Source organism: Streptomyces sp. NPDC006365 (assembly GCF_042870755.1).
Classification (GTDB): Bacteria; Actinomycetota; Actinomycetes; order Streptomycetales; family Streptomycetaceae; genus Streptomyces; species Streptomyces xiangluensis.
In genome coordinates this window covers 401,207-450,378 of record NZ_JBIAHS010000006.1, presented here as the reverse complement: position 1 = coordinate 450,378, position 49,172 = coordinate 401,207, and the positions used below count along the sequence as shown (strand labels likewise).

General features: G+C 69.7%; 44 protein-coding genes and 1 pseudogene (1 of these 45 cut by a window edge). 21 read left to right on the top strand and 24 right to left on the bottom strand.

All coding sequences use genetic code 11. The annotated features are described in order from the left end of the window. Window positions 1–466: response regulator transcription factor (locus ACFYO0_RS20325; RefSeq protein WP_388677579.1), on the bottom strand; the 466-nt coding region annotated here is incomplete at its 3' end. A 218-nt stretch (window positions 467–684) separates the two neighbouring features. On the opposite strand from ACFYO0_RS20325, the gene ACFYO0_RS20320 reads away from it, so the two are divergent. The 3 genes and pseudogenes from ACFYO0_RS20320 to ACFYO0_RS20310 form a co-directional block, all read left to right on the top strand. Continuing rightward, a complete protein-coding gene (locus tag ACFYO0_RS20320) occupies window positions 685–2,799 on the top strand; it encodes a TRAP transporter permease (protein ID WP_388677576.1) in 2,115 nt (704 codons plus the stop codon). Further along, window positions 2,796–3,806, top strand: a complete 1,011-nt coding sequence (locus tag ACFYO0_RS20315) for a TAXI family TRAP transporter solute-binding subunit (RefSeq protein WP_388677574.1) — start codon at window positions 2,796–2,798, stop codon at window positions 3,804–3,806. The genes ACFYO0_RS20320 and ACFYO0_RS20315 overlap by 4 nt, the downstream gene beginning before the upstream one ends. A gap of 325 nt (window positions 3,807–4,131) precedes the next feature. Continuing rightward, a pseudogene (locus tag ACFYO0_RS20310) lies at window positions 4,132–4,305 on the top strand (DUF475 domain-containing protein); the annotation flags it as partial. Window positions 4,306–5,038: 733 nt separating this feature from the next. Here ACFYO0_RS20310 and ACFYO0_RS20305 read toward each other — a convergent pair. Beyond that, the gene (locus tag ACFYO0_RS20305) at window positions 5,039–6,547 is read right to left on the bottom strand and encodes an IucA/IucC family protein (RefSeq protein WP_388677631.1); all 1,509 of its coding nucleotides are present in this window, start codon (window positions 6,545–6,547) and stop codon (window positions 5,039–5,041) included. A gap of 81 nt (window positions 6,548–6,628) precedes the next feature. Here ACFYO0_RS20305 and ACFYO0_RS20300 point away from each other — a divergent pair, with 81 nt between their 5' ends. Continuing rightward, window positions 6,629–8,140 (top strand): IucA/IucC family protein, encoded by a 1,512-nt coding sequence (locus tag ACFYO0_RS20300; RefSeq protein ID WP_388677571.1) that lies wholly within the window; start codon window positions 6,629–6,631, stop codon window positions 8,138–8,140. A 34-nt stretch (window positions 8,141–8,174) separates the two neighbouring features. Here ACFYO0_RS20300 and ACFYO0_RS20295 read toward each other — a convergent pair whose 3' ends face one another. Continuing rightward, window positions 8,175–8,810 (bottom strand): winged helix-turn-helix transcriptional regulator, encoded by a 636-nt coding sequence (locus ACFYO0_RS20295; protein ID WP_388677568.1) that lies wholly within the window; start codon window positions 8,808–8,810, stop codon window positions 8,175–8,177. Between the two features lie 86 nt (window positions 8,811–8,896). Between ACFYO0_RS20295 and ACFYO0_RS20290 the strand changes: the two genes are divergently transcribed. Next, window positions 8,897–10,105, top strand: a complete 1,209-nt coding sequence (locus tag ACFYO0_RS20290) for a pyridoxal phosphate-dependent aminotransferase (RefSeq protein ID WP_388677565.1) — start codon at window positions 8,897–8,899, stop codon at window positions 10,103–10,105. Between the two features lie 134 nt (window positions 10,106–10,239). On the opposite strand, the gene ACFYO0_RS20285 is transcribed toward ACFYO0_RS20290, so the two are convergent. The 16 genes from ACFYO0_RS20285 to ACFYO0_RS20210 all read right to left on the bottom strand — a co-directional run bounded on the left by ACFYO0_RS20285 (window position 10,240) and on the right by ACFYO0_RS20210 (window position 25,318). Beyond that, window positions 10,240–12,456 (bottom strand): alpha-N-acetylglucosaminidase, encoded by a 2,217-nt coding sequence (locus tag ACFYO0_RS20285; protein WP_388677562.1) that lies wholly within the window; start codon window positions 12,454–12,456, stop codon window positions 10,240–10,242. Window positions 12,457–12,636: 180 nt separating this feature from the next. Beyond that, window positions 12,637–13,077, bottom strand: coding sequence for an acyl-CoA thioesterase (locus ACFYO0_RS20280; RefSeq protein ID WP_388677559.1), 441 nt, complete (start codon window positions 13,075–13,077; stop codon window positions 12,637–12,639). A gap of 69 nt (window positions 13,078–13,146) precedes the next feature. Then, window positions 13,147–13,806 carry a hypothetical protein gene (locus ACFYO0_RS20275; protein ID WP_388677556.1) on the bottom strand — a complete coding sequence of 220 codons (660 nt, stop codon included), beginning with the start codon at window positions 13,804–13,806 and terminating at the stop codon, window positions 13,147–13,149. Window positions 13,807–13,923: 117 nt separating this feature from the next. Continuing rightward, window positions 13,924–14,451: a hypothetical protein gene (locus ACFYO0_RS20270; RefSeq protein ID WP_388677629.1), complete on the bottom strand. Its 528-nt coding sequence runs from the start codon at window positions 14,449–14,451 to the stop codon at window positions 13,924–13,926. Window positions 14,452–14,589: 138 nt separating this feature from the next. After that, on the bottom strand, window positions 14,590–15,066 hold the full coding sequence (locus ACFYO0_RS20265) for a hypothetical protein (protein ID WP_388677553.1): 477 nt from the start codon (window positions 15,064–15,066) through the stop codon (window positions 14,590–14,592). 138 nt (window positions 15,067–15,204) lie between these two features. Next, the gene (locus ACFYO0_RS20260; RefSeq protein ID WP_388677551.1) at window positions 15,205–15,792 is read right to left on the bottom strand and encodes a DUF6262 family protein; all 588 of its coding nucleotides are present in this window, start codon (window positions 15,790–15,792) and stop codon (window positions 15,205–15,207) included. After that, a complete protein-coding gene (locus ACFYO0_RS20255) occupies window positions 15,789–17,600 on the bottom strand; it encodes a tyrosine-type recombinase/integrase (protein ID WP_388677548.1) in 1,812 nt (603 codons plus the stop codon). Before ACFYO0_RS20255 ends, ACFYO0_RS20260 begins: the two co-directional genes overlap by 4 nt. Before the next feature lie 809 nt (window positions 17,601–18,409). Further along, a complete protein-coding gene (locus ACFYO0_RS20250; protein WP_388677545.1) occupies window positions 18,410–19,588 on the bottom strand; it encodes a tyrosine-type recombinase/integrase in 1,179 nt (392 codons plus the stop codon). 360 nt (window positions 19,589–19,948) lie between these two features. Next, entirely contained in the window at window positions 19,949–21,322 is a 1,374-nt protein-coding gene (locus ACFYO0_RS20245) for an 8-oxoguanine deaminase (RefSeq protein WP_388677542.1), read from the bottom strand. Between the two features lie 54 nt (window positions 21,323–21,376). After that, window positions 21,377–22,270, bottom strand: coding sequence for a factor-independent urate hydroxylase (gene pucL / locus ACFYO0_RS20240; RefSeq protein ID WP_388677539.1), 894 nt, complete (start codon window positions 22,268–22,270; stop codon window positions 21,377–21,379). Between the two features lie 6 nt (window positions 22,271–22,276). Continuing rightward, window positions 22,277–22,618 carry a hydroxyisourate hydrolase gene (gene uraH, locus ACFYO0_RS20235; RefSeq protein ID WP_388677536.1) on the bottom strand — a complete coding sequence of 114 codons (342 nt, stop codon included), beginning with the start codon at window positions 22,616–22,618 and terminating at the stop codon, window positions 22,277–22,279. Further along, on the bottom strand, window positions 22,618–23,136 hold the full coding sequence (uraD, locus tag ACFYO0_RS20230) for a 2-oxo-4-hydroxy-4-carboxy-5-ureidoimidazoline decarboxylase (protein WP_388677533.1): 519 nt from the start codon (window positions 23,134–23,136) through the stop codon (window positions 22,618–22,620). Before uraD ends, uraH begins: the two co-directional genes overlap by 1 nt. Before the next feature lie 72 nt (window positions 23,137–23,208). Next, entirely contained in the window at window positions 23,209–23,577 is a 369-nt protein-coding gene (locus ACFYO0_RS20225; RefSeq protein ID WP_386344954.1) for a helix-turn-helix domain-containing protein, read from the bottom strand. Further along, complete coding sequence (locus ACFYO0_RS20220) at window positions 23,574–23,825, bottom strand: hypothetical protein (RefSeq protein ID WP_388677530.1); 252 nt, start codon at window positions 23,823–23,825, stop codon at window positions 23,574–23,576. Before ACFYO0_RS20220 ends, ACFYO0_RS20225 begins: the two co-directional genes overlap by 4 nt. 339 nt (window positions 23,826–24,164) lie before the next feature. Further along, window positions 24,165–24,542 carry a VOC family protein gene (locus tag ACFYO0_RS20215; RefSeq protein ID WP_388677527.1) on the bottom strand — a complete coding sequence of 126 codons (378 nt, stop codon included), beginning with the start codon at window positions 24,540–24,542 and terminating at the stop codon, window positions 24,165–24,167. Beyond that, window positions 24,539–25,318: an ArsR family transcriptional regulator gene (locus ACFYO0_RS20210; protein ID WP_388677524.1), complete on the bottom strand. Its 780-nt coding sequence runs from the start codon at window positions 25,316–25,318 to the stop codon at window positions 24,539–24,541. The genes ACFYO0_RS20215 and ACFYO0_RS20210 overlap by 4 nt, the downstream gene beginning before the upstream one ends. An 86-nt stretch (window positions 25,319–25,404) precedes the next feature. Between ACFYO0_RS20210 and ACFYO0_RS20205 the strand changes: the two genes are divergently transcribed. Continuing rightward, window positions 25,405–26,676 (top strand): APC family permease, encoded by a 1,272-nt coding sequence (locus tag ACFYO0_RS20205; RefSeq protein WP_388677521.1) that lies wholly within the window; start codon window positions 25,405–25,407, stop codon window positions 26,674–26,676. Window positions 26,677–26,737: 61 nt separating this feature from the next. On the opposite strand, the gene ACFYO0_RS20200 is transcribed toward ACFYO0_RS20205, so the two are convergent. Further along, a complete protein-coding gene (locus ACFYO0_RS20200) occupies window positions 26,738–27,364 on the bottom strand; it encodes a DUF2218 domain-containing protein (protein ID WP_388677518.1) in 627 nt (208 codons plus the stop codon). Window positions 27,365–27,483: 119 nt separating this feature from the next. On the opposite strand from ACFYO0_RS20200, the gene ACFYO0_RS20195 reads away from it, so the two are divergent. Further along, window positions 27,484–28,167, top strand: a complete 684-nt coding sequence (locus ACFYO0_RS20195) for a TetR/AcrR family transcriptional regulator (protein WP_388677515.1) — start codon at window positions 27,484–27,486, stop codon at window positions 28,165–28,167. Between the two features lie 69 nt (window positions 28,168–28,236). Here the strand turns inward: ACFYO0_RS20195 and ACFYO0_RS20190 are convergent, their stop codons facing one another. From ACFYO0_RS20190 to ACFYO0_RS20180, 3 genes are read right to left on the bottom strand one after another with little or no spacing between them, the layout of a single operon-like run. Continuing rightward, entirely contained in the window at window positions 28,237–29,901 is a 1,665-nt protein-coding gene (locus tag ACFYO0_RS20190; protein ID WP_388677512.1) for a hypothetical protein, read from the bottom strand. Then, window positions 29,898–32,171: a hypothetical protein gene (locus tag ACFYO0_RS20185; RefSeq protein WP_388677509.1), complete on the bottom strand. Its 2,274-nt coding sequence runs from the start codon at window positions 32,169–32,171 to the stop codon at window positions 29,898–29,900. Before ACFYO0_RS20185 ends, ACFYO0_RS20190 begins: the two co-directional genes overlap by 4 nt. Continuing rightward, on the bottom strand, window positions 32,168–32,965 hold the full coding sequence (locus tag ACFYO0_RS20180; RefSeq protein ID WP_388677507.1) for a hypothetical protein: 798 nt from the start codon (window positions 32,963–32,965) through the stop codon (window positions 32,168–32,170). Before ACFYO0_RS20180 ends, ACFYO0_RS20185 begins: the two co-directional genes overlap by 4 nt. A gap of 230 nt (window positions 32,966–33,195) precedes the next feature. Here ACFYO0_RS20180 and ACFYO0_RS20175 point away from each other — a divergent pair, with 230 nt between their 5' ends. The 14 genes from ACFYO0_RS20175 to ACFYO0_RS20110 all read left to right on the top strand — a co-directional run bounded on the left by ACFYO0_RS20175 (window position 33,196) and on the right by ACFYO0_RS20110 (window position 47,745). Next, a complete protein-coding gene (locus tag ACFYO0_RS20175) occupies window positions 33,196–34,272 on the top strand; it encodes a sigma-70 family RNA polymerase sigma factor (RefSeq protein WP_388677504.1) in 1,077 nt (358 codons plus the stop codon). Between the two features lie 227 nt (window positions 34,273–34,499). Next, window positions 34,500–35,501 carry an ABC transporter ATP-binding protein gene (locus ACFYO0_RS20170; RefSeq protein WP_388677501.1) on the top strand — a complete coding sequence of 334 codons (1,002 nt, stop codon included), beginning with the start codon at window positions 34,500–34,502 and terminating at the stop codon, window positions 35,499–35,501. After that, window positions 35,498–36,268 carry an MlaE family ABC transporter permease gene (locus ACFYO0_RS20165; protein WP_388677498.1) on the top strand — a complete coding sequence of 257 codons (771 nt, stop codon included), beginning with the start codon at window positions 35,498–35,500 and terminating at the stop codon, window positions 36,266–36,268. The genes ACFYO0_RS20170 and ACFYO0_RS20165 overlap by 4 nt, the downstream gene beginning before the upstream one ends. Before the next feature lie 3 nt (window positions 36,269–36,271). Further along, the gene (locus ACFYO0_RS20160) at window positions 36,272–37,105 is read left to right on the top strand and encodes an MlaE family ABC transporter permease (RefSeq protein WP_386350171.1); all 834 of its coding nucleotides are present in this window, start codon (window positions 36,272–36,274) and stop codon (window positions 37,103–37,105) included. A 23-nt stretch (window positions 37,106–37,128) separates the two neighbouring features. After that, a complete protein-coding gene (locus ACFYO0_RS20155; RefSeq protein ID WP_388677494.1) occupies window positions 37,129–38,367 on the top strand; it encodes an MCE family protein in 1,239 nt (412 codons plus the stop codon). Beyond that, the gene (locus ACFYO0_RS20150; RefSeq protein WP_388677491.1) at window positions 38,364–39,416 is read left to right on the top strand and encodes an MCE family protein; all 1,053 of its coding nucleotides are present in this window, start codon (window positions 38,364–38,366) and stop codon (window positions 39,414–39,416) included. The genes ACFYO0_RS20155 and ACFYO0_RS20150 overlap by 4 nt, the downstream gene beginning before the upstream one ends. A gap of 128 nt (window positions 39,417–39,544) precedes the next feature. Then, window positions 39,545–40,525, top strand: coding sequence for an MCE family protein (locus tag ACFYO0_RS20145; RefSeq protein ID WP_388677627.1), 981 nt, complete (start codon window positions 39,545–39,547; stop codon window positions 40,523–40,525). Then, window positions 40,522–41,676: an MCE family protein gene (locus ACFYO0_RS20140; RefSeq protein ID WP_388677488.1), complete on the top strand. Its 1,155-nt coding sequence runs from the start codon at window positions 40,522–40,524 to the stop codon at window positions 41,674–41,676. The genes ACFYO0_RS20145 and ACFYO0_RS20140 overlap by 4 nt, the downstream gene beginning before the upstream one ends. Further along, complete coding sequence (locus ACFYO0_RS20135) at window positions 41,673–42,968, top strand: MCE family protein (protein WP_388677485.1); 1,296 nt, start codon at window positions 41,673–41,675, stop codon at window positions 42,966–42,968. Before ACFYO0_RS20140 ends, ACFYO0_RS20135 begins: the two co-directional genes overlap by 4 nt. Then, window positions 42,965–44,248, top strand: a complete 1,284-nt coding sequence (locus ACFYO0_RS20130; protein ID WP_388677483.1) for an MCE family protein — start codon at window positions 42,965–42,967, stop codon at window positions 44,246–44,248. Before ACFYO0_RS20135 ends, ACFYO0_RS20130 begins: the two co-directional genes overlap by 4 nt. Continuing rightward, window positions 44,245–44,796 (top strand): hypothetical protein, encoded by a 552-nt coding sequence (locus ACFYO0_RS20125; RefSeq protein ID WP_388677480.1) that lies wholly within the window; start codon window positions 44,245–44,247, stop codon window positions 44,794–44,796. Before ACFYO0_RS20130 ends, ACFYO0_RS20125 begins: the two co-directional genes overlap by 4 nt. Before the next feature lie 91 nt (window positions 44,797–44,887). After that, a complete protein-coding gene (locus tag ACFYO0_RS20120; RefSeq protein ID WP_388677477.1) occupies window positions 44,888–45,772 on the top strand; it encodes a hypothetical protein in 885 nt (294 codons plus the stop codon). 152 nt (window positions 45,773–45,924) lie between these two features. Beyond that, window positions 45,925–46,803, top strand: coding sequence for a TIM barrel protein (locus ACFYO0_RS20115; protein WP_388677474.1), 879 nt, complete (start codon window positions 45,925–45,927; stop codon window positions 46,801–46,803). A gap of 24 nt (window positions 46,804–46,827) precedes the next feature. Next, on the top strand, window positions 46,828–47,745 hold the full coding sequence (locus ACFYO0_RS20110) for a 2-hydroxy-3-oxopropionate reductase (protein ID WP_388677471.1): 918 nt from the start codon (window positions 46,828–46,830) through the stop codon (window positions 47,743–47,745). A gap of 284 nt (window positions 47,746–48,029) precedes the next feature. On the opposite strand, the gene gcl is transcribed toward ACFYO0_RS20110, so the two are convergent. Further along, a protein-coding gene (gcl, locus tag ACFYO0_RS20105; protein ID WP_388677468.1) for a glyoxylate carboligase crosses the window boundary here: on the bottom strand, window positions 48,030–49,172 show its 3' portion. 642 nt of this gene lie beyond the right edge of the window; only the last 1,143 of its 1,785 coding nucleotides appear in the window; its start codon lies off the right edge, out of view — the gene reads right to left on this strand; the stop codon is at window positions 48,030–48,032.

Here is a 49,172-nt window from a genome sequence, read left to right as displayed (position 1 = left end):
TCTCGAACTCCTTGCGGGCCAGGGTGATACTCCGCCCGTCCACGGTGACCGTGCGCCGCCCGAGGTCGACCTCCAGGCCGTCGACGGCGACGAGCCGGTCCTCATGGGCGCGCTGGCTCACGCTGCGCCGGAGCACCGCCTCGATACGGGCCAGCAGCTCCGCGGTCCCGAACGGTTTCACCACGTAGTCGTCGGCGCCGCTGCGCAGCCCGCGCACCCGGTCGGGTTCGTCTCCTCTCGCGGTCACCGCGATCACCGGTACCCCACCGCGGGCGCGCAGCTCGCGGCACACCTCGATGCCGTCCCGGTCGGGCAGGCCCAGATCGAGCAGGACGAGGTCGACCGGAGGTGCGGCCAGGGCGTCGGCGGCGTTGGCGGCACGCCGCACCTCGTACCCGTGGCGTCGCAGGGCACCGGTGAGGGCGTCGGCGACCCGGTTGTCGTCCTCGACGAGAAGTATCCGCACACGGCCTCCCGGTTACTGAAATCCGGCGGGCCCTGAGGCCCGGCGGCAGGGGTGCCGAGGGAGCGCGCAGGTCACAGCCGTTGCGACGAGCGTAGAAGTGACCGCCGTCACCGAACCCTAAACCTACGTTAAGTCCTCGGGCGCGCTCTGTTGCCCGCATGTAAACAGCTGCCACGGTCTGGGACACCACGAACCGCCTAGTCCCAGGAGAAGCCGCGATGAGCATGGCAACGGTGCCGTCCGAGCCGAGGCAGCGATCAGCCGAGGAGCTCGTGGCCGAGTTCGAACAGGAGCGGCCGGCCCGCAAACTCTCCCCCGGCGTCTCCGCGGCCGTGTCCGTGGTGTGCGCCGCGCTGTCGGTCTTCGTGCTGTACGCGATCTTCTTTCCGGTGGCCAAGGGCACCCAGTACTACCTGACCCTCTTCCTCGCGGGGACGCTGCCGCTGATCTTCCTGACCCACCGCGGGACAGTGCGGGTACCGGCGCTGCTGCTGCCCTGGCGACGCGGTGACCGCGCCGCCACCCCGGCCGGGGCGTCGGGCAGGGCGGCCGTACGTCACGACAACCCGGCGTGGTTCGACTGGCTGCTCGCCGCGGCGGCGCTCGCCGTGTGCCTGTACCCGCTGCTGGAGTTCGACGCCTTCATCGAGCGGCGCCAGCTGCCGACCTCGCTGGACACGGCGGTCGGCCTCGCCATGATCGTGCTGGTCCTGGAGGCATGCCGGCGCACCACCGGCTGGGTCCTGCCCGCCTTCTGCGCGAGCTTCCTGGTCTACGCCTACTACGGCGGGCTCCTGCCGTACGACTGGTCGCTGGCGCACGGCGGCTTCGACATCGACGCGATCGCGGCCCACTTCTTCATGGGCACCGACGGGGTCTACGGCGTGCCGCTGAACGTGGCCGGCACCTACATCGTCCTGTTCACCATCTTCGGCGCCGTCCTCGACATCTCCGGTGCGGGCAAGTTCTTCATCGACCTGTCGTTCGCGGCCTTCCGGGGCTCCCGCAGCGCGCCCGGACGCACGGTGACCGCCGCGGGATTCCTGCTCGGCACCGTCTCCGGTTCCGGCACCGCGACCGCGGTCAGCCTGGGCTCGGTCGCCTGGCCCGTCCTGCGCCGGGCCGGCTACGGCAAGGAGCAGGGCGGCGGAGTGCTCGCGGCCGCCGGTATCGGCGCGATCCTCTCCCCGCCGACACTGGGCGCCGCCGCGTTCATCATCGCCGAGTACCTGAGGGAGAGTTACCTCACCGTCCTGCTGTACGCGCTGGTGCCCACGCTCCTGTACTACCTGGGCATCCTCCTCGCCGTGGAGATCGACGCCCGCAAGCACCACACCCAGCCCGTGGTGGACGACGAGCACACGTCGGCACTTCGGCTGCTCGGCCGGTTCGGCTACCACTTCCTCTCCCTCTTCATGATCGTCGGCTTCATGGCGATGGGACTGCCCCCGTTCAGGGCGGTGGTCTACGCGACGGCCCTGCAGTTCCTGCTGTCGTTCCTCGACCCGAAGCACCGGATGACGCCGCGACGGCTCTACGCCGCCCTCGCCGAGGGCAGCAAGTCCGTCCTCCCGGTCGTCGCGACCTGCGCCGCGGCAGGCATGATCGTCGCCGTCGTCACCCAGACCGGCCTCGGCCTGAACCTGGCCTCGGTCATCGTCGACGCCGCCGGGGTCCTCGGCGACAACCCGACCGTGACGCTGGTCCTGACCGTGCTCTTCGCGGCGGTGGCGGTGTCGATCCTCGGGCTCGCGGTCCCGGTCACCGCCTCGTTCATCATCGCCGCGGTGATCATCGCGCCGGCCCTGCTGTCGCTGGGGGTCGCCACCCACGAGGCGTACATGTTCATCTTCTACTACGCCGTGCTCTCCGAGGTGAGCCCGCCCACGGCCATGGCAGCGGCCGCCTCGGCCGCCATCACCGGGGGCAACCCGATGCGCACGATGGTGGCGACCTGGAAGTACTCGCTGCCCGCGTTCCTGGTGCCGTTCGCCTTCGTCCTCACCGACAACGGCGCCCATCTGCTCGGCACGGGCAGCCTGTGGGGCGTCCTGTGGACCACCGCCGTCTCCGCCCTCGCCGTGGCCGCGCTGGCCGCCGCCACCGGAGGCCGGCTCCTCGGCCCGGCAGGACCGGTGGAGCGGGCCCTGTGCGCAGTCGCCGCCCTGTGCCTGCTGTACCTCGAACCCGTAGCGATCACCGCGGGTTTCGCGGCCCTCGCACTTGCCCTCGGCGCGCATCTGGTGCGCCGCAGGCAGCCCACCCTCTCGGTTCCCACCACCGGTGGGAACCGGGAGGCGGACACCATCACGGAAGGACAGCTCCCCTCATGACCCTCGTGAAGCACCGAACGCGCACCTTGCGCCTCGCCACTGCCGCACTCGCCATAGGTCTCCTCGCCACCGCCTGCGGTGGCGGGAAGCAGACGGAGAACACGGCCGCCGACAGCGGTGGGAAGGGAGGCCGGCTCACCATCGCGACCGGGCCCACCACCGGCGTCTACTACCAGATCGGCGGCGGCCTCGCGGAGCTGATCTCCGACGACCTCGACGGCTACCGGGCCACCGCCACCACCACCGGCGCGTCCGTGCAGAACATCCAGGGCCTCGGAGCCGGCACCTACGACCTCGCCTTCTCCCTGCTGGACACCGCCGGCGACGCCGTCGAGGGCAAGGAGTCGTTCTCCTCCCCGCAGGACATCGAGGCACTGACCCGGCTGTACCCGAACTACACCCAGGTGCTGGTCCGATCCGACGCGGGCATCGACTCCCTGGAGGACATGAAGGGCAAGAGAGTCTCCACCGGGGCCCCCGGTTCCGGCACGGAAGTGATCGCCAACCGGCTGCTGAAGGCCGCGGGACTGGACCCCGCCAAGGACATCTCCGCCGACCGCCTGGGTCTCCCCGAGACCGTGGACGCCATGAAGGACGGCACGATCGACGCCCTGTTCTGGTCGGGAGGGCTGCCCAGCGGCGGCATCACGGACCTCACCACCAGCCTCAAGAAAGAGGTCCGCTTCCTGGACGTGACACCGCAACTGCCGGCCCTGAACGAGGAGTACGGCGACGTCTACCAGACGGCCTCCATCCCCAAGGCCGTATACAACCAGTCCAAGGACGTGCCCACGATCGTGGTACCCAACGTGCTGCTGGTGAAGAAGGGCTTCGACCCGGATCTCGCCGCCGAGATCGTCAACCTCGTCTACAAGAAGAAGAGCGACCTGGAGAAGGTGAACGCGGCCGCCGCCGGGATCGAACTCGACATGGCTGAGATCGTCACCCCAGTCCCGCTGAACCCCGGCGCGGAGAAAGCTCTGAAGGCCCTCGCCCAGAAGTTCTGAGTCAGGCACAGGGAAGGTGGCCGGTCCGATGCTCCCGAGCAGGGCCGGCCACGTCACCCATCGCGGGCAGGGTCAGCCTCTCCCGCGAGGGCGCACCAACACGCGGGAACGACAAGCCGTCCGGCCGATCCCAGGAAACGCTGCCGGCCCCTCCTCCACATGCCTGCTGCCCCACGCCCGCGCCGACCGTGTCCGTGGTGTCGCAGCCCGGCCCGCACCGGGGAGCGCACCCGTCAAGCGATGATCATGGTGAACACCCACAGAGAACCCGTGTACCGCGGCTGTACCGCGGCTCACCCTCCGCCGGCGTCGTGACACGCCCACGATCCTGCTGGTGACGATCCAGCACGAGATCAGCGAGATCATCACCGGCCTGGTCGGCGTGTTCCTGATCGCGGCCTCCTTCCTCTCCTCCGTCCGCCGCAACAAGACACTCCGGGCGGCAGAGGGAACAGCCGCGGCCTCGGGTGCGAAGACTGAGGTCTCGTCCGGGGCCTGACCAGCCGACGAACCCTCGTGCGCGCGTTCCACCACAGCGGGTCACTCGGGGAGCGGCCTCCCGCCCTGGGCTTCCGCCCCGCTCGACCAAGCCGTCGCCACACGCTCCGCCCACTGCATGTGGCGAATCGACGAACGGCGCGCATCGCACCCGCGGTTGGCGATTCATCGAAGGCTCCTCAACGAAGCCGTCTGAGGGCAGACCGTTCCGTTGGTTCTCCCGTCAGTACGACTTGGCCGATGCGGCGGTGCGTTGTGCGGCCTGCGCCGGTGGTCCGTCAGCAGCTCGCCGAGCACGCGCAAGACGGGGATGGTGCAGGTGAGGGTCGCGCACAGCCGCAGTGCCACGTCCTGCGCGCGCTCTCAGTACGGCGTGGGACCGCGCCCAGGACCGCCGATCGCGGCAGCGATCTGACAGCGTGCCCTGCCCCAGATCGTGCGCGAGAGCGCGTCGTGATGCCGGGCCGATCACCGCCGGGACCTGCGCCATCACGAAGGCCACCCGGCACCCAGCGTGTCCAGGGCGGCGATGATTCCGCTTGTCACCGCAGGTCAGCGTCTCTGGGTGGTCAACTCCACGACATACGTCCCCACGTCGTCGGCCTCGACGACTCCGGGCACGGAGCCGCCGGACCTCAGCGGGGTCACGTATCGGTCGGCAGTCACTTCCCGCAGCACACCGGCCACTGTAAATCAGCGGGTCACCGTACCCACTGGCATTTCCCGCGCCACCTCTACCTCAAGGGGCTGGCCAGTGGCAGATACCGGGCATCCGCCCCGTCCGCCCCCGTCCACCGCAACAGCAGGTTCGTCTTGCCGGGCAGCGTGGGAGCCCTGAGCAGCTCCCCCACCTCCGGCACCCCCGCCTCGTAGCGCCTCAACTCCCGCCGTACGGCAGACCAGAGCTCCACCCCCGGATACCGCTCCTCCAGCGCCCCTGCGATCTCAAGGAGGTTGTTGACTACGAGGCAGTACACCAGCCGCTCCCACCCGGCAGCGCGCGTGACGTCGGACAGCAGCTTCACGCCCTCGGCGTCCCGGAAGAGTGCCTGCACCGGCAGACCGGCGCCATCCACGGCGACCACCGTGTTCTGCAGATGCGCTTCCAGTACGACACCGTGACGGGCGAACAACTCCAGCGCGGGCGGAACGACTTGACGCACGTACGCCGTCCACCAGTCGGCCGGGGCGGAGCAGGAGTCCAGTGGACTGCCGTCGAAGGCTTCCGTAAGGGCCGCCGCCAGCAGGGGGGTCGCGCCGGGGAGGACGTGGTCCCGCAGGCCGTCGCGTACGAGGACGGCGAGTTCCTCGAAGGCGAAGCTCGCGGTGCGGTATCCGCGGTCGCTCAGCCAGGCCGCGGGGCCGTCCACGGCCGCGAACGCCGAGGTGACCGCCGCGTCCGTGCGGTGGAGCTGGAGGAGGTCATGACGCCAGAGGCGGCGGATGTCATTGGTGATGCGGACGTCGAGACTGAACTTCAGGAAGAGGTCGGCGGCAGGGTCGTACACCGTCCGAATGGCCGCCGTGGGCCAGACGGGGAACGGCGCGCGTCCGAGTCGTACGAGGCAGCCGTCGGCGAAGGCTTCGCGGATCTCCGGTCGGCTGCCGACGAGGTCGAGCTGCCAGGGGTGGGCGGGCAGGAGCCGGTAGCCGGGAGGGGCCTGGCCCAGCGCGTCGATCGCCCGCAGGTCGCCTTCCTCGACGACCGCGTCCTCGCGCACCCCGAGCAGGACGAGCGGGAAGCGGGCGTAGGCCTCGGGGGCGTACGGGAGCCAGTCGGCGACCGGGCCGCCGCCGCGGGTCTTGGGCGCGGGATGGTAGGGGTGCCCGGTGATCAGGGACTGCTCGGAGCGCTGATACGGGTCCTCGGGCGGAGTGGCCCCCTCGCGGGCGACGAGGAGCGCCGCCACCGCGTCCCGGCTGTCGATCATCTCGGTGGGCAGCTCGGAGTTGGCCAGGCCGGTGTGCCGGCGCAGCTCATCGGCGGTGAGTTTGACCAGCTCGGCGTGGGTGAGGCGGTGCCAGGCCCCGGCGGCGTACACCTCGGGCTCGGCGGGCCGGCGTCCACCGCGCACCCGCAGCAGCCGTCCCCCGGCAGGCAGCCGGTACACGGGCCGCTCACCGGACCCCGGTGCGGGCTCGGCCACCTCCCGCAGCAGACAATTGAGCAGCGGCGCTGCCGCGTACGCGTCGGCGGCCTCTGCGACGTCGTCCCTGGGGGGCATGGGCTCCACGCGATCCATTCGTTCCATACGGGTAATGACGATCAGTATGTCTGCCGTAGTACCGGTCCCGACGCCCTCCCATCACCGAGGAGCAACCCCGTGCACCATCCCCCCACCCCGGCCGAGGCCGAGTCCGCCCTCGCCGCCGAGCTGCGTACCGCCGGCCCCGACCTGCTGCCGGGGTACGCCGCCGAACTCCCGGGCGCCCGGGCCGCCGTGCTGACCCGGCTGTGGCGTGGTCTCGCCCATGAGCCGCTGCCGTGGATCACACGCCGGGAGCAGGAGCGCGAGGGCCTGACGCTCCATCTGGCCGACGGCCGCCGACTGCACGGACCGCACTCGGATGCGTACGGAACTGCCGCCTGCGTCACGGAGGTTGAGCTGGACGGTGCCGCGTACGACCACCCGGCCGCGCTCATGGCCGCGCTCTCCTTCCCGCACGGTGACGCCTTCGCCGCCGAACTCGACCACAGCGTCGCCTCGTTGGCCCTGTCCCGCGCCGACCAGCCGCCCCTTGACGTCCCTTCCGCGGCCTGGGAGTGGGAGCAGCGGATCGTCGACGGGCATCCCTTCCACCCCAACTGCCGTTCCCGGCAGGGCTTTTCGGTGGACGAGCAGTTGGCGTACGCACCCGAGCACCGGCCGGTGGTCGAGCTGGGCCTGGTCGCCGCGCCGGAGGAGGCCTGTCTGGTGGCGGGCGAGTGGCCGTACCGGGAGGCCGGGCGGGTACTGATCCCGGTGCATCCGTGGCAGGCCCGGCATGTGCTGAAGGACGAGACTCTGGTGGGCCGGGCGGGTGTCACCGCGCACCCCCTCATGTCGCTGCGCACCCTTGCCGACGCCGAGCCCGGCGGGCCGCACATCAAGACCGCGCTGAGCGCCCGGCTGACGTCGGCGGTGCGGGACATCTCGGTGTACTCGATCGCCACGGCCGCGACGGTGTCGGCATTCCTGGACTCCGTCGCCGCCCGCCTCGACGGCCTCCTTCACATCACGCGCACCCTGGGGGCGGTCACCGCCCACACACCTGACCTCGCGGCCGCGGTGCGCGAGGCGCCGGAGATGTACGCGGCGGATGGCGAGCGGGTGGTGCCGGTCGCCGCGCTCACCATGACCGGTCTGCCCCAATCCCCCTCCTGGATGGCCGAGTTCACGCGGCTGGCGCTGACGGTGTGTCTGCGGTTGCTGGAGCTGGGCGTGGCGCTGGAGGCCCACGGCCAGAACCTCCTCGTGGTGCTCTCCCCCTCGGGCGCCCCGACCCGCCTGGTCTACCGCGACCTTGCCGACATCCGCATCAGCCCGGCCCGCCTCGCCCGCCACGGCATCCCGGCCCCGGACCTGTCCGGCCGACTGATCACGGACGACGAGACGACCCTGCGCCGCAAGCTGTTCGGCTCGCTCGTCACGGGCACGCTGGGGGCGACGGCGGGTTCGAGCGCGGCGCTCGGCGAGGCCCTCTCCACGGCCGTACGAGACCTGCCGCGCACTCCTGACCTGGCGGCCGTTCTGGACGGACCGCTGCCCACGAAGGCGCTGACGCTGATGCGGCTGTCTCCGGAGCGGCCGGGGGACATCTGGGCGGGGGTGCCGAATCCGTTGGGGGCAGCGTGAACTTCCGTGGGCTGGGAGGGGTGGTGTCGTGTCGTCAGATGTCCCGCAGCTCCTTGGCCAGTGGCCCGTCGCCCACCACTTCGACACGCCCGGCCCGTATCGCTTCCTGTAGCGTCAGACCGCCACCGGCGAGTGCCGTGCACGTCCCCGAGTCGAGGGCGAGCCGGGCATCGGGGTCCTCGGGCGCCGGCCCCTCCGCGTACACCGGTCCGCCGCCCTCGGCGCCGATACGAACGTAGAACTCCCCTTCCTCCAGCCGTATTTGTACGACCCCGTCACCAAGTCCCGCCAGGCAGCGCAGCAACGGCAGTGCGAACCAGTGCGCGCGCACCGCGTCGGTGGGCCGCCGCTCCTCCAGCAGGGGCGCGCCCCACTCGCCCAGTGCCTGCAGGACGGGGAGCAACTGGCGTCCGCGGTCGGTGAGTTCGTACACGAAGGCCGCTCCTGGCGGGGGCAGCCGGCGTCGGCTCGACAGCCCGTCCCGTTCCATGTCCCTGAGCCGGGAGGCGAGGACGTCCGTGCTCACGCCGGGCAGATCCGCGTGCAGGTCGGTGTAGCGGCGCGGACCGGCGAGGAGCTCGCGGACGATCAGGAGGGTCCAGCGGTCACCGACGGCGTCGAGGGCCCGGGCTGCGGAACAGTACTGGTCGTAGCTTCGGCGAGGTGACATGCGACGCAGTCTAGACATGTTGTTGGACTTTCCAAGCCGCTACTTGGTAAAACCAAGCAACACACCAACCTGGAGGTGCGCACCGCATGGAGTTCCGGCAGTCGAGCAAGCTCAGCGAGGTCTGTTACGAGATCCGGGGTCCGGTCATAGAGCATGCGAACGCCCTGGAGGAGGCGGGCCACAGCGTGCTCCGGCTGAACACCGGCAACCCGGCGCTCTTCGGCTTCGAGGCGCCGGAGGAGATCCTCCAGGACATGATCCGCATGCTGCCCCAGGCGCACGGCTACACCGACTCCCGCGGCATCCTCTCGGCCCGCCGGGCCGTCGCCCAGCGCTACCAGGACCTGGGCCTCGAGGTCGGCGTGGACGATGTCTTCCTCGGCAACGGCGTCTCGGAACTCGTCTCGATGGCGGTGCAGGCGCTGGTCGAGGACGGCGACGAAATCCTCATCCCCGCCCCGGACTTCCCGCTCTGGACGGCGGTGACGACGCTCGCGGGCGGCAAGGCGGTGCACTACCTCTGCGACGAACAGGCGGACTGGTACCCGGACCTGGCCGACATGGCGGCGAAGATCACGGATCGTACCAAGGCCGTTGTCATCATCAACCCCAACAACCCGACGGGCGCGGTCTATCCGAAGGAGATCATCGAGGGCATTCTCGACCTCGCGCGCCGCAACGGCCTGATGGTCTTCGCCGACGAGATCTACGACCAGATCCTGTACGACGACGCCGTGCACCACTCGGTCGCCTCCCTCGCACCCGACCTGGTGGTCCTCACCTTCTGCGGACTGTCCAAGACGTACCGCGTAGCGGGTTTCCGCTCCGGCTGGATGGTCGTCACGGGCCCACGCCAGCACGCCCGCGACTACCTCGAGGGCATGACGATGCTGGCTTCCATGCGGCTGTGCGCCAACGCGCCCGCCCAGTACGCCATCCAGGCCGCGCTCGGCGGCCGCCAGTCCATCCGCGAACTCACCGCGCCCGGGGGCAGGTTGCGCGAACAGCGTGACCGCGCCTGGGAGAAGCTCAACGAGATCCCTGGCGTCTCCTGCGTGAAACCGAAGGGCGCGCTGTACGCCTTCCCGCGCATCGACCCCCAGGTGCACAAGATCCACGACGACGAGAAGTTCGTCCTCGACCTGCTCCTGCGCGAAAAGATCCAGGTGGTCCAGGGCACCGGCTTCAACTGGCCGCGCCCCGACCACTTCCGCATTCTCACCCTCCCGTACGTCGACGACCTGGACGCGGCCATCGGACGGATCGGGCGGTTCCTCAGCGGGTATCGGCAGTAGTCGGCAGCAACGCGGCCGTAGGGGCCTGCGGCGCAGCAGGCCCCATCATCCTCGGGCGGAGCCCCGGGATGATGGGGGGGGAGGGTAGGGCGGGGGGGGGTGAACCCCATGGGCTCGAGGCCGCCCGGACCCGCTCAGGAAGTCGCGGTGAGCTGGTCGCGCACCCGGACGGCGGCTTCGTACGTGTCCCCGACCGGCCGCGTCGCCAGCCGCCCAGGCTCCCGCGTCCATCGCTCCTCGAGCGCGAACCAGTCGATGGCCCTCGGCTCTCGCCCCTCCTCCAGCGCGGCCCGCAGCTCGTCGAAGTACGTCGACCACCGCAGCCGGTAGAGCCCGCCGAGCAGCCCCGCCCACTCCCGGTTCGCATAGTCGCGCAGCCCCGCGTCCGCGCCCTCCCGGGTACCCCACACGGTCAGCAGCGACAGATTGTCGTACGCCAACCGGGCCCGCTCCACTTCGTCGGCGCCCCAGGCCCGCGCGTCGGCCACCCAACGCCCCACCAGATGACGGGAGTCGGTGGCCATCAAGGTCTCCAGTACGTCGATCAGGGCGAGCCAGTCTCCGGCCAGCCGGTCCAGCTCGGTGGAGTCCCCGGCGTCGTACGCCTTCTTGATGCGGGGCAGGAGGACGCGGCTGCGGTTGGAGGCGGCCTGGCGGGCCACGTCGAGGAGGTCGTAGCGGTAGGCGGAGGAGTTGCGAAGACTCGCGGGCACCTTCAGCAGTTCGTCGAGCGCGGGCTCGAACTCCTCGGCGTTGTACCGGAGTTGCTTGGGCGACCACTTGGCGGCCGACTTGACCGTGAGCGAGGGGCGGGCGCCGAAGAACCCGTCGGCGCCCTCGCTCCACGAGTCGGCGCGGGTCGTGCCGTATGCGGTGCGGCGCAGGATGTCCCATGCGGCCTCGGCGTGCGGATCACGGGCTCCGTAGCGTGAGTGCGCCCAGTCCCTGAACCATGCCTCAAGGTCCAAGTCGGCGTCTTCCCAGGCGAGCTCGGAGAAGAGGTCGAAGGCCGCGGGGTTGTTGTCGGCCGCCTCCGGCATCAGGGCGACACCGCGCAGGGTGCTGCCCTCCTTGGTGCGCCACTTGTCGTACAGCTCGGCCCAGTCGGGGGTGTTGGCGCCCATCGTCGTGTGGCCGCCGAAGTTCCAGATGGAGCCGAAGGCGTACGGGGTGTCACCCCAGTCGGCCTCGCGGTCGACGACGGTCGGGAAGCGGTCGGACAGTCCGTCGACGACGAGCATGTGCCGCTTGTCGACGGCGTCGACGATCGCCCTCGGCGGGTTGCGCTGCCAGCCGAGGATCACCCAGATCGCCTCCGGATGCGCGGTCAGCAGCGCCCTCTCGACACCTTTCGCCGCATCGGCGACCGGTACGTCTCCGGGGTCGCCGCCCTCGTGCAGCAGGTCCATCTTGTAGAGCGTCGAGGGACCGAACATCTCGTCCTGGACGCGGTAGAAGGTGGCCGCCACCCGCGCGAAGTGGTCGGTACGCGGGTCCAGCCAGTCGGGCCGCGCGAGGCCCATCCACTCACCCTGCGGTATGGGCCGCGCGCCCGGATTCCGCTCGGCGAAGCCCGGCGGGACCGTACCGGAGAAGCCCGGGAACACCGGCGTCATGCCCAACTCCCGTACCCGGTCGACGATCCGCCGCCCCAGGGCGGCCCGCGTGGCGAGCAGCTGCCGTGAGACCGGATACGGAAACGCGCCCATGTTCTGCATCAGGAACCACGGCTGGTGGGCTGGGCCCGTGATCCACGCCCGCAGCTCCTCGTCCGTGTGCCCGAACTCCTGGAACACCCGGTGGTAGAGCGCGTCCGCGCCGATGTACACCAGCACCTCGTTGTAGCCGTGCAGCGCCAGTACGTCGAGCTCGCGCTCCCAGTACGACCAGTCGTTGTACGCGCCCGTGTAGCCGTCGTTCGTGTCGTTCAGGACGAAGCGGTGCGGGACATTGGCCTGCCGGGTGACGGTGCCTTCGAGGCCGGGCAACTGCTCGGGGAGGTCGAGCTGCTCACCGGCCCAGCTGATGTTGGCGTGCGCGATGTGCTTCAAGTACCAGCGTAGTCCGGCGAGTTGGGTGCCGGGCGTGGTGCCGACGATGGTGATCCGTCCCGCACTGCCCGAGACCCTGAAGGCGTCAGCCCTTCCAGTGGGGCTCGTCGTCTCGAATCTCAGCTGTTGCCAGTGCCGCGGCAGTAGCCGCCGCGCCGCCCTGCTCGCTGCGTCGGCCTGACTCACTGAAGCCCCCTTGGCGTCCGAGGCGGAGGAACTTTTCGCGGGTGTGTTCGAGCAGGCTACGACACCGGCCGATCCGGCAACCGCAATCAGAAACGCACGACGAGCAAGCGGCATTTGGGTCTCCGGTTCAGCTCAGGGATGCCGTGGAGAGGGATACCCGTTGAATGAGGACTTCAGCTTGGAAATACGGCCACATGGCGGAGAACGCGTCACGAATGGGCAGTCGGTTTCGCCACCGACTGCCCGTCACGTGGCCCCCTACGTGCCGGATCAGACCCGATCCGACCTGCCGGATCAGAGCCCGAAGAGCCGCGGATCACTCGCCAGGGCGCGGAAGTACTCGCGTGGCTCCGCGACCAGCTTTCGCTCCTTGAGGTCCATCAGGCCGCCGGTGGCCGTGATTTCGGCGGCGACCGTGCCGTCGGTCTTGCGGATCTCCTGCTCGACGCGGAAGATCTTGCTCTCCTCCATGAGGAAGTCGCACGTCACCTCGACCTCTTCGCCCGCCCGCAGCTCCCGCTTGAAACGGATGGTCGTCTCCAGCGCCACCGGCCCCACTCCCTTGGCTATCAGGCCGGACTGGCTGATCCCGGCGGCCTGCAGTAACGACCAGCGGGCGTGCTCCGCGTAGTTCAGATAGACGCTCTGGTTGAGGTGGCCCAGGACATCGGTCTCGTACCCACGGACGGTCACCCGGACGGAAAACGGCCCGGACGCTCCTGACGCTTCTGACACGGCTTCCCCTTCATCTTTCCCGACTCATCTTTCTCGACGCTGGTGATCACTCAGCTTGGCATTCTCCTCTCACACGCGTCGCGGGGAAGCCAGCAGATAGCGTGCTCGCGTACGAGGCTCCGTGTACTCCCCGACCTGCCAGCCCGCCTTCTCCAGAGTGGCCGCACAGCCCTGCCGCGACTCGGCGTCCGGCACATGCACCGCGACCGCCTCGGGCTGCGGTGTCGCCCGCACCCGGTAGCCGTCGGCGTCCGCCCCCGCGGGCCGGTGCCCCGCAGCCTCCAGCGCGAGCGCGGCGGCCTGCACCAGATGCGTACGCTCCCATCCGCACGGCCGGTCCACGGCGCCGTCCGGATTGGTCATCCGCCGCAACTCCAGAAGCCCCTGCCAGGCGCTGTGCACCTCGCGTACGCGCCCCGGCCCCGAGTCGACGCCCTCCTCACCGCCGACCCGGGCGGCGAACACCCCGGTGCCGGCGGACGCACGGGCGCTGCCCGCCTCCGCGACCTCCCTTCCGTCCGGACCACCGGAGGCCTCCGCAGCCGCCTCCTCACGTATCCGATGCCCGGCCGGTGTCAGGAAGTGATCGTGCGGCGGCCGGGGATGACGAAAGGCGAGTCCGCGCTTCACCAGCGCCGCGAGCTGGCTCTCCGTACCCCTGAGCCGTCCCGTCACGGGATCGGCGGCATCGATGACACGCCGCTGCGCGGCGGTAGGCGGTCGTGTCACGGCGTGCTCCTCCCCGAATCCGGCTCGGCTTGATCAGGAGCGATCACTGAGCCCACTCGAAGACTACGACCCGGGTCTGACACTCACCTTTCGTCCGTCACCCCCCGCATTCGTCCGTCACAGTTCGCGAGCCCACCGTTCCAGCTCCTCGAAGTCCCGCTCCCGCAGCCCCTTGCGCGGATCGATCGGCAGCAGGAGAGCGGCCGCGTCGTAGTGCGCGGCGACATGCCGTACATCGAGTTCGGTGATCATGTCGTCGACCCACACGAAGGGCCGGCCGGCAGCCCACGCCACGACGTGCCGCGTCTTCCAGTACAGCCCCTCGGGATCCCTCACGAACAGCTCGGGCCACTCGATCACCGGCAGATCGCCCGGCAGCCCGATCACCGGCGCGATCATCTCGTTGGCCTCGTGCATCCAGGTCGTGGCCCACGCCAACTCATACGGCAAGGCCCTCAGCCGCGCCCCATGCCCCGGATTGAGCCGCACCCGCAGCCCTCGCCGCAGCCGCCGCGACCCCGGCACCCGCCGCGCGGACCAGTTCGCGGGATGCAGCCGCCGCGTCACATACCCGCGTGGCCGGAACAGCCGCGCGCCGTAGGGATTGAGCGGGCCGTCGACTTTACCGACCGCAGGAGCTCGGATACCGGCTCTGAACTGCGACGACTCATAGATTACATGTCCGTGACGCCGCGTTGCGGCGGTTGCTGTAGCTCGTCCGGGTAGTTCGTGGGACGGCCTGGTGCTGGCTGGGTCATCAGCGCATTTCTTCTATGGCGGGGCTTAAAGTCCCCGCCATAGGCGCGTGAGGCGGCCAATGTAGGGGCGGGGCTGATAGGGGTCGTAGTCGGGGGTGGCGTTCAGCTGGCGCAGCAGGTTGAACTGGTGAGGCGCGCGCTGGCGGTCGCGGATTGGGGCCCATTCGTCGGCGACGGGCCACTGGTTGAGTTGGGCTTGGATACCGAGGCGCCATTGCTGCCAGGTCTTGCTGCCGACCCATCCCAACTGGCGTAGTTCCAGCTCGTCCTCACAAAGTCGCAAGTACAGGCGTACGGCCCGGAGTTCCTCGTCGCTGCATGCTGTGCCGTCCTCGGCGACGAGGGCCGGGACAGGGAAGCGGTCGAGGATTTGCCAGTAGCGTGCGATGTAGGCGTCCTCGATGGTCTTGACGCGGGCTTTGGCGGCGCCGGCTGAGCTGGTGATCAGTGCGATGAGGCCGACGACTCCAGTGCCGAAGGCGACCCAGAATTCCGCGTTCACGTTGTGGTGTCCTCAGGCGGTAAGGGAGCGGCAGCGCCGGCCGAGTGTCGGCGCTGTCGTAGTCGGGCGGTCCACATTGTGAGGCACCCCCGACAAGAGATCTTCTGTCGGGGGTGCGGCGGGTGATCGGGGCGACGCTCAGGTCCGTGGCGTCGGATCGGTGAGGCGGGCTTCGAGGTCGGCGACGCGGCGGTCCTGGAAGCGGAGGTTGGATCGGGCTGCCTTGAGGCGCTCGTCGAGGGTGCGGTTGTCGGTGGTGAGCTGGCGGACGCGCTGTTTGAGGGTGGTGTTCTCGGTGGTGATCCGTTGGATGGCCTCTTCGGTCCACTCGGCTTCCAAGTCCCGGATCTGGCCCAGGAGTTCACCGATGCGGGTCCGCTGGGTGAGGATCTCGGCCTGGGCGGTCTTGAGACCTTCCTCGGCGTTCAGAGCACGTTCGCGCCAGGTCGCCTCGCGCTCGTCGTCCTGGTCGGCGAGCGACCTGGCCCGGCGGTCTCCGGCCTCGGCCATCGCGGTAGCGACCATGGCCCGGGCCTCGGCGTTGTCATAGAGGAACGTGCGCGAGACATCCGCGCGACGGGCGACGACGGCGATGCTGACCTGGGCCTTCTCGCGCCGGAGTCGGGTGATGGCCTCGCGGACACGCTGGAGGGCGGTCTCGGTCTTGTGGCGGCGGGCCGCCAGGGCGGCGGCCGTGCGGGGTTCTGGAACGGCAGCGGTCTTCATGCGATGTCCTGCTCGGGGTCGTTGTCGGTTGTGCACGGATCGCTGTACTCGCTCTGCTCGTCGTCGCTGCCCGCGGCGGCGAGGTCGGCGGCGCGGAAGGCCGTGGACCACACGCGGTGGAAGTAGTCCTGGGGTTTGCGCAGGTCCAGGGCGAGGGCGTCGTCGAGGAGCCCGAGGCCGGCCAGGGCTTTCTCCAGACCGTCGATGGCGCGGGCGGTCGGCTCGAAGTAGCGGTGGAGATAGTCGGCGGTGGCGTCGTCCGGGGCGCCTTCGGCCAGTTGCCGCCACTGTTCTCGTTTGCGCCGCCAGTAGAGGAGGTCCGCGCCGGAGAGGACGAACTTGTCGCAGTTGTGGCAGTCGAGGTTCCAGGGACAGGCACCGCCGTCGACGACCGGCTGGAAGGTGCAGAAGCCACCCTCGGCCGGGGTGCTGCGGCGGGCGAGGTCGACGGCGATGGCGAGGGCCTGCTCCTTCGTGAGCGCCTCGGCTGAGTCGCCTGCGAGGAGCTCCCCAGGAGCGGCCGTGCCGGGGCCGGCGACCCAGACATGTTGGAGCACGTTCTCCAGATCGGTGTTGGAGAGGTGGACGTAGTGCTCGGCCATCCGGTCCGAGACGTGTCCGAGGTAGCGGCGGATGTGGGTGAGGGTGGCGCCTTGGCGCAGGAGGCTGGTGGCCAGCGTGTGGCGGGCCTGGTGGGGGACGCAATGGCCGATGTCCATAGCGTCGACCCAGGGACGGAAACGGCTGTAGAACCACGGTCTGCTCAGCGCGATCGTTCCGTCGGTGCTGCGGTAGTTGGTGGGGAACAGCGCGAGTCCGTCGCGTTCCTTGCCCGTGGGGGTGTAGCCGTGTTCGTCGGCGAACCGGCTGAGAGTTTTGCGCTGCCGGTCGGCGATGAGGTCGTAGAGGGACTCGGGGATGCGGATGGCCGCGTCGTAGTTGCCGACCTTGGTCTGGTCGTGCCAGAGCATCGCGAGCCCGCTGAGCCGACCGATGCAGTTCCAGCGGAGCTCGATGACCTCCCCCAACCGCCGTCCGGTGACCACGAGAATCTCCCAGATGTCCCGGGCGCCCTCGTCATCCGGATCGTGGACGCGTGTGAACTCGGCGAGATTGTGTTCGTCGGCCAGTGCGCGTGCCACTTCGTCGGCGAAGGGGCGTCGCCGCTTCTGGTAGGCGGTGCTGCCTGCGTTGGGCAACGCGATGACGAATTCCCTGGCCAGGCCGATGGCGTCGGTCAGGCCATCGTCCATCGCCTTGCGGAGGATCCTGCGGGTGTGGTTGAAGACCACCGATCGCGTGCCGGTCGTGACGATGCTCGGCTTCCCGTCGACCCGGACCATGGCCAAAGAGGGGAGCGAGTGGCGCTCGCGATGTCGCTGATCTGCGATGAAGCGGTCGGCGTGTTCCTTCGTCAGGACTGCGGGGTCGTGGCCCCCGCCGGGGGCGTCGGCCTCGATGAAAGCGCTCAACTCGATCATCGCTCGACGAATCTGGTCGAGGGTGTGGGCGCTGTTGGGGCAGCGCGGGGAGCGCAGGAGTTCGGCGAAGTAGTCCCACGTGATGTCCCGCAGCCATCGTTGAGAGATCGTGGTGAGGCTGATGTGCCCGAGCCGGTTGTCGTAGCTGATGCCGAAGTGCCTCGTTTCGAGGAATCCGGCCTCTTTGGCTTCCTCAGGTGTGAAGTAGACCAGGCGCAACTCGTGGAGGATCTCTTTCGCAATCCCGCTGGCGGTTTTGGTCAGGCAAGCAAGGTCCAGATCGACGATCGAGGTCGCATCCTGCTCACGGCAGGCGTTCACCAACATGCGGAGCGCGGTGACATCCCAGCGGGCCGGACGCGACCGCTGTGTATGAGTGAACAACCCCCACTGGATTTCCGCTCGCGGTAGCGGCCTCAGCCCGCGCAAGTTCAGCTGGGCGGGCACGGAGACCGCGATCTCCCTGTCGCACCACGCACGGAACTGGACGTGGTCGATGCAGCTGACAGCGACTCGCCCCTCGCGCCACGATCCGCTCGGAATGGACGCGCCGCCGGGAGAACCCGCCCTCCGGTAGGCGTGAGCGTGTCGCTGGCACAGTCCCAGCGGCGACTCTGCCAGCAGGGGACAGACCAGCACCGTGCAGGTCCCGAACCCCGGAGCAGGGCTTTGCTCGGCGGCCCACCCATCGAAGTCGGGGGCGGCGTCTTGTCCGGCTCGCGTCCGACTCCATTTCTGGAGGTGATACTTGCAGAGACGGTACTGGCCTGCCCGAGCGGGTCGTCCGGGGCAGATCAGACAGGCCAGATTCCCGTCATGCTCGGTTGTCTGGCTCAATGGTTCAGCAGCGCTGAGGAACGCTGAACGGCTGACGCCTTCTTTCGCGGCCGTGAGCCACTCCTGGCGATGAGCGTGGCAGAAGTCGCCGAGGCCGGTGGCGCGCTGGCAGTCGGTGACCCGGCAGAACCACCGGTAGGTCTGGTGCCCTGGCGGTATCTGGACGATGTCGTCGCGGAACAGAGGGTCGAAGGAGGGCGCGCTTGTCAGCGCGGTGAGGATCTCCAGGCGATCCCTGCTGCTTCGCGTCTGGTTCTGGCGCGTGGTCAGCAAGGGCAGCAGAAACGCGTCCCGGCGCTTCACCGGCCCTCACCCCAGACCGTTCGCAGAGCGGCGTCGAAGACCGGATCGTGGATGTCGACGTGACCGTAGACCTCGTCGACCATCGCGGCCGAGGCCCAGCCGCCCGCGTCCCGGGCGATCAGGGTGTTGCCGCCCGCGGCGTCGAGAACCGCCGAGGCGAAGGTGTGCCGGAAGGCGTGGGGTTTCACCAGGCCCAGGCCAGCGCGTTTCCCGGCCCGGCCGAGCATCCGGCGGGCGCCGACCGGGGCCCACGGCCGGCCCGCGTCGGCGCCGTGCAGCTGGACGAGGAGCATGCCGTGCCGAGCGCCGCGCGGGTACTCGGTGGTGATGTACTCGAAGTATGAGTGCACCATCGCTGGGCTGACTCGCTTGATCAGCCCGCCACTGACCGTCCCGCGCGCGATCTGCCACGGGTGCTTGGTCTTGGCCTCGGCCCCGTTCGGGTTGCCGGGCCGGTGGCAGACGTGCAGATGCGGGGTGCGGCACTCGCCGCAGGCAGCGTTCTCCCGCAGGTGCAGGTCGACCAGGTGCAGCCCGCACAGCTCGCCGATCCGCAGGCCCCCGTCGGCGAGCCAGTCCACGACCAGCCGGTCCCGGGCGGCGTTCACCGTCTCCAGCAGCTTCTCCCGTGCCCCGTCCGGCAGCATCTTCGGGTGCCGACGGTGCGGCCCCTTCGGCGCCAGCGGGTTCGTGGGCAGTGGCGACTTCACGTGACCGAGGAACGAGCGACGGCGGTCCACCCGCGATGGCAGCCGGGACCTGTCGAGCTTCTTGCCAAGTTCGCCGTTGATGCCGAGGGAGGCTTGGTGCAGGTAGAAGCCTTTCAAGCAGGCAGCCGCGGTCGACAGCGCAGAACGGCCGTAAGGGCGCTTACCGACCCGCCACGGTTCTCCGAGCGGCATGCGGACCTCGGCACCGACGATCCCCATGTACCGTTCCAAGTCGCGCAGTTGGACCATGTCGAAGGCCAGGCATTCGCGCTCCAGCCATCGCAGATGGTCCACCAGGTAGTACGCGTAGGTCTTCTGTGTGCCCGAATCCTCGTGCTCACGCAGGAACCGGTCTGCCTCCGTGTGCAGCGTGCCCTCGGGCCAGACGATCGTCCATGACCGCCGCCCGTCCTTCCTCTCGATCCGCTGGACCCTCAAGTCCCCCACCACGACGTGCCGTACCACTTGTCCTCCGTACCGACTCCGGAACATGACAGACGTCCCTGTCCCGGTCGGTAAACGAGCCCATGACGTCCTGGTCACAGGCCCAGACGGACATCACGGGCGGCACTACCCGCGGTCGGTAAAGTCGACGTCGAGCAACAACAGCGGTTGGTCAGTCATGAATCGTGATTACCCACGATGACGCAACTGCACCTCGCGGCGCCCCACGGCGTAACAGGGCAAGCGGGCGTGCGAACCCGGCCGGGCGTTCCAGGGCGCGCCCCCGTTGGCGCGCCTCGGACACGGTCACCATGGGCCCGCTCAGGTCCACGGCCACCGGCCGAGGGCGGCCGTCCCCCTCGGCCGGAGATCATCAACTGTTCAGGCCTGCGCGACGATCTGCGCGAGGCGCCGCGCCTCCGACCGCGTGGAGCGGGCGATGGTGTCCTCGTCCACGTGCAGCAGGCGGCCGTTCTCGGCGATCTGCCTGCCGCCGACGAAGGACGCGGTGACCGGTGCCGCCGCGCCGAAGACGAGGGCGGTGACCGGGTCGGCGATGGAGGCGTGGGCCAGGGTGTCCAGGTTCCAGAGCACCAGGTCGGCGAGCTTGCCCGGCTCCAGTGAGCCGATCTCCCTTGCCCTGCCCAGGACTTGGGCACCGCCGTAGGTGCCGAGACGCAGCGCCTGACGGGCGTTCAGGGCGGCTTCCCGGTGTGCGCCGAGGCGGTTGATGAGGAGTGCGTTGCGCAGTTCGGTGTGCAGTTCGCCGGACTCGTTCGACGCCGTGCCGTCGACGCCGAGGCCGACCGGGACACCGGCCGCGAGCATGTCGGGGACGCGTGCGATCCCGGCCGCCAGCCGGGCGTTGGACGAAGGACAGTGGGCCACGCCCGTCTTCGTACGGGCGAAGGCGGCGATGTCGGAGTCGCTCATATGGACGCAGTGCGCCATCCACACGTCCTCGCCGAGCCAGCCCGTGGACTCGAAATAATCGGTCGGGCCCAGGCCGAACAGTTCCTTGCAGAACTGCTCCTCCTCGACGGTCTCCGAACCGTGCGTGTGCAACCGGACGCCCTTGCGGCGGGCCAACTCGGCGCCCTGCTTCATCAGTTCGGTCGACACCGAGAACGGCGAGCAGGGGGCCACGGCCACCTGCGTCATGGCGTCGAAGGAGTTGTCGTGGTGTTCGTCGACGGTCGCCTCGGTCGCGGCGAGTGCGCCTTCGAGGGTCTCGACCGCGAAGTCCGGCGGCAGACCGCCGTCCTTCTCACTGCGGTCCATGGAGCCGCGGGCGAGGGTGAAGCGGACGCCCGTCTCGCCGGCGGCGCGGATGATCGCGCCCGACAGGTCGCCGGAGCCCTTCGGGAACACATAGTGGTGGTCCATCGCGGTGGTGACACCGCCGCGGGCCAGCATGGCGAGCGAGCCCTGGGCCGCCGCGTACGTCATCTGCTCGTCGATGCGCGCCCACGTCGGGTAGAGCGCGACGAGCCAGTTGAAGAGGTTGTGATCCGTGGCGAGGCCGCGGGTGAGCCACTGGTAGAAGTGGTGGTGGGTGTTGACCAGGCCGGGGGTCACGAGGTGACCGCTCGCGTCGATACGGCGTACGACGTCCCGCAGGTCCTCGCGAGCCTTTCCCGCGCCCAGTGACTCGATTCGGTTGTCGGCCACGACGACGTGCCCGGAGGCGTACTCGGTGTCGTCGGCGTCCACGGTCGCGATCGCGCAGTTCTCGATGACGATGCGCTGGGCCATCGTGCGTCTCCTAGTTTCCGTACGTCCGTTGCTTTCCGTACGTCCGTGTCCGCGTCAGAGGTTGCTGAGGTCGACCGGGATGCGCGCCTCGCAGCCGTCCCGCAGGACGGTGGCCTCGATCAGGCCGTACGGGCGGTCGGCGGCGAAGTACACCTCGTTGTCGTTCTTCAGCCCGAAGGGCTCGAGGTCCACGAGGAAGTGATGCTTGTTCGGGAGCGAGAACCGGACCTCGTCGATCTCGTCGCGGTGGTCGACGATGCGCGCGCCCATGGCGTAGAGCGTCTGCTGGAGCGAGAGGGAGTAGGTCTCGGCGAAGGCCTGGAGCATGTGCTTCTTCACCTGCTCGTAGGACGTCTCCCAGTCGGGCATCTCCTGTTCGTCGTCACTCCAGTTGAAGCGCCAGCGGCCGGAGACCTCGGTGGCGAGGATCCGGTCGTACGCCTCTGGGAGTGTCGTGTGTTTGTCCTTGACGTAGCCCCAGAACTCGGAGTTCGTCGAGTTCATCACGACCAGGTCCTTGAGGCCGGACACGACCTCCCACTTCTCGCCGTCGTACGTGATCTGCGCAAGTCGGGTCTCCTGGCCCTTGCGGACGAAGGAGTGGGCGCCCTCGCCGGAGTTCTCTATGCGCTCCCAGGCGTATTCCTCGACGCGGATGCGTGCCCGGTGGATCGGCTCCTGGCTGGTCACGAAGTGGCGGGCGAGGTGGATGCCGAACTGCTCGGCGGACTCGATGCCGTGTTCCTTTGCGAAGGCGTACACCGTGTTCTTGGTGGTGTCGGTCGGCAGGACGTTCGCGTTGGAGCCGGAGTAGTGGACCTCGTCCATGTCGCCGCTCAACGAAACCGAGACGTTGAGGTCCTTGATGTGGTGGGTGGCACCGTCCCGCGTGACGCGTACGACACGGTTCTCGGCCTTGCCGTACTGGTTCTGTCCAAGGATGGGCATCGTGCACTAGCTCCCTCGGTATACGGAGTAGCCGAACGGATTGAGCAGCAGCGGTACGTGGTAGTGCTCGCCGGGCATCACGGCGAAGGTGACCGTGACCTCCGGGAAGAACGCAGCCTCGTCCCGGTGCGCGGAGAGGTACTCCTCGGTCTCGAAACGGAGGCGTACATGCTTGGTGCCCGCCGGCAGCGCCGGGAGGTCCTTGCAGCGGCCGTCGGCGTCCGTGGCGGAGGTGCCGAGCGCCGTCCACTCGGCGCTGCCGCGTGCCGACAGCGAGACGGGCACGCCCTGGGCGGGGCGGCCGATGCTGGTGTCCAGGATGTGGGTGGACACCGATGCGGTACTCATCAGTCGTCGTCCTGTTCTTCCACGAGTCGGGCGAGGCGGATGCGGTTGATCTTGCCCAGCTCGGTGCGGACGATCTCGCGCTCCTGCTCCGGCGAGTTGCCGATCCGTACCTTCACCGCGTCCCGCATCGTCTCGCCGGTCAGGCCGGTGGCGCAGATCAGGAAGACATGGCCGAACCTGTCCTGGTACGCCAGGTTGAGTTCGAGCATCTCGGCCTTCAGCTCCTCGGAGGCGCCGGCCATGCCGCGCTGCTCACGCGAGCTCGTAGGGTCGCCGGGCCTGGGGCGGCCGATGGGCGGGTGCCCGGCCATGGCTTCCGCCAGGTCGCCTTCGGTCAGCTCTGCCATGGCGGCGTCACTGGCGGCGAGAAGGTCGTCGGCCGTGGCGTACGGACGCCCCGCGAGCAGCCTGCGCCCCCACTCCGCCGAGGCACATGCCTCGTGGAGCGCCGCGGCGGCAGCGTGCTCCTCCAGGGCGTTGAAGCGGGCGAGGCCCGGCGTCGAAGAACTCGAAGTCACGGGACCAGCTAACGCCCTGCGACAACACGACGTCAACAGTTTGTTGAAAAAACCGGTCGGAGCGGCCTCTGCTCAGGCCTCTTTCTCGCGGTTCAGGTAGTTGTAAACGGTGAAGCGGCTCACCCCGAGGGCACTCGCCACGGTTTCCACGCCGTGCCGTACGGAGAACGCTCCGCGCGCTTCGAGGATCCGTACGACCTCCTGCTTGGCCTTGCGGTCGAGCTCGGCCAGTGGCTTGCCCTGCTTGCGTTCCAGCGCCGCGAGGATGTGGTCCAGCGAGTCGGCGAGCTGCGGCAGGCGTACGGCGACGACGTCGGCACCCTCCCAGGTGAGTACGACATCGTCCTCGCCCGCTTGGTCGGGCGGCAGCATCTCGCCGCCCATGGCGTCGACCAGTGGCTTCACGGCCGTGATGAAGGGTTCGTCCCCGGTGCCGGTCACGCCTCGCCCTCCGCGATCACGTTGAACTGCAGCGAGATCCGGGTGGCGCCGGACTCCAGGGTCTTGCGCAGCAGGGCGTCAACGGCGGTGAGTACGGCGTCGGCACTGCCCTCAGCGGTGTTGCCGAACGGGCCGACGTCCACCGCGTCCAGCTCTGCCGCCTCGATGACCTCGCGGGCGACCAGCGCGTGCTGCGGCGCCTCGTCGAGGTCGAAGGGCTCGGTCGTGAACTCCACTCTCAATCGCACTGTGCCCCCAGAACACGCCTATGACCTGCTACTTTCCCCAGATCACCCACCGCGAGGGCGCATCAGGGCACAACAGGGATGCATCAATCGGCTCCTTCACAGCGGCGATGCACCCCAAGCCAATCACTTTCACTGGGACGGAGCCGCTTCGTCCGCCACGAGGCGACCCTAACCGACCAGGGCACCCCTTCGACCTGCACATGGCCAAGCCGTCGGCGCGGAGCGGCTGCTCCTCAGCACGAGCGGAACCCCGACTCGAACACGGCACCCGGCGATGGGACGCCGTGGCACCCGGTTCAGCGCCGTCGGCCAAGCGCCGCGTCGAAGATTGCGGTCCGACTAGTGGGCGGGTTGGAAGAGTTCGATCAGGTTGCCCGCCGGGTCGGTGAGCAGGATCTGATGCCCGCCGGGGCCGGAGACCACGTCGCTGTGGAAGGTCAGTCCGGCGCCGCGTAGCCGGTCGATCTCGGTGTTCAGGTCGTCCACGATCAGGTGGATGCGGTTGCGGCCGGGGCCGGTGCCGGCCGGGGTGGCGCGGGCGCCGGAGCTGGCCGGGCCGGACAGCAGCAGTCGCAGCGGCCCGCGTGTCACGTCGGCGAAGGCGGGGGCGGCGCTGGTGCGAAGGGTGAAGCCCAGGTGGGTGGTGTAGAAGTCGACGGCCGCTTGGACGTCGTCGACGAGGTACCGGACGCCGGCGAACTGGTCGGGCATGGTCATGACTCAACCTCCCGTGGTGTGAGAGCAAGCTGCGGCAGCAGGTAGCGGATGCGGGTGTCGATCTCTGCCGCCGTACGGACGAATGCGGGGTAGCCGGTCCGGTCGGTGCCGTCGGCTGCGGCGGGGTCGGGGATGCTCCAGTGCACCAGCCGCGGATGGTCGCCGAAGTCGGGGCAGACCTCGCGGACCTTGTCGCACAGGCTGATCACGTAGTCGAACCGGCGGTCGGCCAGTGTGTCCAGGTGCCGCGGACTCTGCCGCGAGATGTCGATGCCGTGGTGCTCACGCAGGGCCCGCACGGCACCGGGATGAATGCGGGGTTTGGGGTGGCTGCCGGCGCTGGTCACCTCGACCTGACTGTTGGTGCGGTGACGCAACAGTGCTTCGGCGATCGGTGAGCGGGCGCTGTTGCCGGTACAGGCGAACAGCACGGCGGGTCGTCTCGCCGGTGGCTTCGTCGACGGCGGCGGGGCGGGATCGAAACCCAGCGCCGGGTGCAGGGCGGTACCGGCATGGGCGAGCGCGTGCGCGCAACGCTCCAGATCCAGGTGGTAGTAGCTGTCACGGGCATCGAAACTGCTACGCCGGGCGGTGACCAGCCCGCCGCCACGCAGCAGCCGCAGATGATAGGAGACCAGGTTCTGCGGCTGTCCGGCCCGTTCCACCAGTTCACGGACCCGGTAGTCACTTGAGGCCAGCTCGGTCAACAGCCGCCACCGCAGCGGGTGAGCGGCCAGGTGCACAAACGCCGGGGCGGCATGACCCGAGGACCTCATATAGGCGAGAATACATCAAACACAGTTGATGTACCTTGCTGGCGAGGGCCATCGCGACCCCACCGCCGGAAAGACGGAGGCATGACATGGGCCAGCCCAGCGAGACCGCATCACCCCAGCTCCAGCGGCGCCTCGGCGTCACTGACGCCGTGCTGATCGGGCTGGGCTCGATGATCGGCGCCGGCATCTTCGCGGCGCTCGCCCCGGCCGCCCGCACAGCCGGCTCCGGACTGCTGGTCGGTCTGGCGGTGGCCGCTGTGGTGGCCTACTGCAATGCCACGTCCTCCGCCCGGCTGGCAGCCCGCTATCCCGCCTCCGGCGGCACCTACGTCTACGGGCGCGAACGGCTCGGCGACTTCTGGGGCTACCTGGCCGGCTGGGCCTTCGTGATCGGCAAGACCGCCTCCTGCGCCGCGATGGCGCTCACCGTCGGCTCGTACGTCTGGCCCGCCCAGGCCCACACGGTCGCGGTGGCCGCGGTGGTGGCGCTGACCGCCGTCAACTACGCCGGGATCCAGAAGAGCGCATGGTTCACCCGAGCCGTCGTCGCCGTCGTCCTGGCAGTGCTGGCGGCGGTCGTGGTCGCGAGCCTCACTTCCTCGGCGACGGACACGAGCCGCCTGGACATCGGCTCCGACGTCGGCGTCACCGGCGTCCTGCAGGCCGCGGGCCTGCTGTTCTTCGCCTTCGCCGGGTACGCCCGCATCGCCACCCTCGGCGAGGAGGTCCGCGATCCCGCGCGCACCATCCCCCGCGCCATCCCACTCGCCCTGGCCCTCACCCTGGTCGTGTACGCGGCGGTGGCCGTCGCCGTCCTGACCGTGCTCGGACCCCACGGGCTGGCCGCCGCCGAGGCGCCGTTGTCGGAAGCGGTGCGAGCCGCCGGTGCGGACTGGCTGGCGCCCGTCGTGCGACTCGGGGCGGCCGTCGCCGCGCTCGGCTCCCTGCTCGCCCTGATCCTGGGCGTCTCCCGGACCACTCTGGCGATGGCCCGCGACCGGCACCTGCCGCACGCCCTGGCCAACGTTCACCCGCGCTTCCAAGTGCCGCACCGCGCCGAACTGCTGGTGGGCGCCGTCGTCGCGGTCCTGACCGCCATCACCGACCTGCGCGGCGCGATCGCTTTCTCCTCCTTCGGTGTTCTCGTCTACTACGCCGTGGCCAACGCCTCGGCCTGGACACTCACGCGGGACGAGAACCGCCCGCCCCGTATCGTCCCCGCGGTCGGCCTGGCCGGCTGCCTGCTGTTGGCCTTCACCCTGCCCGCCGCTTCCGTCGCATGGGGCACCGCAGTCCTCGCTCTCGGCATCGCCGCCTACGGCATACGCCGAGCCGTCACCGCCCGCCGGACGCCCTGAGCCGCGCCGCCCCGCCCGGGCAGCGGCCTCGCCGCGAATCGCTCGCCCTACCGCGGGCCGTTCAGCGGCTCTTCGTGGCTCGGCCGCAACGAACGGCGAACCCGCCCAGGACGGCGACCTTCACGAGGACGACCGCCAGGACGCCGCCGACCGCCCAGCCGGTCCACTGCCAGTTGGCCAGGACGGCACCGCCCAGCCCCAGATGTACGGCGAGGACAAGCGCGACGACCGCCACGAGTCCCACCACCCCGAGGTGTCTGCGACGCGGCACAGCTCCCCCGCCCGGCGCCCCGGCGCCTGCGTGGGAATCCGCGGAAGAATCCAGTCTTTGCCACGTCACCTGCAGCCCGTCGCGTCGGCCGAACCTTTCGACGTGTCCGGCGGCAAGGTCCTGCAGCCGCCTCAGTTCCTCGTCGCCCGCGGCTTCGACACGCAGCGTCAGCACACCCGGGCCGGCCTGAAGGGTGATCCGGCCCCAGGCCAGGCTGACTTCCCCGTCGGTGTCGGACCAGTCGACCCGGGCCTGCTCCGCCACGGCCCGCGTGGCACTCGGCATCTGCGCGTCACCGCCCAGATGGGCGCGGGGCCGGTGCCCGAGGTGGCGCCCCTTGTGGGAGAAGTGCTTGCAGAACTGGACGAGATACCGACTGGGGCGTTCCGTTTCGACGCGGGCTTCGGTGGTGGGCATGGCGTTTCCTTCGTGAGGGCGGGTCAGGTCCGGATGAGGGCTACCAACCAGCTTTATCCATACACATTGTCTTCATCAAGCCATAGTGTCACGGCAGCGCCGGATCGTACACTGGGGCCGTGCCCAAGCTGTGGAACGAGACGATCGACGCCCACCGCGCCGCCGTACGCGCCGCGGTCCTGGACACCACCGCAGCGCTGGTCGCCGAACACGGGTTGACATCGGTGACGATGTCGCGGATCGCCAAGGACTCCGGGATCGGCCGCGCGACGCTGTACAAGTACTTTCCGGACGTCGATTCGATCCTGCTCGCCTGGCACGAACGGCAGATCAGCCACCACCTCGACCACCTCGCCAAGGTCCGGGACCAGACCGAGGGCGCCGGTGAGCGGCTGGAAGCCGTGCTGCGGGCGTTCGCCCTCATCTCCCACACATCCCGCAGTCACCACGACGGCGACCTAGCGACGTTCCTGCACCGGGACGAGCAAGTCCACCAGGCACAGCGGCGACTCCGCGGCATGATCGAGGCGCTACTGGCCGAAGCCGCTCAGACCGGAGCCGTCCGCGGCGACATCGCCCCCGCCGAACTCGCGAGCTACTGCCTCCACGCCCTGACCGCGGCAGGCGACCTGCCGTCCGAGGCCGCGGCCCACCGGCTCGTCGCGGTCACCCTGGCCGGGCTACAGCCCGGCCCCGCCGACGCCCCGGAAGGCTCCCCACAGGCCGACGGCACCGGCAACTCCACGCCTCCGTCGGACCCCCACGGGCACCACTCCGCCCATGACCATCACCTGGAAGGTTGACGAGCGAAGCAACGCGCCCCGAGCGGCCACAGCGAGCCACGCGCGGATCGGGCTCCGGCCGCTGCCGGTTCACGGGCGTGGGCAGGTCTGTCCCGGCTCCTGGTAGGTCCGGTAGAGCGGCGACCGGCTGAGCCGCTCCTTCGGAAAGGTCACCACGGGTACCGGTTTGCACACCGGCCACAGCCCGGCCGCCGCCTCGTGCCGCGTGCGCTTGTCCGCCCCGATGTTCTCGTCCACGAAGGTGAAGACGCCGCTCGCGCCCTGCACGCACCCTGCGGCGCAGCGTGGGAGAGGGCTGCCCCGGCGCAGTTCGTCGTAGACGTCCTGGTGGTCCACGGAACCGACCCCGTTGTCCTGGGCCGCGGCCACGGCGGTGCCCACGGCGGTGAGGGCGTCGTGGTACATCACGGCGTAGCCGTCACTCAGGGCGTCGGCCTTCTCCTTGCCGAAAACCCGGTCGTAGGAGCCGGCGAAGCGTCCGAAGGCCCGGGGAACCTGGTCGTCACCGTCCCTGCCCGCAAGCCAGCGGGGCGCGTCCACGGCGGCCGCGGTCACGATCTCGATGTTGTGCTGCTCGGCGATCCGGCGTGTTTCTGGCGTCTCGGTGACCGGGTCACGGCCCGTACTGACGCGCAGGATGCGCAACGGCTCGTCGTCCGGGTCCCGGTAGCAGGAGGGCCGCTGGTCGATGGTGTCCAGGAAGTCCGGCAGGTCCGCGTCGCGACCGGCCAGGAACACCGTCTCGGCGCGGGCCGCGCACATCGCGTCCACCGCCCGCCGGAAGACCCGGGCATCGCCCCGGTCCAGCCCTTTCATTCCCCGGTACGTCTCGATCCGCCGTTGCACCGGGCCGTCGTCGATGCCGTACTCCTCGCCGAACTCCTCGCGGAAGACGGTGCGGAGGTTCGCGACGTAGTTGTCGTCCTGCTCGTCGGCGATCATGAACGTGTTCTTGCGGTCCACCTTGTTGTCGCCGTCGGTCACGTACTGCTTGAGGGAGTCGACGAGGTGGTCGGTGGAGGGCGAGACCTTGAAGAGGTAGGGGTTTTCCATGTCGCGGGAGCTGAGCACCGCGCTGACCGCCGGAATCTCTTTGGGCGCGAGTCCCTGCTGCACGGAGTCGAGCGTGTGGTTGTCGCTGTTGGGAAAGCCGATGGCGGCGACGAGGGGGGCATGCCCGGTGCGCCGGGAGGCCAGTTCGTCGGTCACGGTCTTCCAGTGGGCCAGATCCTCGCCGACGTTGGCGAACAGGAGCTGGACGGCGGTGTCATCGGTGGCGGCCCCGTTGTTGTGGCTGTACTGGGCGACGTAGGCGCCCTGGAGGGAGTGCCGGATCAGGTCCCTCGACATGGCCGCGCCGGGAGTCGTGGAGGTGTACGGCATGACGACGGCGACGCTCACCACGGGCTTGCCCGATTTCCGTGCCGCTTCCCGTGCCGCCTTGTTCTCGTCCTCGATCCGGCCCATCACGTCGGCGAGACCCGGGTCGAAGGCGTACGCGGCAGCCGTGACGCCGATGCACTCCTCGCCGGCGTCGGTCACCACGCGCCGCAGCTCCTGGTTCTCGGTGCAGTAGTCGCGGTTGTCCCGGTAGGCGTCCAGGCCCCACCAGGCCCCGGCTCCCAACAGCACGGAGACCACCACCCACAAGGCCACCACATCGATCAGGCCGAGTACCCGGAAGCGCAGCCGGCTCGGCAGCCAGACCCAGTTGCGGCGGTCCGTACGGCTCATCGCGCCCCTCCCGTCCGCGGCTGGTCGCCCTGCCAGTGGCGTTCGAGGGGCCAGTCCTCGCCGTCCTTCACGGCGCGCGGCCAGCGGATGGCGGCCTGGGCCAGGACCGCGCGGCCGGTCAGATGCTGGGCGGAGAGGAAGGACAGGTCCTGGCCTATCCGGTCGACCAACGTCCGGTCCGCCTCGGCCAGTTCGTCCGCCGCGTACCACAGGGCGTGCAGGAGCCGGTTGACGGCCTGCTTCTCCAGGCCCACTTCCGGGTCGGCCTGGAGTTGCAGCCGGTCCCTGCGCCCCTTTCCGACCTCCTGGCACTGCTCGAACCAGACGTCGCCCGGCGGGCGTGGCGCATGGGCCACGGTGCGCAGGATGTGCAGCCAGTCGACCGCGTCGCCGTCGTCCCTGAGGAACTCCGCGTGCAGCCAGTCGACGACCTCCCGCGCCTCTCCCCCGGCGAGCCGGTGCCACAGAAAGCGGGACCGCTCGGCCAGTTCCGCCTGCCCCGAGCGCCCTTCGGCTCGCTGCCGGTGGTGCTCGGCGAGCAGGGCGTGCGCGCTGAACCAGTCCACCCCGCTGCCGCCGCGCCCGCTGCGCATCTGATGCACCAGCAGGGCGCGCAGAAACCGGTCCGTGATGAACGGCCGGCTGCCCGTTCCCCGGGACCAGCGCTCCCGCTCCAGCTGGGCGGCGGCACCGTCGGCCGCGGGCAGGCCGTCGATCCGGCGCGGCACCCACCGCTCGGCCAGTTGCTCGGCCGCCTCCCGGTCCCAGGCCAGGGAGAACAGGCACAGCTCGTCGTGGTTCTCGCTGCCTACAAGGGTGTTGAGCAACCGCCAGATGACGGATTCGCCGACGCCGTCGGGATGGGTCAGGTCGAGGAGTTCCTCGGCGGTCACCCACCCCTCGGTACCCGCCTTGCGCACCACGGCGTCGCACAGGCGGCGGGCCCCCATGGGGTGGCCCCGGGTCAGGTCGTGTACGGCGGTGGCGATGTACGGATCGAAGGAGGCCTGCTCGTCGCGCTTCAGCATCCGCTCCACGTGTTCCGTGTCGAGCGGTGGAAGGGGCAGGACCAGTACGCCCGCCGAGGGGGCGGAACCGCTGCGCGTCCACCGGGAGTTCGTGCCGACTTCGTGCAGGGAGCGGTACGTGGCCTCCGGATAAGGGTCGTTGTCCTCGTCCGGTGCGTCGTCTCGGGTGGCCGGGTTGTCGTCGCCGCGCAGTTCGGTGGCGATCACGACCAGCTGGTCGCGGGCGTCACGGCTGAGCCGCGCCCGTTGCTCCAGGAGCAGTTCGAGGAAGTCGCGGCCGATGTCGGTGTGCACGTTGTCGAGGAGAAGCAGCGGACGCGGGGCGCGGTTCGCCCGCCGGAAGGGCCCGTAGCGCACATCCGCGAGGAACGCGGCCATCAGCATGCGCTCGACGCCACGCCTGAACCCGCGGCCCTGGTGGAACTCCCGGCAGAGCCGGGCCACGGCCCCCGCACGCTCCGCGGCCGGCACCGGCCGCGCATGCGCGTCCGCGCCCGGCGGCAGTCCGCGCAGCCTGTTGTCGGCCTCTCTGCGGTAGCTCTCGTACCAGCCGACCAGCTGGCGGGAGGCGAGCCTGCGCGAGCGCCATCGGTACTGCCTGCCCAGATACGTACGCACCGCCGCCTCGGGAAACGCCGCGGGGTCCGGTGTGACCCCGTCCGGGGGAACGGGCAGCGCCGGGCGGAAGAGCGAGTCCCAGGTCGAGGGCGGGCCCTCGACCGACGGGGGTCCCATCAGGGCCGTCGCGTGCCGGTCGGCCACCCTCAGCTCGTCGTCGTTGCCGGGGCGCCGGGCGGACACCACGGCGAGCAGCCCGGCGGTGGTCCGGGGAAAGCGGAGCCGTCCGAACCCGGCGACGGGACGGGACAGTTGGGTGACCAGCTCGACCAGAACCTCCACCGCGTGGGAGTTGTTGGAGATCTCCGGGCCGACCCTGACCCGCTCCTCCAGTGCCGCGCAGTTGATCCGCGCGAACGGCACACGCGGCCCCGGCCAGGGGCCCGCATCGGGCGCGTAGGCACTCTGGAGATCGTCCAGCAGGGCGCTCTTGCCGGTGCCGTGCCGCCCGCTGAGCAGCAACACCGGCAGATCCTCGGCGAACTCCTGGCGTGGCCGTCTGCGGTGCTGGTCGCGTTCGAGTCCGACCAGGCGCGGCACCAGCTGCCGCAGCAGGGGCTGACGTGCGTACGCCTCCGGAATCTGGCCCTCGGGCACGAGGGCGGGGCCTGCGGGATCGATCATCCCAGCCTCAGCATCGACTGGATGATCTCCGAAACCATGCCGGACGCCATGTCCCTGCCCACCGACCTGGACCCGGCCTGTGCCAGGTCACCGCTGTGCTGCAGGAAGCGCTGCAGCATGCCCGGGTCGGGCTCGGCACCGCGCCGCGAGGCGTCGGTCAGGGCCTCGGCGAGGTCGCGCACCTGCTGCAACTCGCTGTCGCTCTCGGACAGGTCGGGGCGGGACGCCTGCACCAGCTGGGCCAGCTGCTCGAAGGACAGGAACACTCCGGCGCCTTGTTCGCCGACGCCGACGTGCACCGGAGTGGGCAGGCTCAGGTGGTCCCTGGCGTACTCCAGGTCCTCGAAGGGGAGCTGCCGGCCGCAGTAGAAGGCCTCCCGCGTCCAGAGGAAGCCCTCTGCATTCTGCCCGCCGCTCTGGTGCTGGCCCACCCTGTCCCACCAGGCGAACAGGGCCGCCTTGGCGTACCGGCGCCGACTGTCCCGGTCGGTGTACGCCTCATCCCAGGCCCGGGCCTCCGCGAGCCCGGTGGCGGTCGGGCTGACCAGCGGTGGCACGGCACCGGAATCGTTGTGCACGGCGATCCAGCCGAGTGCGGCAAGGCGTTCGACGATGCCCTCGACCAGTTCCAGGCTGCACCGCTCATGGTGTGCGTATGCGTCGCTGGCCACGCGCCGGCCGACGACGCCGCCGCTCTCTTCGGCCAGCCAGAGAAGAAAACGCGCGGACGCGGCTCCCGTCTCGTCGTACACGGGGGAGAGACCATCCGTGGGCACTGCCCGGGATCCGATCATCGTCCGCCCCCAACTCCCGTGACCAGCCATGGCCGTTCGTCTTCCCCGAAGTGCGGAGCCACACACGTGGCACATGGGGTTCCTTCAGATCTCCACGACCGGCCTTCGGCGGTAACCGCCGGAGGCACCACGCATCCCCCTCCACAAGCCCGACTACCGGACGGTAATGTCGCCCCACCCCGCCGGACGGTACGAGCACGAGGCCGGTGGATGAGCGCGAAGGGGCCCTCATGGCGACGGACATGCCTGCGGAGACCATGCCTGCACAGACGACGGCGGCCGACGACCGTTGGCAGCGCATGTGGAGCCACCGCGAGCACCTGCTCAAAGTGGCCCGGCGCAGGTCGATGAGCCTGGAGGACGCCGAGGACGCCGTTCACGAGGCGATGCTGCGCGCAGCGGAACGCCCCGACCTGGACGACGAGCGACTCGCGGCCTGGCTGACGACGGTGACGATGCGGCTGTGCGTGGACCGCTACCGGCAGGTCAACCGCGAGGCCGAGGTCCGCACGAGCCCGACCCTGATCGCACCCGGACCGGTGCCCGTCGAGGAGGCGGTGTGCGACCGGGCCGAGGCCATGTGGCTGGCCGTCCGCAGCGGCGAGCTGCCCGCACGCCAGGCGGAGGCGCTGCGGCTGAAGTCCGAGGACCTGGACGTCGGTGAGGTCGCCGTACAGATGGGGCTCAGCTACCGGACCGTTGAGTCGCTGCTGGCCCGGGCCCGGCGGACGCTGCGCAACTCACTGGCGGCGACGCTGGGGCTCGCGCTGTTCCTGATCGGGCGGGGGCAACCGCGCGGGGGAGGCAGGACGCAGGCCGTGGCGGCCGCCTCGACGGCAGCGACCCTTGCGGTGGCGGGGTTCGTGCTGCCGTACGCGTATGACGGTGACGGGGACGGGTCGGCTCCGCGGCCCACCGTGTCGGGGCCCGCCGAAACGCTCCGGCCCGACGGCTCCGGCCGGGACGGCGCGCCTGACCCACGAGAGGCCACGGACGTCACGGCGGTTCCCGAGCCCGGGGCATCACCGTCGGCCGACGACCGATCGGTCCTCCCCCTGTCCGTGCCGCCCCTGCCAGAGGTCTCGCTGTCGGCGCTGCCCGAGCTGTCGGCGCCGGATGTTCCGCAGGTACCCGAGATACCGGGCGTGTCCGGCCTTCCGGATGTCTCCGCCGAGCCTGAGCTGCCGGGCACACCCCGTGACGCGGCCGTACCGGTCGAGTCCTCCGTGTCCACGAAGCCGGACTCCGCCGACGTACCGTCGCCCCAGCCCCCGATCGACGCACCCACTCCGAGCCTGCTCCCCTAGGCGGACTTGCCGAAGTCCGGTGTGGTTCCACGCCCCTTCAGGGGCGGGGAACCGCACGACCAGCCACGACGGACCCGCGCCTTCGAACAGCACTTCCAGCGGAGCGCCCAGCGCCCGCAGCGCCCCCGAAACCCGCTCGAAAAAAATCCGCCTCCGTCGCGACGGACGCCCTGCCCCTCCCCGTAGAGCAGATGTCGGAGCTGCTCCACGGCTGAAGGGCGGAACGGATGGGTGTCGAGATCTGTGTGGAAGGGCTGACCAAGTCCTTCGGGCACCAGGTCATCTGGCAGGACGTGTCACTGACGCTGCCCGCCGGAGAGGTCTCCGTCATGCTCGGGCCCTCGGGGACGGGCAAATCGGTGTTCCTCAAGACACTCGTGGGGCTGTTGAAGCCGGAGCGGGGGTCGGTGCGGATAGCCGGCCGGGACATCACCAAGCTCCGTGAGCACGATCTGTACGAGGTGCGGAAGCTGTTCGGCGTGCTGTTCCAGGACGGCGCGCTGTTCGGGTCGATGAGCCTGTACGACAACATCGCCTTTCCGCTGCGCGAGCACACCCGTAAGCCGGAGAGCGAGATCCGGCGGATCGTCCTCGAGAAGATGGACATGGTCGGCCTGATCGGCGCCGAGGAGAAGTTGCCCGGCGAGATATCCGGCGGAATGCGCAAACGGGCCGGGCTGGCGCGGGCCCTGGTCCTCGACCCCGAGATCATCCTCTTCGACGAACCCGACTCGGGCCTCGACCCCGTCCGCGTGGCCTACCTCAACCAGCTCATCGTCGACCTCAACGCCCAGATCGACGCGACCTTCCTGATCGTCACGCACGACATCGCCTCGGCCCGCCAGGTCCCGGACAACATCGGACTGTTGTTCCGCCGCGAGCTGGTCATGTTCGGGCCTCGCGAGAAGCTGCTGACCAGCGACGAGCCCGTCGTACGGCAGTTCCTGAACGGCCGGATGCAAGGGCCGATCGGCATGGCGGAGGAGAAGGACGCCGCCCAGGTCGAGCAGGAACTCGCCCAGCTCCGCGGAGACGAAGGCGAAGGCGAAGGCGACGGCGAAAAGGGCGAGGGCACCAAGACACCCGGCAGTCAGGTCATGACTCCCCGCCTGCTGCCGGGCCCAGGCATCACCCGCCCACCCCGCTGGCAGGCGATCGCCCGGCGCGAGGCCGGCCTTCACCCGGACCTTCACACCGGCCCGCACCGGAAGCAGGTGGCCGACGCATGAGCCTGTCGCCGACCGGAGCGCTCAGGCAGTCCGGCAATCTGTTCGCGATGGCCCTGGATGTCGTCCGGACCATGCCCCGGCGCCCTTTCCAGGCAAGGGAGTTCATCCAGCAGGCCTGGTTCGTCGCAAGCGTGACCATCCTGCCGACGGCCCTCGTCTCGATCCCCTTCGGCGCGGTCATCGCCTTGCAGATCGGCAGCCTGACGCGGCAGTTGGGCGCCCAGTCCTTCTCCGGGGCCGCCTCGGTGCTCGCCGTGCTGCGCGAGGCCTCGCCGATCGTCACAGCGCTGCTGATCGCGGGTGCGGGCGGCACGGCGATCTGTGCGGACCTCGGGGCGCGGAAGATCCGCGAGGAGATCGACGCGATGCAGGTGTTGGGCATCGACCCGATCCACCGGCTGGTCGTACCCCGGGTGCTGGCCTCGATGGTGGTGGCCGTACTGCTCAACGGGCTGGTGTCGGTCGTCGGCGTCGCGGGCGGCTACTTCTTCAACGTCATCCTGCAGAACGGCACACCGGGCGCGTATCTCGCCTCCTTCACCACCCTCGCCCAGCTCTCCGATCTCTGGGCGGCCGAGATCAAGGCCCTCGTCTTCGGAGCGATCGCCGGGATCGTCGCCTCGTACAAGGGACTGACCGCGAAGGGCGGTCCGAAGGGCGTGGGCGACGCGGTGAACCAGTCGGTGGTGATCACCTTCATGTTGCTGTTCGTGACGAACTTCGTGATGACCGCCGTGTACTTCCAAATCGTTCCGCAGAGGGGCTAGTCGATGCGTCCTACGCGGCTCATGCGCCCTCTCGACCGCCCGCTCCGCTCCCTCGAAGAGCTGGGCACCCAACTCGTCTTCTACGGCCGCTCGTTGGCATGGACGGGCCGTACCCTGCGGCGGTACAAGAAGGAGATCCTGCGGCTGCTGGCCGAGGTGAGCTTCGGCCGCGGCGCGCTCGCCGTGGTCGGCGGCACGGTCGGCGTCATCGCCTTCCTGTCGTTCTTCACCGGCACGGAGGTCGGTCTCCAGGGGTACGCGGCGCTCAACCAGCTCGGCACCTCCAACTTCGTGGCGTTCCTGTCGGCGTACTTCAACACCCGCGAGATCGCCCCGCTCGTCGCCGGTCTGGCGTTGTCCGCCACCGTGGGGGCGGGGTTCACCGCCCAGCTCGGCGCGATGCGGATCAGTGAGGAGACCGACGCCCTGGAGGTCATGGGCGTTCCGTCCTTGCCGTTCCTGGTGACGACGCGGATGATCGCCGGGTTCGTAGCCGTGATCCCGCTGTACGTGGTCGGGCTGCTGTCCTCGTACTTCGCCGCCCGCACCATCACCACCGGCTACTACGGGCAGTCGGCGGGCACGTACGACCACTACTTCCAGCAGTATCTGCCGCCGGTCGACGTGTTCTGGTCGTTCGGCAAGGTGATCGTCTTCGCCGTCCTGATCATCTTGGTGCACTGCTACTACGGCTACTACGCGAGCGGCGGGCCGGCGGGCGTCGGCGTCGCGGTGGGCCGTGCCGTGCGGACGTCGATCGTCGCCATCAACGTCCTGGACTTCTTCCTGAGCCTCGCGATCTGGGGCGCCAACACGACCGTACGGATCGCGGGGTGAGCGCCATGAGAGTCGCCAAAGTAATGAGACTGCGGTTGTACGGCCTTGTGTTCATCGCTGTGCTCGCGCTGCTGCTGTCGCTCGCCGTGGCCGTCTACCAGCAGGCGTTCACCCCGGTCGTGCGCGTCACGTTGGAGGCCGACAGCCTCGGCAACCAGCTCGATCCGCGCGCCGACGTCAAGCTGCGCGGGCTGCTGGTGGGCGAGGTGCGCGCGGTGCGAGCCGACGGTGAGAAGGCCACGCTGGACATCGCGCTCAAGCCGGAGCACGTCGCGCACATCCCCGCCGACGTGCACGCGCGGCTGCTGCCCAAGACGCTGTTCGGCGAGAAGTACGTCGATCTCGTGGCACCCCGGGGCGCGTCCGCCCGGCCCATCCGCGCCGGGGACGTCATCACCCAGGACCGTACGAAAGTCGGTATCGAGTTGCAGCAACTGCTGAACGATCTGCTGCCGTTGCTGCGGACCGTGCAGCCCGGCAAGCTCAACGCCACGCTCTCGGCGTTCTCCACCGCGTTGGAGGGGCGCGGGGACCGGATCGGCGACAACCTCGTCCGCGTCGAGGACTATCTGCGCCGCCTCAACCCGCACATGCCGTCCCTGAAGGAGGACATCGCGCGGTTCGCCGACGTCGCCGAGGTGTACGGGGACGCGGCGCCCGACCTGATGAAGATCCTGCGCAACACCGTCACCACCAGCCGCACCCTCGTCGAGAAGCGGGACCAACTGGCCGCCGCGCTCACCGCGACCACCGGCGTCGCGGGCACCGCGGACGAGTTCCTCGACGACAACGGCGACCGGCTGATCACCCTCGGCCGGGTCTCCCGCCCCACGCTTGATCTCTTCGCCCGCTATTCGCCCGAGTACCCCTGCCTCCTCGACGGCCTGGTCCGGCAGGAAGAGGCCGCGGAGGAGGCGTTCCGGGGCGGCAAGATGCGCATCACCCTCGAAGTCGTCCGGCAGAGGCCCGCGTACGCACCGGGTGAGGAGCCGCGCTACGGCGAGCGGTCCGGGCCCAACTGCCGAGGTCTCCCGGGCCCCAGCGTGCCCGCACCCGATACCAAGCTCAACGACGGTACGGCCAAGGGGAGTTCGGGCAGCAGTCTGCCCGGCGGCGTCGATGTGTCCGCCACCGAGGCCGAACAGCGCGCGGTCGGCTCCCTCGTGGCGCCCGCCATGGGCGTGCCCGCCGACGAGGTACCGCCGGTCGCGACCCTGCTGTTCGGCCCGATGGCCCGCGGAACGGCGGTGAGCGTCGCATGAGCACAGGACGCACGAAGACGACGGGAGCTCGGCAGGCCGCCGCGCCGCTCTTCAAGTTCAGCCTGTTCGCGGTGGTGACGATCCTGGCGACGGCCCTGCTCGCCGCCACGATCGTCAACATCTCGTTCACCCCCGAGCACACGTACCGCGCGGTGTTCAGCGACGTCACGGGCCTGGAGGAGGGCGACGACATACGGGTGGCCGGGGTGCGGGTCGGCGAGGTCGAGGGCATCCGGATCAAGGACCGTACGCGGGCAGAGGTGAGCTTCACGGTCGGTGCGGACCGTCCGCTGCTGCGCAGCACCGGCGCGGTCGTCCGCTACCGGAACCTGGTCGGACAGCGGTACATCGCGCTGACCGAGGGCGCGGGCGACGGGACACGGCTGCGGCCCGGCGGCACGATTCCGCTGTCGCGTACCCGGCCCGCCCTGGATCTCAACGCTCTGCTGAACGGCTTCAAGCCGCTGTTCGCCGCGCTCAGCCCCAAGGACGTCAACCAGCTCGCCACCGAGATCATCAAGACGCTTCAGGGCGAGGGCGGCACCGTCAACAGCCTGCTCGCACACACGGCTTCGCTCACGACCACGCTCGCGGACCGCGACCAGCTGATCGGTTCCGTGATCGACAACCTCAACACCGTGCTCAAGACGCTCGACCGGCGCGGCGCCCGCTTCTCGGGACTGCTCAAGCAGCTGCGGCGGGTGATCTCCGGACTGTCCGCCGACCGCAAGCCCATCGGCGACTCGCTGGTGAGCATCGGCGACCTGGCCGCGGCCACCTCGGGACTGCTGGAGGACGCGCGCCCGCCGCTCAAGGACGACATCGCCGAGCTGACCGATCTCACCGGAACGCTCAACAAGAACGAGAAGACCGTGGAGGGCGTGCTGAAGAGGCTGCCGAACAAGCTCAACGAGCTGACGGGGACGGCGTCCTACGGCTCGTGGTTCAACTTCTACCTCTGCGATTTCGACGGCCGGATCGTACTGCCGAAGACGAAGCAGGTGCTCACTCCCGAGCTGCATGTGGCGAGGGCGAGGTGTGGCGGATGACGAAGCGCTTCTCCTCGCGCAGGACCCGCGTGCCCCGCCCGGAACCGCTGGTGAAGGTGCGCATCGAACCACCGAAGCTGCTGAGGTTCCTGCGGCCGAGACTGCCACGGATACGGCTGCTGCCTCGACTGATCCCCTTCCGGGACCGGAACCCCGTCGTCATCGGCGCCGCCGGCCTCACCGCCCTCGCGCTGCTGACCTTCGCCGCGTTCAACGCCGACAGTCTCCCGCTGATCGGCGGCGGCCGGACGTACAGCGCGGCCTTCTCGGAAGCGGGCGGGCTCAAGGCGGGCGACGAGGTGCGGATCGCCGGGGTCAAGGTCGGCAAGGTCGAGGAGGTCGACCTGGACGGCGATCACGTCAAGGTCACCTTCAAGGTCAAGGGCGACCCGGCCTTCGGCACGGCGACCGGTGCGTCCATCCGCGTCAAGACGATCCTCGGCGCCAAGTATCTCGCGCTGCATCCGAAGGGGCCGGGACAGCTGAAGCCCGGCAACGAGATCCCGCTGGGGCGGACGGTGGCGGCGTACGACGTCGTGCAGGCCTTCAGCGATCTGACCACCACGACCGAGGAGGTCGACACGGAGCGGCTCGCGAAGGCGCTGGACACCATCTCCACCACCTTCCAGGACTCGCCCGCCGAGGTGCGGGCGTCCATCAAGGGGTTGTCGAGGATCTCGAAGACGGTGGCCTCGCGCGACAAGGCGCTGCGCGAACTCCTCGACCACGCGAACGGGGTCACCGGGGTGCTGGCCGAGCGTTCCGAGGACTTCTCCGCTCTGGTCAAGGACGGCGACAAGCTGTTCAAGGAGATCAACAAGAGGCGCACGGCGATCCACAACCTTCTCAAGAGCTCCGCCGCGCTCGGTATCGAGCTCTCCGGCCTGGTCGAGGACAACCGGAAGGAGATCGGACCCGCACTCAAGGGCCTCAACACCTTCGTGAAGATGCTCGAACGCAACCAGTCGAGTCTCGACCGGAGCGTCAGGCTGCTCGCGCCCTATGTGCGGGTCTTCTCCAACACCCTCGGTAACGGCCGCTGGTTCGACAGCTACATCCAGAACATGGTCGCCGCTCCGGTGGTACCGCGGACGGGAGGCTCGCGATGAAGTCACCACTGGTGAGGGGAAGTTCACCTGTGGCTCGCCGCCTGGCCCTGGTCACCGCCCTGGCAGTCGTCGCCACGCTGGCCGTCGTGCTGTGGCCGCGCTCGGAGCCCGTGCGCGTCACCGCGTACTTCCCGCGCACCGTCGGCATCTACCCCGGCTCGGACGTGCGTGTCCTCGGCGTCCGGATCGGCGAGGTCAAGAAGATCACGCCGGAGGGCGAGCGGGTGCGGGTGGAGCTGGAGTACGAGGAGGGGCGCAAGGTGCCGGCCGGGGCCAAGGCCGCGATCATCAACTCCTCGGTGGTCAGCGACCGTTACCTGCAGCTGCTGCCGGTGTACCGGAAGGGCCCGGTGCTGCGGGACGGCGACGTGATCCCCGAGGCGCGTACGGCCGTACCGGTCGAACTGGACCGGATCTTCGACAGTTTGCACACCACGTCGGAGGCGCTCGGCCCGAAGGGCGCGAACAAGGACGGCTCACTGTCACGGCTGTTGGGAGTGAGCGCGGACAACCTCGACGGGCAGGGCACGAACCTGAACCAGACGGTCGAGGACCTTTCGCAGGCGGTCACGACCCTGTCCGACGGACGGGGGGACCTGTTCGGGACCGTACGCAACTTGCAGGTGTTCACGGCCGCGCTGGCGGCCGACGACACGAGCGTGCGGTCGTTCAACACCAGCCTCGCCAACGTCGCCAAGCAGCTCGCCGGCGAGCGCAAGGACCTCGCGGCGGCGCTGAAGCATCTGGGGACGGCGCTCGGTGACATCTCCGAGTTCGTGAAGAAGAACAAGAAGTCGCTGACCTCGAACGTGACGGGCCTCAGCAAGGTCACCAAAGTCCTCGTCACCCAACGGGCCGCGCTGGAGGAGCTGTTGGAGGTCTCGCCGACCGGTCTGTCCAATCTCCAGAACGCCTACAACGCGTCCGCCGGCACCCTCGACACCCGCAACAACCCGGACCATCCGCAAGACCCGGCCGCGGTGCTGTGCTCATTGCTGAAGACGACCGGGGACGAGGGCGGCAAGAACCCGGACTGCCGGGATCTGGAGAAGCTGTTCAAGTCGCTGCCCGAGGTGCCGCGGGCCCCGGCGGTGCCGAGCACGGGCACGGTCGACCGGACCCTCGGCGGAATTCTGGGGGCGAACGCATGAGCATGCTGCGCAAGGGAGGGGCGGTCGCCTGGGCGGCGGTCGGTTCGGTGCTGCTGTCCGGCTGCGAGTTCAACGGCTGGTACGACGTCCAGCTGCCCGGCGGTGCCGCCGCGGACGGCCACGCCTACCACGTCACGGTCGAGTTCAGGGACGTACTCGACCTGGTGCCGCAGTCGGCGGTCAAGGTCAACAACGTCACCGTGGGCGCAGTCGAGAAGGTCGAACTGGCCGGCTGGCACGCGCGGGTACGGCTGCGCGTCGCCGACTCGGTGAAGCTGCCCGGCAACGCGGTCGCCGAGCTGCGGCAGACCAGCATGCTCGGCGAGAAGTACGTGGCGCTGTCCGCCCCGCCGGACACCGACCCCGTGGGCCGGCTCGGCGACGGCGACCGGATCCCGCTGTCCCGCAGCGGTCGGAACCCGGAGATCGAAGAGGTGCTGTCGGCCCTGTCCGCGCTCCTCAACGGCGGCGGGGTGGCCCAGCTCAAGACGATCACCGTGGAGCTCAACAAGGCTCTGGCGGGCCGGGAGAACCGGGTCAAGTCCCTGCTCAAGGAGCTGAACACGTTCCTCGGCGGCCTCGACAAGCAGCGCAAGGACATCGTGCGCGCGCTCAAGGGCATCGACCGGCTGGCGAAACGGCTCGGGAAGGAGAAGAAGACCATTGCCCGGGCCGTCGACACGATGCCGCCCGCGCTGAAGGTTCTCGCCGACCAGCGACGTGATCTGACGAAGATGCTCACCGCGCTGTCGAAGCTCGGCAAGACCGGCACCAAGGTGGTCAACGCCTCGCGGGACGACACGGTCGCGAACCTGAAGCAGCTGAGGCCGATCCTGCAACAGCTCGACAAGGCGGGCGACGATCTGCCCAATTCCCTTGAGCTGCTGACCACTTACCCGTTTCCGCGCAACGCGGTGGACGCCGTCAAGGGCGACTACGTCAACCTCAAGATCACCGCCGACCTCGATCTGTCAGGCATCTACGGCAACCTCACCGACGAGCCCGGAGAGGGGGGCGGGGAGGACGACGGTCAGGACGACGCACCCGAGGTCCCGGATCTGCCCGAAGTCCCGGACGTACCGGACGTGCCGGACCTGCCGACACCCACGGCGCTGCCGAGCACGCCGAACCTGCCGGACACGCCTGACAAGCCTTCGGCGCCCTCGGGCGGCGGCCCTCTGTGCCCACCGGTGTGCACAAGCAGTTACGCCGCCCTCGACAACGCGGGTGGCCTGCCTCCCGGGATCGACCTCGCGCTCGCGGAGCTCATGCTGAAGGGGATACAGCCGTGATCACACGTACGGTCAAGGCTCAGCTGCTCGCCTTCGCCACCGTCACCGCCGTCGGGGTGTCGTACGTCGGCGCCGAGTACACGGGCCTGGTGGACGAACTCCTCGACCGCGGTTACACCGTGCGGGCCGACTTCGCCGATTCCGGGGGCATCTTCCCCGGTGCCGAGGTCACGTATCGCGGGGTGCCGGTGGGGCGGGTCGGCGCGCTGCGGCTCGCCGGCTCCGAGGGCGTCTCGGTGTCTCTCGACATCGAGGGCGACGGGCCGCGCATCCCGGCGGACACGCTGGCCGTGGTGGCGAACCGTTCAGCGGTGGGTGAACAGTACGTCGATCTGCAGCCGCGCGACGCAGGCGGCCCGTATCTGCTCGACGGCAGCACGATCCCGCGCGACCGCACGCGGGTTCCGCTGCCCACCACGGACATGGTCCTCAGTCTGGACCGGCTGGTCACCTCGGTCGGCAAGGACGATCTGCGGGTCACCGTCGACGAGTTGGGCAAGGCCTTCGCCGGCACCGGACCGCGGCTGAGCCGGCTGGTGGACTCGGGCAACGCGCTCGTGGAGTCGGCGTCCGACTCGCTCCCGCAGACGGTCTCGCTGATCGAGGACTCACGGAAGGTCCTCAAGACGCAGGCCGACCAGGGCTCGTCCATCAAGTCGTTCTCCCGCGATCTGGCGGCGCTCACCGCGGAGTTGAAGTCGAGCGACGGGGACCTGCGCAGGCTGATCGGCAACGCGGCACCGGCCGGGCAGGAGGTCAACTCGCTGCTCAGGTCCACCGGTCCGGATCTTCGGGTCCTGCTGGCCAATCTGATCAGCGGGGGTCAGGTCACGGTGGCGCGGCTGCCCGGCGTGGAGCAGGCCCTGGTCACCTTCCCGGTGGTGGTCGCCGGCAGTTACACCGTCATCCCCGGCGACGGCACCACCCACTTCGGGCTGGTAGTGAACGCCGAGGACCCGCCGCCGTGCACCCAGGGATACGGGACGCGGCGGCGCGATCCCGCGGACACGAGCACGCGCCCGGCGAACACCGACGCGCGCTGCACGGCTCCGCGCGGCGGGGACACCTCGGTGCGTGGCGCACAGAACGCGCCCGGTGCGTCGACCGGTTCCGGTTCCGGCGGTGCCGGCCGGGCGGCGTACGTCGCGCCGTACGACCCGGAGACCGGCACCGCGACCGGCCCGGACGGAACACCCGTCGAGATCGGCTCGACGGGCGGACAGCAGACCGTGTTCGGAAAGGAATCCTGGCAATGGCTGCTCGTGGGACCGATGGCATGACCGGGAAGCTGCAGAAGCTGAGCGCCCTGACGTTCGCCGGGCGTCGCGCGGCACCTCTGCCGTCCACCCGGCGGCACAGGGCCCTGGCGGCGGGACTCGCCGTGGCGACTGCCGTGACGACCACGCTGACCATCTGGCTGAGCGTCCAGTTGTTCGAGCGACACGAGGCGGAGCAGCGGCGCCAGGACGTCCTCGCGGCGGCCCGTCAGTCGGCGCTGAACTTCACCTCCCTCGACTACCGGCACTACGACCGGGACAGCGGGAACGTACTGAAGGGCGCCACCGGCGACTTCAAGGAGCAGTTCGCCGCGCAGACCGAGGAGTTGACGGCGCTGGTCGCCCGGAACAAGTCGGTGTCCGAGGGCCGGGTCCTCGATGCGGGCATCGTCCGGTCCGACGAGCGCTCGGCTCGTGTCCTGGTGGTCGCCGACAGCAAGGTGACCAACACGGCCGTGCCCGACGGAGAGGCGCGCACCTACAGGCTGCAACTCGACCTCGTCCTCAAGGACGGCCGCTGGCTGACCTCCGACGTGGAGTTCGTCGGCTGACCGGGCTCCGCCCGCGTACAACCAGTGCCGTACGACCAGTCGAGTGCCGTGCGACCAGGCCCGTGCCGTCCGACCAGTAAGGAGTAAGACCGTGGCGAACCCGACCTCCCGAGCGCGTGGTGCCGTCTCGCCCGCCCGCCGCACCCTGACGGCGGCCGCCCGCGCGGCGGCCAAGCGCACAGCGACCCAGGGCACAGCGGCCCAGGGCGCGAAGCGCGTCACCGGCGATCCCGGGGCCCCGGCCCCGGTGGAAGCGGCCGCCGACAGGACACCGCGGCGGCCGGAGGGACAGGAGTCCGGGCCCACTGTGGTCATCGAGGTTCCGGACGGCTGGGACGACCCGCCAGAGCCGTCACCGGAGTCCTTCGAGGAGGATCCGCCCGAGGTCGATGCCGAGGCCGATGCCGAGAGCGAGGACGAGAGCGAGGACGAGGGCGAGACCGGCTCCGGTACCGGTGCCGGAGCGCGGCGAATCCGCGGGAGGCTGTTCACCGCGATCCTGTCCGTCCTGCTCATGGCGGGCCTGGTCGCGGTCGCCGTGCTCGGATGGCAGTACCGGGAGGGGCGGCGGGCCGAGCAGGCACGGGGGCAGGCGCTCACGGCCGCGCGGAAGGCTGCGCCCGTCGTGCTGTCGTACGACTACCGGCGCCTGGACCGTGACTTCGCCGCGGCGCGCGCCCGTCTCACCGGAGACTTCCGCGACAAGTACCGGAAGACCACGAAGACGGTGGTCGGACCGACGGCCAGGAAGTACGAGGGGGTGGTGAAGGCAACCGTCGCGGAACCCACAGCCGGCGGCACTCCCGCGGCCTCGGTCGTATCGGCCTCACCGGACAAGGCGGTCGTGCTGCTCTTCGTCAACCAGGTGACCAGGAGCACCCAGGTCTCGGGACCGCGCGTGGATCTGAACCGGGTGCTGATGACGCTCGACCGCACCTCCGAGGGCTGGAAGGTGAGCGCTGTGGACGCGCTCTGAGCCCCCTCCCCAGCCATGCCCTCCGCGCAGCCCGCGCGGGGGGCGTTTTTCTGGGGCCGCTCTTGACAGGGCTCCCCGACCCCAGGCAGCCTTCCATTGAGCAGAAAATAAATTCCGTAATACGGAATATCTAGGAAGGGGGCGCCGACCCGATGCCAGGTTCTGAACGGGGCACAGCCGCAGCGCAGCGCTTCAACGTCAACCTGTCGATTCTCTTCACGGAACTCCCGCTCCTGGAGCGCCCCGCGGCAGCCGCCGCGGCGGGCTTCACCGCGGTCGAGCTGTGGTGGCCCTGGGTCGACTCCCCTACCCCCGAGCGGTCCGAACTCGACGCCCTGAAGAAGGCGATCGATGACGCGAGCGTCCAGTTGACGGGGCTGAACTTCTACGCCGGGCAACTGCCGGGCCCCGACCGGGGAGCGCTGTCGATTCCGGGCGAGGAGTCGCAGAAGTTCCGCGCGAACGTCGATGTGGCGGCCGACTTCGCCCGGTCCCTCGGCTGCAAGGCGCTCAACGCCCTGTACGGCAACCGCGTCGAGGGCGTGGACCCGGCCGAGCAGGACGCGCTCGCGCTGGAGAACCTTCAGTTCGCGGCCCGCGCCGCCGACCGCATCGGCGCGAGCCTGCTGATCGAGGCGTTGAACCGGCCCGAGTCGCCGCTGTATCCACTGGTGTCGGCCCCGGCCGCGGTCGGGATCGTCGACAAGGTGAACGAGGCGACGGGGCTGGGCAACGCGCGCTTCCTCATGGACCTCTACCACCTGTCCATGAACGGCGAGGACCTGCCCTCGCTGATCGAGCGGTACGCCACGAAGACCGGCCACGTCCAGATCGCCGACAACCCCGGCCGCGGGGCCCCCGGCACGGGCGCGCTCCCGCTGGAGGAACTGCTGGACCAGCTGGGCAAGGCGGGTTACGAGGGCTGGGTCGGCCTGGAGTACAAGCCGGGCGACCGGCCGAGCGCCCAGGCCTTCGACTGGCTGCCACGCGAGGCGCGCGCCGCGCGCCGAACGGCCACCCCACAGACGTAGCACAGCAGTTGGAGAGGCACGCTCATGACCGGCAAACTCGCAGATTCCTCCCACCCAACCCGCCCTGCGGTGGCCTGGATCGGCCTCGGCATCATGGGCTCCCCCATGTCCGAGAACCTGATCAAGGCGGGTTACGACGTCACCGGCTACACCCTGGAGCAGGAGAAGCTCGACCGCCTGGCCGCCGCCGGAGGCACCGCGGCCGGATCCATCGCCGAAGCCGTGCGGGACGCGGACGTCGTGATCACGATGGTGCCCGCGTCGCCGCAGGTCGAGGCCATCGCGTACGGCCCTGACGGCATCCTGGAGAACGCGCGGTCCGGCGCCCTGCTGGTCGACATGTCGTCCATCACCCCGCAGACCTCCGTCGACCTGGCCAAGGCCGCGGCAGCGCGGGGCATCCGTGTGCTCGACGCCCCGGTCTCCGGTGGCGAGGCGGGCGCCGTGGAGGCCGTGCTGTCCATCATGGCCGGCGGTGAGCAGGCCGACTTCGACGAGGCGAAGCCTCTCTTCGAGGCGCTGGGCAGGACCATCGTGCTGTGCGGGCCGCACGGCTCCGGCCAGACCGTGAAGGCCGCGAACCAGCTGATCGTCGCCGTGAACATCCAGGCCTGCGCCGAAGCCGTTGTGTTCCTGGAGAAGTCGGGTGTCGACCTGAAGGCGGCCCTCGACGTCCTGAACGGCGGCCTCGCGGGCTCCACCGTGCTGACCCGCAAGAAGGACAACTTCCTGAACCGCGACTTCAAGCCCGGCTTCCGTATCGACCTGCACCACAAGGACATGGGCATCGTGACGGACGCCGCCCGCAACGTCGGCGCGGCCCTGCCCGCAGGCGCCGTGGTCGCCCAAATCGTCGCCTCACTGCGCACGCAGGGCGACGGCGGCCTGGACCACTCCGCGCTGCTGCGCGCGGTCGAGCGCCTCTCCGGCGCGCGGGTATGACACCCCGATGACTCCGGGTGGCCCCGCCGCTTGACATCTGTCCTGTCGCGCCCGGGCGCCGGCGCCATCCGGACCCACAGTGAACGCCGGACACGGACGGTTCCGTGCCCGGCGCTCGCTGTGTCCCGCCGGTACGCCAGCATGCGTACGCCGCCTACGGAAGCCTCAAGAGAACCTCTGAACCCGTGCCAGGGGCTTCAACTCACCCTGCCTGTGGGCACATCCTCAGCACATGAGGCCCGCCGGCACGGGGGCGGCGGGCCTCATACAGGTCATGCAGGGACTCAGGTCTTCAGCGTCCTGATCGACGTAGGCGCGTGCCACGCCTCCTTGGCGACCTCCTCGAACTCCACCACCGCACTGATGTCGTTCGTCGTGGACATCGCGATGTTGGTGACGCGTTCCAGGATCGCCTCGACCACGACCGGCACCCGGTGCTCGGCGGCCAGCTTCAGCGCGTGTTCGAAGGCGGCGCCCAGTTCGCCGGGGTCCGTGACACGGAGCGCCTTGCAGCCCAGGCCCTCGGCGACCTTGATGTGGTCGACGCCGTAGACGCCCAGCTCCGGGGAGTTGAGGTTCTCGAACTCGAGGTTGACCTGGAAGTCGATGTCGAACGCGCGCTGCGCCTGGCGTATCAGACCGAGGTAAGCATTGTTCACCAGGACGTGCACGTACGGGATCCGGTGCTGGGCACCGACGGCCAGCTCCTCGATCATGAACTGGAAGTCGTAGTCGCCGGAGAGGGCGACCACGGACGTCTCGGGGTCGGCCTTCGCCACGCCCAGGGCGGCCGGGACGGTCCAGCCCAGCGGGCCCGCCTGGCCGCAGTTGATCCAGTGGCGCGGCCGGTAGACGTGCAGCATCTGGGCGCCGGCGATCTGCGAGAGGCCGATCGTGGACACGTACCGGGTCTCGGGTCCGAAGACCTTGTTCATCTCCTCGTACACGCGCTGCGGCTTGATCGGGATGTCGTCGAAGTGCGTACGCCGCTGGAGCCGGGCCTTCTTCTCCTGCGCCGCCCGGGCCCACGCGGACCGGTCCGGCAGGGCACCCTCCGCCTTCAACTCCCGTGCCGCCTCGGCAAAGAGCTCAAGCGCCGCCTTCGCGTCGGAGGCGATCCCGAAGTCGGGCGCGAAGATCCTCCCGAGTTGCGTCGGCTCGATGTCGACGTGCACGAACGTCCGGCCGGCCGTGTAGACGTCCAGTTTGCCGGTGTGCCGGTTGGCCCAGCGATTGCCGATGCCGAGGACGAAGTCGGACTCCAGGAAGGTCGCGTTGCCGTAGCGGTGCGAGGTCTGGAGGCCGACCATGCCGGCGTTGAGCTCATGGTCGTCGGGGAGGACACCCCAGCCCATGAGCGTGGGTACGACCGGAATGCCCGTCAACTCTGCGAACTCCAGGAGGACTTCGGAGGCGTCGGCGTTGAT

Coding starts and splice junctions, on each gene's coding strand:
- ACFYO0_RS20320 (WP_388677576.1), top strand. CDS start 685: ATGAGCATGGCAACGGTGCCGTCCGAGCCGAGGCAGCGATCAGCCGAG.
- ACFYO0_RS20315 (WP_388677574.1), top strand. CDS start 2,796: ATGACCCTCGTGAAGCACCGAACGCGCACCTTGCGCCTCGCCACTGCC.
- ACFYO0_RS20305 (WP_388677631.1), bottom strand. CDS start 6,547: ATGGATCGCGTGGAGCCCATGCCCCCCAGGGACGACGTCGCAGAGGCC.
- ACFYO0_RS20295 (WP_388677568.1), bottom strand. CDS start 8,810: ATGTCACCTCGCCGAAGCTACGACCAGTACTGTTCCGCAGCCCGGGCC.
- ACFYO0_RS20290 (WP_388677565.1), top strand. CDS start 8,897: ATGGAGTTCCGGCAGTCGAGCAAGCTCAGCGAGGTCTGTTACGAGATC.
- ACFYO0_RS20285 (WP_388677562.1), bottom strand. CDS start 12,456: ATGCCGCTTGCTCGTCGTGCGTTTCTGATTGCGGTTGCCGGATCGGCC.
- ACFYO0_RS20260 (WP_388677551.1), bottom strand. CDS start 15,792: ATGAAGACCGCTGCCGTTCCAGAACCCCGCACGGCCGCCGCCCTGGCG.
- ACFYO0_RS20255 (WP_388677548.1), bottom strand. CDS start 17,600: ATGTTGGTGAACGCCTGCCGTGAGCAGGATGCGACCTCGATCGTCGAT.
- ACFYO0_RS20245 (WP_388677542.1), bottom strand. CDS start 21,322: ATGGCCCAGCGCATCGTCATCGAGAACTGCGCGATCGCGACCGTGGAC.
- pucL (WP_388677539.1), bottom strand. CDS start 22,270: ATGCCCATCCTTGGACAGAACCAGTACGGCAAGGCCGAGAACCGTGTC.
- uraH (WP_388677536.1), bottom strand. CDS start 22,618: ATGAGTACCGCATCGGTGTCCACCCACATCCTGGACACCAGCATCGGC.
- ACFYO0_RS20215 (WP_388677527.1), bottom strand. CDS start 24,542: ATGACCATGCCCGACCAGTTCGCCGGCGTCCGGTACCTCGTCGACGAC.
- ACFYO0_RS20210 (WP_388677524.1), bottom strand. CDS start 25,318: ATGAGGTCCTCGGGTCATGCCGCCCCGGCGTTTGTGCACCTGGCCGCT.
- ACFYO0_RS20205 (WP_388677521.1), top strand. CDS start 25,405: ATGGGCCAGCCCAGCGAGACCGCATCACCCCAGCTCCAGCGGCGCCTC.
- ACFYO0_RS20200 (WP_388677518.1), bottom strand. CDS start 27,364: ATGCCCACCACCGAAGCCCGCGTCGAAACGGAACGCCCCAGTCGGTAT.
- ACFYO0_RS20190 (WP_388677512.1), bottom strand. CDS start 29,901: ATGAGCCGTACGGACCGCCGCAACTGGGTCTGGCTGCCGAGCCGGCTG.
- ACFYO0_RS20185 (WP_388677509.1), bottom strand. CDS start 32,171: ATGATCGATCCCGCAGGCCCCGCCCTCGTGCCCGAGGGCCAGATTCCG.
- ACFYO0_RS20180 (WP_388677507.1), bottom strand. CDS start 32,965: ATGATCGGATCCCGGGCAGTGCCCACGGATGGTCTCTCCCCCGTGTAC.
- ACFYO0_RS20175 (WP_388677504.1), top strand. CDS start 33,196: ATGGCGACGGACATGCCTGCGGAGACCATGCCTGCACAGACGACGGCG.
- ACFYO0_RS20170 (WP_388677501.1), top strand. CDS start 34,500: ATGGGTGTCGAGATCTGTGTGGAAGGGCTGACCAAGTCCTTCGGGCAC.
- ACFYO0_RS20165 (WP_388677498.1), top strand. CDS start 35,498: ATGAGCCTGTCGCCGACCGGAGCGCTCAGGCAGTCCGGCAATCTGTTC.
- ACFYO0_RS20160 (WP_386350171.1), top strand. CDS start 36,272: ATGCGTCCTACGCGGCTCATGCGCCCTCTCGACCGCCCGCTCCGCTCC.
- ACFYO0_RS20155 (WP_388677494.1), top strand. CDS start 37,129: ATGAGACTGCGGTTGTACGGCCTTGTGTTCATCGCTGTGCTCGCGCTG.
- ACFYO0_RS20150 (WP_388677491.1), top strand. CDS start 38,364: ATGAGCACAGGACGCACGAAGACGACGGGAGCTCGGCAGGCCGCCGCG.
- ACFYO0_RS20140 (WP_388677488.1), top strand. CDS start 40,522: ATGAAGTCACCACTGGTGAGGGGAAGTTCACCTGTGGCTCGCCGCCTG.
- ACFYO0_RS20135 (WP_388677485.1), top strand. CDS start 41,673: ATGAGCATGCTGCGCAAGGGAGGGGCGGTCGCCTGGGCGGCGGTCGGT.
- ACFYO0_RS20125 (WP_388677480.1), top strand. CDS start 44,245: ATGACCGGGAAGCTGCAGAAGCTGAGCGCCCTGACGTTCGCCGGGCGT.
- ACFYO0_RS20115 (WP_388677474.1), top strand. CDS start 45,925: ATGCCAGGTTCTGAACGGGGCACAGCCGCAGCGCAGCGCTTCAACGTC.
- ACFYO0_RS20110 (WP_388677471.1), top strand. CDS start 46,828: ATGACCGGCAAACTCGCAGATTCCTCCCACCCAACCCGCCCTGCGGTG.